This window comes from Bradyrhizobium sp. HKCCYLRH1030 (assembly GCF_051168395.1).
Lineage (GTDB): Bacteria > Pseudomonadota > Alphaproteobacteria > Rhizobiales > Xanthobacteraceae > Bradyrhizobium.
In genome coordinates this window covers 113422-169028 of sequence record NZ_JBNPUY010000009.1, presented here as the reverse complement: position 1 = coordinate 169028, position 55607 = coordinate 113422, and the positions used below count along the sequence as shown (strand labels likewise).

The 55607-nt window shown below is 65.7% G+C and carries 54 protein-coding genes and 1 tRNA gene (1 of these 55 running past the window's edge); 32 read left to right on the top strand and 23 right to left on the bottom strand.

Going from position 1 to position 55607, the window contains the following annotated elements; all coding sequences use genetic code 11:
* Positions 1 to 46 precede the first annotated feature (46 nt).
* Positions 47 to 1426 (top strand): Nramp family divalent metal transporter, encoded by a 1380-nt coding sequence (locus ACQR1E_RS25230; protein WP_315827210.1) that lies wholly within the window; start codon positions 47 to 49, stop codon positions 1424 to 1426.
* Positions 1427 to 1497: 71 nt separating this feature from the next.
* On the opposite strand, the gene ACQR1E_RS25225 is transcribed toward ACQR1E_RS25230, so the two are convergent.
* The 3 genes from ACQR1E_RS25225 to hemB all read right to left on the bottom strand — a co-directional run bounded on the left by ACQR1E_RS25225 (position 1498) and on the right by hemB (position 4155).
* Positions 1498 to 2274, bottom strand: a complete 777-nt coding sequence (locus tag ACQR1E_RS25225) for an arginyltransferase (RefSeq protein WP_315711431.1) — start codon at positions 2272 to 2274, stop codon at positions 1498 to 1500.
* Between the two features lie 91 nt (positions 2275 to 2365).
* Complete coding sequence (locus tag ACQR1E_RS25220) at positions 2366 to 2899, bottom strand: RDD family protein (RefSeq protein WP_434897697.1); 534 nt, start codon at positions 2897 to 2899, stop codon at positions 2366 to 2368.
* Positions 2900 to 3093: 194 nt separating this feature from the next.
* The gene (gene hemB / locus ACQR1E_RS25215) at positions 3094 to 4155 is read right to left on the bottom strand and encodes a porphobilinogen synthase (protein ID WP_315752921.1); all 1062 of its coding nucleotides are present in this window, start codon (positions 4153 to 4155) and stop codon (positions 3094 to 3096) included.
* A 219-nt stretch (positions 4156 to 4374) separates the two neighbouring features.
* On the opposite strand from hemB, the gene ACQR1E_RS25210 reads away from it, so the two are divergent.
* From ACQR1E_RS25210 to ACQR1E_RS25150, 13 genes are all read left to right on the top strand, one after another.
* Entirely contained in the window at positions 4375 to 4842 is a 468-nt protein-coding gene (locus ACQR1E_RS25210; protein WP_315711435.1) for a DUF6163 family protein, read from the top strand.
* A gap of 360 nt (positions 4843 to 5202) precedes the next feature.
* Complete coding sequence (ldtR, locus tag ACQR1E_RS25205; protein WP_008962376.1) at positions 5203 to 5715, top strand: transcriptional regulator LdtR; 513 nt, start codon at positions 5203 to 5205, stop codon at positions 5713 to 5715.
* A gap of 194 nt (positions 5716 to 5909) precedes the next feature.
* Positions 5910 to 6125 carry a hypothetical protein gene (locus tag ACQR1E_RS25200; RefSeq protein ID WP_315711436.1) on the top strand — a complete coding sequence of 72 codons (216 nt, stop codon included), beginning with the start codon at positions 5910 to 5912 and terminating at the stop codon, positions 6123 to 6125.
* 26 nt (positions 6126 to 6151) lie between these two features.
* On the top strand, positions 6152 to 6373 hold the full coding sequence (locus ACQR1E_RS25195) for a hypothetical protein (protein ID WP_315711437.1): 222 nt from the start codon (positions 6152 to 6154) through the stop codon (positions 6371 to 6373).
* Between the two features lie 183 nt (positions 6374 to 6556).
* Entirely contained in the window at positions 6557 to 6961 is a 405-nt protein-coding gene (locus tag ACQR1E_RS25190) for a hypothetical protein (protein WP_316226270.1), read from the top strand.
* Between the two features lie 186 nt (positions 6962 to 7147).
* Positions 7148 to 8452, top strand: a complete 1305-nt coding sequence (gene glyA / locus ACQR1E_RS25185; protein WP_434897696.1) for a serine hydroxymethyltransferase — start codon at positions 7148 to 7150, stop codon at positions 8450 to 8452.
* Positions 8453 to 8466: 14 nt separating this feature from the next.
* On the top strand, positions 8467 to 8952 hold the full coding sequence (gene nrdR / locus ACQR1E_RS25180; protein ID WP_006612773.1) for a transcriptional regulator NrdR: 486 nt from the start codon (positions 8467 to 8469) through the stop codon (positions 8950 to 8952).
* Entirely contained in the window at positions 8949 to 10100 is a 1152-nt protein-coding gene (ribD, locus tag ACQR1E_RS25175; RefSeq protein WP_434897695.1) for a bifunctional diaminohydroxyphosphoribosylaminopyrimidine deaminase/5-amino-6-(5-phosphoribosylamino)uracil reductase RibD, read from the top strand. Before nrdR ends, ribD begins: the two co-directional genes overlap by 4 nt.
* Entirely contained in the window at positions 10100 to 10708 is a 609-nt protein-coding gene (locus ACQR1E_RS25170) for a riboflavin synthase (protein ID WP_315752918.1), read from the top strand. Before ribD ends, ACQR1E_RS25170 begins: the two co-directional genes overlap by 1 nt.
* Before the next feature lie 182 nt (positions 10709 to 10890).
* A complete protein-coding gene (gene ribH, locus ACQR1E_RS25165) occupies positions 10891 to 11382 on the top strand; it encodes a 6,7-dimethyl-8-ribityllumazine synthase (protein WP_434897694.1) in 492 nt (163 codons plus the stop codon).
* A gap of 1 nt (position 11383) precedes the next feature.
* Positions 11384 to 11893 (top strand): transcription antitermination factor NusB, encoded by a 510-nt coding sequence (nusB, locus tag ACQR1E_RS25160; protein ID WP_315752916.1) that lies wholly within the window; start codon positions 11384 to 11386, stop codon positions 11891 to 11893.
* Positions 11894 to 12089: 196 nt separating this feature from the next.
* Positions 12090 to 13082: a thiamine-phosphate kinase gene (thiL, locus tag ACQR1E_RS25155; protein ID WP_434897693.1), complete on the top strand. Its 993-nt coding sequence runs from the start codon at positions 12090 to 12092 to the stop codon at positions 13080 to 13082.
* A gap of 201 nt (positions 13083 to 13283) precedes the next feature.
* A complete protein-coding gene (locus ACQR1E_RS25150) occupies positions 13284 to 15404 on the top strand; it encodes a sodium-translocating pyrophosphatase (protein WP_434897692.1) in 2121 nt (706 codons plus the stop codon).
* Between the two features lie 85 nt (positions 15405 to 15489).
* Here ACQR1E_RS25150 and ACQR1E_RS25145 read toward each other — a convergent pair whose 3' ends face one another.
* From ACQR1E_RS25145 to ACQR1E_RS25135, 3 genes are all read right to left on the bottom strand, one after another.
* On the bottom strand, positions 15490 to 16572 hold the full coding sequence (locus ACQR1E_RS25145; RefSeq protein ID WP_434897691.1) for a DUF2336 domain-containing protein: 1083 nt from the start codon (positions 16570 to 16572) through the stop codon (positions 15490 to 15492).
* A gap of 219 nt (positions 16573 to 16791) precedes the next feature.
* The gene (locus ACQR1E_RS25140) at positions 16792 to 17799 is read right to left on the bottom strand and encodes a Bug family tripartite tricarboxylate transporter substrate binding protein (RefSeq protein WP_434897690.1); all 1008 of its coding nucleotides are present in this window, start codon (positions 17797 to 17799) and stop codon (positions 16792 to 16794) included.
* A 156-nt stretch (positions 17800 to 17955) separates the two neighbouring features.
* Positions 17956 to 18417, bottom strand: a complete 462-nt coding sequence (locus ACQR1E_RS25135; RefSeq protein ID WP_315711452.1) for an outer membrane protein assembly factor BamE — start codon at positions 18415 to 18417, stop codon at positions 17956 to 17958.
* A 129-nt stretch (positions 18418 to 18546) separates the two neighbouring features.
* On the opposite strand from ACQR1E_RS25135, the gene ACQR1E_RS25130 reads away from it, so the two are divergent.
* The 9 genes from ACQR1E_RS25130 to ACQR1E_RS25090 all read left to right on the top strand — a co-directional run bounded on the left by ACQR1E_RS25130 (position 18547) and on the right by ACQR1E_RS25090 (position 25580).
* Entirely contained in the window at positions 18547 to 19083 is a 537-nt protein-coding gene (locus ACQR1E_RS25130; RefSeq protein ID WP_315711454.1) for a ubiquinol-cytochrome C chaperone family protein, read from the top strand.
* A 4-nt stretch (positions 19084 to 19087) separates the two neighbouring features.
* A complete protein-coding gene (locus ACQR1E_RS25125) occupies positions 19088 to 19714 on the top strand; it encodes a YceD family protein (RefSeq protein WP_434841190.1) in 627 nt (208 codons plus the stop codon).
* 319 nt (positions 19715 to 20033) lie between these two features.
* Positions 20034 to 21095, top strand: coding sequence for a phosphate acyltransferase PlsX (plsX, locus tag ACQR1E_RS25120; RefSeq protein WP_315752912.1), 1062 nt, complete (start codon positions 20034 to 20036; stop codon positions 21093 to 21095).
* Positions 21092 to 22066, top strand: a complete 975-nt coding sequence (locus ACQR1E_RS25115; RefSeq protein ID WP_315711459.1) for a beta-ketoacyl-ACP synthase III — start codon at positions 21092 to 21094, stop codon at positions 22064 to 22066. Before plsX ends, ACQR1E_RS25115 begins: the two co-directional genes overlap by 4 nt.
* A 132-nt stretch (positions 22067 to 22198) precedes the next feature.
* Positions 22199 to 22555, top strand: a complete 357-nt coding sequence (locus ACQR1E_RS25110; protein ID WP_315711462.1) for an integration host factor subunit alpha — start codon at positions 22199 to 22201, stop codon at positions 22553 to 22555.
* 136 nt (positions 22556 to 22691) lie between these two features.
* Positions 22692 to 23255: a MerR family transcriptional regulator gene (locus ACQR1E_RS25105; RefSeq protein WP_315711463.1), complete on the top strand. Its 564-nt coding sequence runs from the start codon at positions 22692 to 22694 to the stop codon at positions 23253 to 23255.
* 202 nt (positions 23256 to 23457) lie between these two features.
* Positions 23458 to 23535: transfer RNA gene (locus ACQR1E_RS25100), tRNA-Pro, on the top strand.
* 186 nt (positions 23536 to 23721) lie between these two features.
* Positions 23722 to 24597 (top strand): class I SAM-dependent methyltransferase, encoded by an 876-nt coding sequence (locus tag ACQR1E_RS25095; RefSeq protein WP_434897689.1) that lies wholly within the window; start codon positions 23722 to 23724, stop codon positions 24595 to 24597.
* Between the two features lie 101 nt (positions 24598 to 24698).
* Complete coding sequence (locus ACQR1E_RS25090; RefSeq protein ID WP_315711467.1) at positions 24699 to 25580, top strand: AraC family transcriptional regulator; 882 nt, start codon at positions 24699 to 24701, stop codon at positions 25578 to 25580.
* A 529-nt stretch (positions 25581 to 26109) separates the two neighbouring features.
* Here ACQR1E_RS25090 and ACQR1E_RS25085 read toward each other — a convergent pair.
* The 8 genes from ACQR1E_RS25085 to ACQR1E_RS25050 all read right to left on the bottom strand — a co-directional run bounded on the left by ACQR1E_RS25085 (position 26110) and on the right by ACQR1E_RS25050 (position 35424).
* Entirely contained in the window at positions 26110 to 27669 is a 1560-nt protein-coding gene (locus tag ACQR1E_RS25085; protein WP_434897688.1) for an oleate hydratase, read from the bottom strand.
* Between the two features lie 115 nt (positions 27670 to 27784).
* The gene (locus tag ACQR1E_RS25080; RefSeq protein ID WP_434897687.1) at positions 27785 to 29344 is read right to left on the bottom strand and encodes an oleate hydratase; all 1560 of its coding nucleotides are present in this window, start codon (positions 29342 to 29344) and stop codon (positions 27785 to 27787) included.
* 153 nt (positions 29345 to 29497) lie between these two features.
* The gene (locus ACQR1E_RS25075; protein WP_316165444.1) at positions 29498 to 30973 is read right to left on the bottom strand and encodes an ABC transporter ATP-binding protein; all 1476 of its coding nucleotides are present in this window, start codon (positions 30971 to 30973) and stop codon (positions 29498 to 29500) included.
* A gap of 50 nt (positions 30974 to 31023) precedes the next feature.
* On the bottom strand, positions 31024 to 31707 hold the full coding sequence (biuH, locus tag ACQR1E_RS25070; protein ID WP_434897686.1) for a biuret amidohydrolase: 684 nt from the start codon (positions 31705 to 31707) through the stop codon (positions 31024 to 31026).
* Between the two features lie 15 nt (positions 31708 to 31722).
* Complete coding sequence (locus ACQR1E_RS25065) at positions 31723 to 32649, bottom strand: ABC transporter permease (RefSeq protein ID WP_315711472.1); 927 nt, start codon at positions 32647 to 32649, stop codon at positions 31723 to 31725.
* A gap of 3 nt (positions 32650 to 32652) precedes the next feature.
* Positions 32653 to 33762, bottom strand: coding sequence for an ABC transporter permease (locus ACQR1E_RS25060; protein ID WP_434897685.1), 1110 nt, complete (start codon positions 33760 to 33762; stop codon positions 32653 to 32655).
* Positions 33759 to 34868 (bottom strand): BMP family ABC transporter substrate-binding protein, encoded by a 1110-nt coding sequence (locus tag ACQR1E_RS25055; protein WP_315827194.1) that lies wholly within the window; start codon positions 34866 to 34868, stop codon positions 33759 to 33761. The genes ACQR1E_RS25060 and ACQR1E_RS25055 overlap by 4 nt, the downstream gene beginning before the upstream one ends.
* A gap of 400 nt (positions 34869 to 35268) precedes the next feature.
* Positions 35269 to 35424: a hypothetical protein gene (locus ACQR1E_RS25050; RefSeq protein WP_315711478.1), complete on the bottom strand. Its 156-nt coding sequence runs from the start codon at positions 35422 to 35424 to the stop codon at positions 35269 to 35271.
* A gap of 224 nt (positions 35425 to 35648) precedes the next feature.
* Here ACQR1E_RS25050 and ACQR1E_RS25045 point away from each other — a divergent pair, with 224 nt between their 5' ends.
* Positions 35649 to 36617 (top strand): SDR family NAD(P)-dependent oxidoreductase, encoded by a 969-nt coding sequence (locus tag ACQR1E_RS25045; protein ID WP_434897684.1) that lies wholly within the window; start codon positions 35649 to 35651, stop codon positions 36615 to 36617.
* A gap of 170 nt (positions 36618 to 36787) precedes the next feature.
* Here the strand turns inward: ACQR1E_RS25045 and ACQR1E_RS25040 are convergent, their stop codons facing one another.
* The 3 genes from ACQR1E_RS25040 to ACQR1E_RS25030 form a co-directional block, all read right to left on the bottom strand.
* Positions 36788 to 37264: a GcrA family cell cycle regulator gene (locus ACQR1E_RS25040; RefSeq protein WP_316165185.1), complete on the bottom strand. Its 477-nt coding sequence runs from the start codon at positions 37262 to 37264 to the stop codon at positions 36788 to 36790.
* An 86-nt stretch (positions 37265 to 37350) separates the two neighbouring features.
* Positions 37351 to 37548 (bottom strand): hypothetical protein, encoded by a 198-nt coding sequence (locus tag ACQR1E_RS25035; RefSeq protein ID WP_006614936.1) that lies wholly within the window; start codon positions 37546 to 37548, stop codon positions 37351 to 37353.
* A gap of 1039 nt (positions 37549 to 38587) precedes the next feature.
* Positions 38588 to 39529, bottom strand: coding sequence for an acetamidase/formamidase family protein (locus ACQR1E_RS25030; protein ID WP_434897683.1), 942 nt, complete (start codon positions 39527 to 39529; stop codon positions 38588 to 38590).
* Positions 39530 to 39659: 130 nt separating this feature from the next.
* On the opposite strand from ACQR1E_RS25030, the gene ACQR1E_RS25025 reads away from it, so the two are divergent.
* A complete protein-coding gene (locus tag ACQR1E_RS25025) occupies positions 39660 to 40448 on the top strand; it encodes a YdcF family protein (protein WP_315755032.1) in 789 nt (262 codons plus the stop codon).
* Here ACQR1E_RS25025 and ACQR1E_RS25020 read toward each other — a convergent pair.
* Positions 40445 to 42292, bottom strand: a complete 1848-nt coding sequence (locus tag ACQR1E_RS25020) for a tetratricopeptide repeat protein (protein WP_434897736.1) — start codon at positions 42290 to 42292, stop codon at positions 40445 to 40447. The two genes, ACQR1E_RS25025 and ACQR1E_RS25020, sit on opposite strands and share 4 nt — an antisense overlap.
* Before the next feature lie 186 nt (positions 42293 to 42478).
* On the opposite strand from ACQR1E_RS25020, the gene ACQR1E_RS25015 reads away from it, so the two are divergent.
* The 3 genes from ACQR1E_RS25015 (at position 42479) to ACQR1E_RS25005 (ending at position 45791) form a co-directional block, all read left to right on the top strand.
* The gene (locus ACQR1E_RS25015) at positions 42479 to 43264 is read left to right on the top strand and encodes a DUF169 domain-containing protein (RefSeq protein ID WP_315711487.1); all 786 of its coding nucleotides are present in this window, start codon (positions 42479 to 42481) and stop codon (positions 43262 to 43264) included.
* Positions 43265 to 43394: 130 nt separating this feature from the next.
* The gene (locus ACQR1E_RS25010) at positions 43395 to 44573 is read left to right on the top strand and encodes a saccharopine dehydrogenase family protein (protein ID WP_434897682.1); all 1179 of its coding nucleotides are present in this window, start codon (positions 43395 to 43397) and stop codon (positions 44571 to 44573) included.
* A 39-nt stretch (positions 44574 to 44612) separates the two neighbouring features.
* Complete coding sequence (locus ACQR1E_RS25005) at positions 44613 to 45791, top strand: saccharopine dehydrogenase family protein (RefSeq protein WP_434897681.1); 1179 nt, start codon at positions 44613 to 44615, stop codon at positions 45789 to 45791.
* Here ACQR1E_RS25005 and ACQR1E_RS25000 read toward each other — a convergent pair.
* From ACQR1E_RS25000 to ACQR1E_RS24990, 3 genes are all read right to left on the bottom strand, one after another.
* Positions 45788 to 47062, bottom strand: coding sequence for an O-antigen ligase family protein (locus ACQR1E_RS25000; RefSeq protein ID WP_434897680.1), 1275 nt, complete (start codon positions 47060 to 47062; stop codon positions 45788 to 45790). The genes ACQR1E_RS25005 and ACQR1E_RS25000 overlap by 4 nt on opposite strands.
* An 87-nt stretch (positions 47063 to 47149) precedes the next feature.
* On the bottom strand, positions 47150 to 48679 hold the full coding sequence (locus ACQR1E_RS24995) for an undecaprenyl-phosphate glucose phosphotransferase (RefSeq protein WP_315755021.1): 1530 nt from the start codon (positions 48677 to 48679) through the stop codon (positions 47150 to 47152).
* Positions 48680 to 48832: 153 nt separating this feature from the next.
* Entirely contained in the window at positions 48833 to 49903 is a 1071-nt protein-coding gene (locus ACQR1E_RS24990; RefSeq protein ID WP_315712597.1) for a glycosyltransferase family 4 protein, read from the bottom strand.
* On the opposite strand from ACQR1E_RS24990, the gene ACQR1E_RS24985 reads away from it, so the two are divergent.
* Positions 49853 to 50005 (top strand): hypothetical protein, encoded by a 153-nt coding sequence (locus ACQR1E_RS24985; RefSeq protein WP_315755033.1) that lies wholly within the window; start codon positions 49853 to 49855, stop codon positions 50003 to 50005. The two genes, ACQR1E_RS24990 and ACQR1E_RS24985, sit on opposite strands and share 51 nt — an antisense overlap.
* Before the next feature lie 325 nt (positions 50006 to 50330).
* On the top strand, positions 50331 to 52634 hold the full coding sequence (locus tag ACQR1E_RS24980; protein WP_434897679.1) for a GumC family protein: 2304 nt from the start codon (positions 50331 to 50333) through the stop codon (positions 52632 to 52634).
* On the opposite strand, the gene ACQR1E_RS24975 is transcribed toward ACQR1E_RS24980, so the two are convergent.
* Positions 52631 to 53863, bottom strand: a complete 1233-nt coding sequence (locus tag ACQR1E_RS24975; protein WP_434897678.1) for a GNAT family N-acetyltransferase — start codon at positions 53861 to 53863, stop codon at positions 52631 to 52633. The two genes, ACQR1E_RS24980 and ACQR1E_RS24975, sit on opposite strands and share 4 nt — an antisense overlap.
* Positions 53864 to 54138: 275 nt before the next feature.
* Here ACQR1E_RS24975 and ACQR1E_RS24970 point away from each other — a divergent pair, with 275 nt between their 5' ends.
* Positions 54139 to 55200 (top strand): polysaccharide deacetylase family protein, encoded by a 1062-nt coding sequence (locus ACQR1E_RS24970; protein WP_434897677.1) that lies wholly within the window; start codon positions 54139 to 54141, stop codon positions 55198 to 55200.
* On the opposite strand, the gene ACQR1E_RS24965 is transcribed toward ACQR1E_RS24970, so the two are convergent.
* Positions 55201 to 55422, bottom strand: coding sequence for a DUF2842 domain-containing protein (locus ACQR1E_RS24965; protein ID WP_315711497.1), 222 nt, complete (start codon positions 55420 to 55422; stop codon positions 55201 to 55203). It lies immediately after the preceding gene.
* A gap of 102 nt (positions 55423 to 55524) precedes the next feature.
* On the opposite strand from ACQR1E_RS24965, the gene ACQR1E_RS24960 reads away from it, so the two are divergent.
* A protein-coding gene (locus ACQR1E_RS24960; protein WP_315827187.1) for a COX15/CtaA family protein crosses the window boundary here: on the top strand, positions 55525 to 55607 show its 5' portion. 1006 nt of this gene lie beyond the right edge of the window; only the first 83 of its 1089 coding nucleotides appear in the window; the start codon lies at positions 55525 to 55527; its stop codon lies beyond the right edge, outside the window.

Here is a 55607-nt window from a genome sequence, read left to right as displayed (position 1 = left end):
TTGCAAGTAAGTTGCATTAAACGTCGGTTTCGTCCAGGATAGCGCCATGGACGCAAAATCGTCAGACCTTTCGCAGCTGCACGCCATGGTTCCGCCGAGCGACCGCCTGAACGGAGGCTGGCGCGGTGAGCGCGGCGATCCGTCTCTCGGCGACATGTTCGCGACGGTACGAACCGCGACAAAAGGGTCGCTCTGGCGCAAGCTGCTGGCCTTTCTCGGACCCGGTTACCTCGTCGCCGTCGGCTATATGGACCCCGGCAATTGGGCAACGTCGCTGGCCGGCGGTGCCAAGTTCGGCTACGTCCTGCTCTCGGTCGCGCTGCTGTCCAACCTGATGGCGATCGTGCTGCAGTCGCTGTGCACACGGCTCGGCGTCGCCACCGGCCGCGACCTCGCCCAGGCCTGTCGCGACTCTACCCCGCGCTGGGTCTCGGTGCCGCTTTGGCTGTCGGCGGAGATCGCGATCACGGCCACCGACCTCGCGGAAGTGATCGGTACTGCGATCGGTCTCAGCCTGCTGTTCGGGCTGCCGCTGTCGATCGGCGTCTGCGTCACCGCACTCGATGTCTTCCTGATCCTGGCGCTGCAGGCGTTCGGCTTCCGCTGGATCGAGGCGTTCGTGGTCGCGCTGCTCGGCATCATCGCGCTGTGCTTCGCGATCCAGATCGCGATGGCGCAGCCGGACTGGGCCGAGGTGGTGAAGGGCTTCGTTCCCAGCGGACAGCTGATCGCCAATCCGGAGATGCTCTATCTGGCGCTCGGCATTCTCGGCGCCACCGTGATGCCGCACAATTTGTATCTCCACTCGGGCCTGGTCCAGACTCGCGGCTACGGCGACAGCCCAGAGGACAAGCGCGAGGCGATCACGCTCTCCACGATCGATTCCACCATCGCGCTGTGCCTGGCGCTGACCATCAACGCCTCGATCCTGATCCTGGCGGCGGCGACGTTCCACCGCACCGGACAACGCGACGTCGCCGAGCTTGACCAGGCGTATTCCTTCCTGGCGCCGCTGCTCGGGTCGACGCTGGCGCCGACGCTGTTTGCGATCGCGCTGTTGTGCTGCGGCCTGAATTCGACGATCACCGCGACACTGTCCGGCCAGATCGTGATGGAGGGCTTTCTTCACTGGCGGATCGCGCCCTGGCTGCGCCGGCTGATCACCCGCATGATCGCAATCGTGCCGGCCGTGGTGGTGACGATCTGGGCCGGCGAGAAGGCGACCGGGCAGCTCCTGATCCTCAGTCAGGTCGTGCTCAGCCTGCAACTGCCGTTCGCCATCGTGCCGCTGGTGCTGCTCACCGCGAGCCGGGCCAAGATGGGGCAGTTCGTGGCGCCGCGCTGGCTGACGGCGATTGCGACCTTGATCGCGGTGGTGATCATCGCGCTCAATGCCAAGCTGGTGTGGGATCTGGCCACGGGATAGGGATGGCGCGCAGGGAGCAGCGAACCAGGGGATGTCGAAAGACCTCTACTCCCCCTCGCTATTGCCTCCCTCTAGTCCTGCGGCTCGGGCGCGATGTCGCCTTCGGCATCCACGCGCAGCCAGCCGGCAGCCGCGAGCCGTTGTTGCGGCAGATAGCGGCTCTTGTAGTCCATCTTCTTCGAACCCTCGATCCAATAGCCGAGATAGACGTAGGGCAGGCCCTGGCGCCGCGCCCGGGCGATGTGGTCGAGGATCATGAAGGTGCCGAGCGAGCGCGTGGTCTCCGACGGGTCGAAGAACGAGTACACCATCGACAGGCCATCGCTGAGCACGTCGGTCAGCGCGACCGCGACCAACTCACCGCCCCTGGCGTTCGGACCGTTGCTCAGATTGCGGCGGCGGTACTCGATGATTCTCGTCTCGACATGGCTGTCCTCGACCATCATGGCGTAGTCGAGCACCGTCATGTCGGCCATGCCGCCATGGCGATGGCGCTGATCGAGATAGCCGCGGAAGATCGAATATTGCTCGGAGGTCGGCACGGCGCTGCGCTGCTCGCCGACCAGATCGGAGTTGCGCGCGAGCACCTTCCGGAAGTTGCGCGAGGGGCGGAATTCGTTGGCGATCACGCGGACGGACACGCAAGCGCGGCACTGGTCGCAGGCCGGCCGGTAGGCGATCGACTGGCTGCGACGGAAGCCGCCATGGGTGAGAAGGTCGTTGAGATCGGTCGCCTTGTCGCCGACCAGATGCGTGAACACCTTGCGTTCCTGCCGGCCCGGCAGATACGGGCAGGGCGAGGGCGCGGTCAGGTAGAATTGCGGGGTGTCACGCGAATGCTGGGTCAAGGAACGTCGTGAGCCTCCGAGGCGATCATCAACAGAATTGCGCTCCGGAGGCGGCCGGTCAATCGCTTTTGCTGTGCCACCGGACGTCTCATCAGGTACGAGCCGGTTCAGTCAGTTGCGAGCGCACAGACGTGTTGATCACGACGGTGCCGAGCACGAAATCGTGCAGCAGCCGGCGGCGGCTGTTGAACAGTCCGACCAGCAGCACGAGCGGCGACAACACCGAGACCGAGATCCAGAAGCAGACGGCATGCACGGCACCGAGCACAAAGTAGCCCGGCGCGCCGTACCAGGTCCGCACCTCCAGATCCATCACCCGCATGCCGATCGTCGCCGAGTTCGGCCCGCCGATCGTTGCGCCGTAGTAGACGATGGCCCAGATCACTGAAGCCGGCGACACCAGCCAGAACAACGCCCAGCCGAGACCCAGCGTGATCACGCCGAACACGGCAATGAAGATCACCGCCAAGATCACCGGGACCGAGAGCACCAGGAGATCGATCAGGAATGCGATCATCCGCCGCGTCAGCACGCCGCGAAACAATTCCGGCTGCTGATAGGGATCGTAGGCGTGCGGCCGAGCACCGGGACCGTCATTGCTATCGCCTGAACCCATATACGCCATGAATAAGCCCTCCGGATTGGCACCCAGCACATGGGAACCCGACTTGCGCTTGCAAGGGCCGTTCTTGCAGGAGGCGCGGCAAATTTCCGGCCATTTCGCGACTTCTGAGCCCTCTCCGCGACCCGGCGGTTCGCGCACGCGAAAGGATCGGCGTGCTCAAAGACCGGCGGGTCCCGAAAGATCCCAGCGCCTCCTCAACGCTGCTGCCGCAGCCGTTCGGCGGCTTGCGGGGCGAAATAGGTGAGCACACCGTCGGCGCCGGCGCGCTTGAAGGCCAGCAGGCTCTCCATCATCGCCCGATCGCCGTCGATCCAGCCATTGTTGGCGGCCGCCGCGATCATCGCGTATTCGCCCGACACCTGATAGGCGAAGGTCGGCATGCTGAACGTGTCCTTCACGCGCCTGACGACGTCGAGATAGGGCATGCCCGGCTTGACCATCACCATGTCGGCGCCCTCGGCGATGTCGAGCTCGACCTCGCGCAGGGCCTCGTCGCTATTGGCGCTGTCCATCTGGTAGGTGCGCTTGTCGCCGGTGAGCGTCTTGGCCGAGCCGATCGCGTCGCGGAACGGGCCGTAGAAGGCGGATGCATATTTGGCTGCATAGGCCATGATCTGCACGTCGAGGAAACCGGCTTGATCCAAAGCCTGGCGGATCGCGCCGACCCGGCCGTCCATCATGTCCGACGGCGCAATGATGTCGCAGCCGGCCTCGGCCTGGACCAGGGCCTGGCGCACCAGCACGGCGACGGTCTCGTCGTTGAGGATGCGGCCGTCCCGGATCAGGCCGTCATGACCGTGACTGGTGAAAGGGTCCAGCGCGACGTCGCAGAGCACGCCGATCTCAGGGAACTCCTTCTTGATCGCGCGCACCGCCTGGCAGACCAGGTTGTCCGGGTTGCAGGCCTCGGAGCCGTGCTCGTCGCGCAGCGACGGCTCGGTATAGGGGAACAGTGCGATGCAGGGGATGTCGAGCCTAACCGCGCGTTCGGCATCGCGGACGATCTCGTCGACGCTCAGCCGCTCCACGCCCGGCATCGAGGCGACGGTGCTGCGGGTCCGGTCGCCCTGCACCACAAACAGGGGCCAGATCAGATCGTCGGTGGTGAGCACGTTCTCGCGCACCAGCCGGCGCGCCCATTCGGCCTTGCGGTTGCGGCGGGGGCGGATGGTCAGCTCGAGCGCCGGTGTCGGTGCAGTGGCCGGGTTGCGCGCGGTGTCGCGCAGGTCGATCGGGCGGCCGAATTTGATCGCCATGGGGTGCTGGCTCCTTGAGCTGGCCGGCGAGCCGGATTTGATTTGTTGTAATTCCAACAATCTGTAGCACTTCGGCCGTCGCCCGTCACTTGACCTGACGCAAGCGGCCCGGGTTGATTTCCGGCCCGGTTGCTTTCACGGTGCCGGCCGGCCAAGAATCGCCACGCTCCTGGTCTTGAGAGGCCCCAATGACGACCATCCTGTTCTGCTCGAGCCGCCATGGCTGAGATTCCCTCGGCGCGAGATCTGGCACGTGACAACGCCGCCATGTCGATTGCCGCCATGTCCTCGGATCGGCGCGAGAGCGACGACAATGTCTGGACGCGGCGGCTCGTACTGTTTTTGCGGGTCATGGCCATGCTCTCGATCGCCAAGGGCCTGTACCACTGGGCCCAGGTGACCGGCTTCATCGGCGGCGAGGACGACGCGTTCGAAAACCAGGCGATGGCCTGGCAGGCTGCGACGGTCTATTTCGCGGTCATCGAGCTCGTCGCCGCCGTGGGCCTGTGGCTCGCCACGCCGTGGGGCGCAGTGGTGTGGCTCACCACGGTGGTGTCGATGGCGGTGATCGAGCTGATGTTCCCGGGCATCTACGGCGGCAATCTGCTGGTGGTCGCGGGCGAGGCAATCATGCTCGCCGCCTACCTCGTGCTGGCCTGGATGGCGGCCCGGGAGCGGCCACCATAGGTCGTGCGAAAAATTCGTTGCACGCTGTAAATCTTTTCAGCGCCATGCAAGTAATGTTTCGAACACCTTAAGAGCGCCTGCCACAGCTGTTACAGAGACCTTAGCGGCGCTACCCAAGCGTGTTTTGTAATGCGACAGGTGGGTGAAACAGAGCGCGAACATCGCGCCTCGACCGTCAACGGACTATTGCAAAAGCCTCTGTAATTACTGAATTAAAAGAGGATTCACTCTCCGCGATTCATTCTCTCTTTATGCTCTTATTTAAGGCGATCTTCAAAGCACGCCCCTTAAGTTCGTTCTATCAGACGGGACAAAAGTTTCGTCGAATAAGTCGACAAAAACGACGACAGGGGAAGTGTCATGATGAAAGCCGTTGCGACGGCCGTGGAGACTGCTGCGCCGGGCCAGGGCGGCACCGTCCAGTCGCTCTATCTGGAAGCTCTGACGCTGGTGGAGCGGCTGCATCGCCGCCTGCTCGACGTCATCAAGGACGAGTTCGACCGCCGTGGTCGTTCCGACATCAATTCGGTCCAGGCGCTGCTGCTCTATAACATCGGCGACAAGGAGCTGACCGCGGGCGAGCTGCGCACGCGCGGCTACTATCTCGGCTCCAACGTCTCCTACAACCTGAAGAAGCTGGTCGAGCTCGGCTTCCTCGATCACCAGCGCTCGCGCGTCGATCGCCGCTCGGTCCGCATCCGCCTGACCCCGCAGGGCCAGGAGATCCGCCGCATCGTCGACTCGCTGTATCAGAAGCACGTCAAGACCGTGGAGCAGGTCGGCGGCATTTCCAGCGAGGAGTTCTCGACGCTGAACAAGTCGCTGCATCGTCTCGAGCGGTTCTGGACCGATCAGATCCTCTATCGCCTCTGAGCAGGCCTCATCGTCTCGGTTGAGCCGGCTCCGACCTCGAGAGCCAAGACCGGACAGTCGTTGATCGTCTGGAAGTCGTTCTTGCGCCGGCCCCTTCGGCCGGCGCTTTTTCGTGTTCGTTTGGCAAAATCCCCGGTCCGAATTGGAACCAATCAAGGCTCCTGGGCTTATGTCCTTGGACCGGAGGTCGGACCATGCTGCACGATGCCGGAATGCAAGTCATGAACGTGGCGATGGTCGGCGATGCTTATGCCATCGCCTCCAACTATCTGCGTCTCTCTGGCGAGATGCCGGAGGAGTTCACGCCGAACGAAAGACTTGTCGACATCATCGTTCAACTGATTCACCGCGGAGAATTCAACAAGCTCAAGCTCGCCAACAAGGCGATTTCGATGTTCAAGTCTGCCTGACGGCCTGACGTTCAAGAGGGGATGATATGGAAGCCGCCATCGATCGCATCATGCACACCTACGACCTGCTGGCGAACCGCACCGCTGCGGCGAGCGACGAGGCGCGCCGCAAGGTGAGCGCCTACATCCAGACGCTGTTCGAAGCCGGCGAGCGCGACCCGCATCGTCTCACCGTGTGCGGCCTGACCTATCTTCGCCAGCTCGACGGTCGCGTCGATCCGGTGAAGGCGGGCTACACCGGCCTCTGATGTCTTCGGCGCGAGATTGCTCGCGCGACGCTTGCCTCATGATACCGACAACCTGTATGAGACCGTCCGGTTTCATGCAGGTTGTTTGTTTTTGGGGGATCGATGCGTTTGGTGTCCCGAGTTATTGCCACGGCGGGAATCTTGGCCTTCGCGTGCGGAGAGCTGAGTCTGCCTACGAGGAGCATGGCTGAGACGGTCTGGCCCCAGAAGGGACCGAACAGTCGAGAAGCGCTGGCAAGAATAGGCGCCTGCGTAGAGACGACGATTACGAAAATTGCTGGTCGGTTCGATGAGCCGCTGTCGCCGACCCCGTTCAAACTCGGCGAGAAGCTCGACGAGCATGGTGAGCCCATGATGGATCAGGGCGTCCACTTGCTGTACCAGAACGGCGCCGAGCAGATCGACGCGGAGTGGAATGCCGCCGTCGCCCATTCCAAGTTGGGCGATGCCGTGCGGCTCTGCACCGTCTGGAAGCCGAAGAAATGTCCGCCCGGCGATGATCGGGGGCGAATCTACAAGGCCACAAATCTCCGGACCAAGGGAACGTGGCAGATGTCGGAAAGCTGGCACTCCTGCGGCGGGGCCTGAGCAGGGGGCTTGCTCCAGCGGCCGTCCACCATATCTGGCGCAAATATCCGGTTTGACCCGCAACCGCTTGGTCTGTCCCTTGGCCTGCCGCCGCCCGTATGGTAAGGGCAGGGGTCTTTTCCGACCGCCTTCACTGAACCGACCGCCGGCCGCCTAAGGCCTTGCGGACGTGGAGATATTCCGCCGATGACCGCTTCCAGCGCCAAGCCCGCCTCGTCAGTCGATTCCTTCTTTTCCGCCACCCTGGCCGAGGCCGATCCCGAGATCGCGGCCGCCATCAAGGGTGAGCTCGGTCGGCAACGGCACGAAATCGAGCTGATCGCCTCGGAGAACATTGTCAGCCGCGCGGTCCTGGAGGCCCAAGGCTCGGTGATGACCAACAAGTACGCGGAAGGGTATCCGGGAGCGCGCTATTACGGCGGCTGCGAATGGGTCGACGTCGCCGAGAACCTCGCGATCGACCGCGCCAAGAAGCTGTTCGGCGCCAATTTCGCCAACGTCCAGCCGAACTCGGGCAGCCAGATGAACCAGGCCGTGTTCCTGGCGCTGCTGCAGCCCGGCGACACCTTCATGGGCCTCGACCTCGCCGCCGGCGGCCATCTCACCCACGGCTCGCCGGTCAACATGTCCGGCAAGTGGTTCAGGGCCGCGCATTACACCGTGCGCCGCGACGACCACCTGATCGACATGGATGCGGTGGCGAAGCAGGCTGAGGAAGTGAAGCCGAAGCTGATCATCGCCGGTGGCAGCGCCTATTCGCGCCCGTGGGACTTCAAGCGTTTCCGCGAGATCGCCGATAGCGTCGGTGCGTACCTGCTGGTCGACATGGCCCACTTCGCCGGCCTCGTCGCCGGCGGCGTCCATGCCTCGCCGGTGCCGTATGCCCACGTCACCACGACGACGACCCACAAGTCGCTGCGCGGCCCGCGCGGCGGCCTGATCCTGTGGAACGACGAGCAGTTCACCAAGAAGTTCAACTCGGCGATCTTCCCGGGCCTGCAGGGCGGCCCGCTGATGCACGTGATCGCGGCCAAGGCGGTGGCGTTCGCCGAGGCGCTGCGGCCGGAGTTCAAGACTTACGCGAAGAACATCGTCGAGAACGCGAAGGCGCTGGCGGAATCGCTGCGCGCCCACGGCTTCGACATCGTCTCCGGCGGCACCGACAACCATTTGATGCTGGTCGACCTCCGGCCCAAGGGGCTGAAGGGCAACATCTCGGAGAAGGCGCTGGTCCGCGCCGGCATCACCTGCAACAAGAACGGCATCCCGTTCGACCCCGAGAAGCCGTTCGTCACCTCGGGCCTGCGGCTCGGCACGCCGGCGGCAACGACCCGCGGCTTTGGTGTCGCCGAATTCCAGCAGGTCGGCAGCCTGATCGCCGAGGTGTTGAACGCGATCGCGCAGTCCTCCGAGGGCAGCGCGCCGCTGGTGGAAGCCGCGGTGAAGGAGAAGGTGAAGGCGCTGACCGACCGGTTTCCGATCTACCAGTAAGGCTTGAAGCCACAATGCGCTGCCCGAGCTGCAACAGCCTCGATACGCAGGTGAAGGACTCCCGCCCCACCGAGGATTCCTCGGTGATCCGGCGGCGGCGGGTCTGCGTCACCTGCAATTTCCGCTTCACGACCTTCGAGCGGGTGCAGCTGCGCGAACTGACCGTCATCAAGCGCAACGGCCGTCGCGTGCCGTTCGACCGCGACAAGCTGATGCGCTCGGTGCAGATCTCGCTGCGCAAGCGCTCGGTCGATCCGGAGCGGGTCGAGAAGATGGTCTCGGCGATCGTGCGCGAGCTCGAGAGTGGCGGCGAATCCGAGGTGTCCTCGGAGGCGATCGGCGAGATCGTGATGGAGCATCTGCGCGATCTCGACGACGTCGCCTATGTCCGCTTCGCCTCGGTCTATCGCAATTTCCGCGAGGCCAAGGATTTCGAGGCCGTGCTCGGCGAGCTCTCGGCCGAGGACGAAGCACCGCGCCTCGCGCCGGTCCGCAAATGATCTTCCGGGTTCTGGTCGATCAGGTCGGCGAGAAGCTGAAGGCGCAGAAGGACGCCGACCGCCGCTTCATGCAGCTCGCGCTGTCGCTCGGCCGTCGTGGGTTGGGGCGGACTTGGCCCAATCCCGCCGTCGGCGCCGTCGTGGTCAAGGACGGCGTGATCGTCGGCCGCGGCTGGACCCAGCCCGGTGGACGCCCTCATGGCGAGCCCGAGGCCTTGAAGCGCGCCGGCGAGGCCGCCAAGGGCGCCACCCTCTACGTGACGCTGGAGCCGTGCTCGCATTTCGGCAAGTCGCCGCCTTGCGTGGATGCGGTCATCGCCGCCGGCATCAGCCGCGTCGTCTCGGCGATTGAGGACCCCAATCCCGAGGTCGCAGGGCAGGGGCATGCGAAGCTGCGCGCCGCGGGCATTCAGGTCGAGGTCGGCCTCTGCTCGGCGGACGCCAAGCGTGATCATGCCGGCCATTTCCGCCGCATCCGCGACGGACGGCCGCACGTGATCCTGAAGCTCGCGGTCTCCGCCGATGACAAGATCGCAGCCGCCGGCAACAAGCCGGTGGCCATTACCGGCGAGGCAGCGCGGACCCGCGTGCATCTGCTGCGGGCCCAGAGCGACGCCCTCCTGATCGGGGTGCGCACCGCGATCGCCGACGATCCGCTGCTGACCTGCCGGCTGCCGGGCATGGAGGCGCGCTCGCCGGTCCGGATCGTGCTCGATCCGATGCTCCGCCTTCCGGCTGCGAGCCGATTGATGCAATCCGCGCGCACGACGCCGCTCTGGCTCGTCGCGTCCGAGGTGGCCGAGCCGGCCACGGCGACCCGGCTGGGCGCCGCCGGTGCGCAGGTGATCCGTGTCCCGCCGCAGGCCGACCCGTCGGCGCTGGAGCCGCCGGCCGTGCTCAAGGCGCTGGCGGAACGCGGCGTCACGCGTCTGATGATCGAAGGCGGCAGCCGCGTCGCATCATCTTTCATGGCAAGCGGCCTGGTCGATGAGATCTGGCTCCTGCGCGGCCCCGGCGAGATCGGAGCTGACGGGATTGCTGCGCTGGACGCATTGCCGCTGACCGCAATCACGCAGTCGCCGGCCTATCGCGTTCGTGCTAGCGAGACGCTCGATCCCGATACCCTTACGATTTACGAGCGCGCCTAATGTTCACAGGCATCGTCACCGACATCGGCGAGATCGTCAGCCTGACGCCGCGGACCGAAGGAAAGCTGCATCGGCTGCGCATTGCCTGCCACTATGATCAGGCCGGCATCGCCGATGGCGCGTCGATCGCCAATAACGGCGTCTGCCTCACGGTCGTGCAGTCCGGCGTCACCGATGGAAAGACCTGGTTCGAGGTCGATGCCGCCGCGGAGACGCTGGCGCTGACCACCGCCAAGCACTGGCGCGTCGGCACGAAGCTGAACCTCGAGCGGGCGCTGAAGATCGGCGACGAGCTCGGCGGCCACATCGTCTCCGGCCATGTCGATGGCATTGCGACCATCGTCAGCCGAGAGAACCTGCCGGACATGGCGCGGTTCGTTTTCAGGACGACGCGGGATCTGGCGCGCTTCATCGCCACCAAGGGCTCAGTAACCCTCGACGGCGTCTCGCTCACGGTCAACACCGTCGACGAACTGGTCTTCTCGGTGCTGATCATTCCGCATACGCTGTCGGTCACCACGCTGTCGTCCTGGCAGGCCGGCAGCGAGGTCAATCTCGAGGTCGACCTGATGGCGCGCTATGCCGCGCGCCTCACGGAAATGAAGTAGCCTCGAAGGGGGCTTTCCGTCTTGGCTTTGCGGGCGCTCGCGCCTACAAGGCCAGCCCTCATGGCGAGGAGGCGCCGATGTGTCGTCTCGCAGCATGAGGCCGATTTCATCTCGCCCTTCGCGACGCGGCCGGATGGCCGCTCCATTGGGGCGAGGCACCTGAAGACAATGGAAACAGAACCATGGCAGACGCACGGCGCGCGCCGCTCAAAGACCAGACCGACATCACCGGCGCCCGCGCGCTGATCGTCGAGGCCCGCTTCTACGACGACCTTCAGGACGCCCTGCTGGAGGGCGCCACCGCCGAGCTGAAGGCGGCGGGCGTGGGCTATGATGTTCTCACCGTCGCCGGCTCGTTGGAGATTCCGGCGACTATTGCCATTGCGCTCGATGCTGCCGCGAAGGCCGGCAAGCCCTATGACCTCGCGATCGCGCTCGGCTGCGTCATCCGTGGCGACACCATCCATTTCGAGATCGTGTCGCAGGAATCCTCGCGAGCCCTGATGGATCTGTCGGTGGCGCGCGGCCTGCCGCTCGGCAACGGCATCCTCACCGTCAACAATGAGGACCAGGCGTGGGCGCGCGCCCGCGTCTCCGAGATGAACAAGGGCGGCGATGCCGCCCGCGCCGCGCTCGCCGTGCTGCGCATCAAACGCCGTCTGGCGCGAGGCTGACATGGCCGAGAGCAGCAACAAGCCAATCAAGGGCCCGGTCCGTGCCGGCGACCGCAAGGCCAATCGCCGTGGCGCCGCCCGTCTCGCCGCCGTGCAGGCGCTCTACCAGATGGACATCGCGGGCGCCGGCATCAACGACGTCCTGGCCGAGTTCGAGAGCCACTGGCTCGGCAACGAGGTCGAGGGCGAGCAGTATCTGCCGGCCGAGGCTGCGTTCTTCCGCGACATCGTCTCCGGCGTGGTGCGCGACCAGACCAAGATCGATCCGGTGCTCGATACGGCGCTGGAGCGCGGCTGGCCGCTGCAGCGGATCGAGGCGATCCTGCGCGCGGTGCTGCGCGCCGGCGCCTATGAACTGGAGCGACGCAAGGACATTCCGGCGCGGGTCGTCGTGTCCGAATATGTCGACATCGCCCATGCCTTCGTCGAGCGCGACGAGACCGGCATGGTCAACGCGGTGCTGGAGCAACTCGCCCGGCAATACCGCGCCGACGAGATGGGGCCGAAGTAGCGATGGGCGGCGCCGGAGCACGATCGCTGCGAACCGGCGCGATGCCAGTCTCTTTCCTCGACTGTCATCTCCCGCGACGGGGGGTGATCCCGTATTCCACAGACGTTCAAGGGATAGGGAAGGGCCGCGGCGTACTGGATCGCCCGGTCGAGCCGGGCGATGACAGCAGAGTGTGCAAAGTGTGGGGGACGAGCGCGTGACCCGCGACGCCTCCGGCGAAGATTCCCTGATCGCCCGCTACTTCAAGCCGCTGGCGACCGACCCCGGCGCCTTCGGCCTCGTCGACGATGCCGCGATCATTCCGGCCAATGGTGACGACATCGTCGTCAAGACCGACGCCATCGTCGAAGGCGTCCATTATCTCGCCAACGATCCCCCCGACACCATCGCGCGCAAGGCGCTGCGGGTGAACCTGTCCGATCTCGCCGCCAAGGGTGCGGTGCCCGCCGGCTTCGTCCTGACGCTGGCGCTGCGCGAGAAGGACGACGCGTGGCTGTCGGAGTTCGCGCGTGGCCTCGGCGAGGACGCGGCGGCGTTCGGCTGTCCGCTGCTCGGCGGCGACACCGTGTCGACGCCCGGTCCCGTGATGATCTCGATCGCGGCTTGGGGGAGGGTGCCCAGGGGCCGGATGGTGCATCGCTTCGGCGCGCGTCCCGGCGACCGGGTGATGGTGACCGGGACCATCGGCGACGCCTTGCTCGGCCTGCGCATCCTTACGGGCACGGCCGACGCCACGGCGCTGGCCGACGATGCCGCCGCGCGGGATATGCTGATCGGCCGTTATCGCACGCCGCAGCCGCGCAATGCACTGGCCGCGGCCGTGAGAGACTGCGCGACCGCCTCGATGGATGTCTCTGATGGCCTCGCAGGCGACCTGACCAAGCTCTGCGCCGCCTCTTCCGTGAGCGCCGACATCGCGCTGTCCGACATTCCTCGATCGCCGGCAGCGGCGAAGCTGCTTGCTGTCGGGGCCGCGCAGCTTGAAGGCATGATCTCCGGCGGCGACGATTACGAGATCCTCTGCACTGTTCCCGCAGCGCAATGCGCAGCGTTCCGTGCTGTAGCCGAGACGGCGGGCGTTGCCGTCACCGACATCGGCGCCATCGTCGAAGGGGCGCAAGCCCCGCGCTTCCTGGACGGGCAGGGCCGTCCCGTCACACTGACGCGGTTGTCCTTCAGCCACTTCTGACACCTATTTGCACCGCACAATGCGACCAAAGAAGCGTCTGAATTTGGAGCGGTTCAGGCGTCGCGGCGTTGCGTCATCATGGCGATTTTGGCAAGCTTCATATGTTCGAGGCGGCTCCGCCCGGAGCGGCCTGACAGGGGGCGTGCGTCGCACCATCGCGGCGTGACGTAGTTAGAAAAAGCAAAGAGCCGAGGAAACTAAATGTCAGCTTTATGGGTGATCGTGCTCTGCGGAGCGCTGTCGATCGTCTATGCGATCTGGGCCACACAATCGGTGCTCAGCGCGGACGCCGGCAATGCGCGCATGCAGGAAATCGCGGCGGCGGTGCGTGAGGGCGCGCAGGCCTATCTTCGCCGCCAATATACGACGATCGGAATCGTCGGCGTCGTGATCTTCGTGCTCCTTGCGTATTTCCTCGGCATGCTCGTCGCGATCGGCTTTGCGATCGGCGCGATCCTCTCCGGCGCGGCCGGCTTCATCGGCATGAACGTGTCGGTGCGCGCCAACGTCCGCACCGCACAGGCGGCCATCACCTCGCTCGCCGGCGGCCTGGAGCTCGCCTTCAAGGCCGGCGCCATCACCGGTCTGCTCGTGGCCGGTCTCGCGCTGCTCGGCGTCACCATCTACTTCGGCATCCTCACCGGCTTCATGAAGCTCGCGCCCGACAGCCGCACCGTGATCGATGCGCTGGTCGCGCTCGGCTTCGGCGCCTCGCTGATCTCGATCTTCGCCCGTCTCGGCGGCGGCATCTTCACCAAGGGCGCCGACGTCGGCGGCGACCTCGTCGGCAAGGTCGAAGCCGGCATTCCCGAGGACGATCCGCGCAACCCCGCGACCATCGCCGACAACGTCGGCGACAACGTCGGTGACTGCGCCGGCATGGCCGCCGACCTGTTCGAAACCTACGCGGTGACCGCTGTCGCCACCATGGTGCTGGCGGCCATCTTCTTCGCCAAGTCGTCGCTGCTGACCAACATGATGACCCTGCCGCTCGCCATCGGCGGCATCTGCATCATCACCTCGATCGCCGGCACCTTCTTCGTCAAGCTCGGCGCCAGCCAGTCGATCATGGGCGCACTGTACAAGGGCCTGATCGCCACCGGCGTTCTCTCGCTCGGCGGCGTCGCGCTGGCGATCGGGTGGCTGATCGGCTTCGGCAAGCTCGACGGCGTCGACTACACGGGCACGGCGCTGTTCATGTGCGGCGTCGTCGGTCTCGTCGTCACCGGCCTGATCATCTGGATCACCGAATACTACACCGGCACCGACTTCCGCCCGGTGAAGTCGATCGCGGCCGCCTCGGTCACCGGTCACGGCACCAATGTGATCCAGGGCCTCGCCATCTCAATGGAGTCGACTGCGCTGCCCGCGATCGTCATCATCGCCGGCATCCTGGTCACCTACAGCCTCGCCGGCCTGTTCGGCATCGCGATCGCGACCACGACGATGCTGGCGCTGGCCGGCATGATCGTCGCGCTCGACGCCTTCGGCCCGGTGACGGACAACGCCGGCGGCATTGCCGAAATGGCCGGCCTGCCCAAGGAGGTCCGCAAGTCGACCGACGCGCTCGACGCAGTCGGCAACACCACCAAGGCGGTCACGAAGGGCTACGCGATCGGCTCCGCCGGTCTCGGCGCCCTGGTGCTGTTCGCGGCCTATAACCAGGACCTGCAGTTCTTCATCGCGGATTCGGCGCACCATCCCTATTTCGCGGGGATCAAGCCGGACTTCTCGCTGAACAACCCGTATGTCGTGGTCGGTCTGCTGTTCGGCGGCCTGCTGCCGTATCTGTTCGGCGCGATGGGCATGACCGCGGTCGGCCGTGCCGCCGGCGCGATCGTCGAGGAGGTGCGCCGCCAGTTCCGCGAGAAGCCCGGCATCATGCAGGGCGCCGACAAGCCGGATTACGGCAAGGCCGTCGACCTGCTGACCAAGGCGGCGATCAAGGAGATGATCATTCCCTCGCTGCTGCCGGTGCTGTCGCCGATCGTCGTCTACTTCCTGATCTACGCGATCGCAGGCGGTGGCGCGGCCGGCAAGTCGGCAGCGTTCTCGGCCGTCGGCGCCATGCTGCTCGGCGTCATCGTCACCGGCCTGTTCGTCGCGATCTCGATGACCTCCGGCGGCGGCGCCTGGGACAACGCCAAGAAGTACATCGAGGACGGCCATTTCGGCGGCAAGGGCTCCGATGCTCATAAGGCTGCGGTCACCGGTGACACCGTCGGCGATCCCTACAAGGACACCGCGGGCCCCGCGGTGAACCCGATGATCAAGATCACCAACATCGTGGCCCTGCTGCTGCTGGCGATCCTCGCGCATTGAGGCGCGCCGACGCGTCTTGACGAGCGAAGACCCCGCGGCGCGAGCCGCGGGGTCTTTTCATGAGGCTGTGTTGTTTGGTTGTTTGCTACTCGGCCGCGCGCTGCCGCGTCCGATAGCTCTGCAACGTGCTCTGCGCCATGCGCGGCTGCAGCTGCGAGAAGCTCGCCAGATGCTGGTCGAGCTGTGGGCGTGCGCTGCCGCTGGCGCTCGCCTGCATGAACAGCAGCGTCGTCGTCGTGACCCAGGACAAGTCGAGCGCCTTGGCGAGCACCAGGAGCTGGTCCGGCTGGTTGCGCACGAAGGCGCGCTCGACCACGTCGAGCGGCAGCTTGCACATCAATGACAGTGCCAGCGTGACCTTGTCGAAGCTGGCTTCCTTGCCGAAGCCGTGGAGCTGCGCCTCGTGGAGCTGGCCGGTCGCGTGCAGCAGCTCGACATAGTCCTTGGCGGTGACGAAATCGGCCGAGCGCGTCCGCGCGGCGGCCTGCAGATGATCCGAAGCCTGCGCCACGGCGAGCTCGACGATCTCGGCCCGCGCCGCATCAGCGCTGGCGAGCTGGCTGCGCACCGCGTCGGAGGCTTCGGCGAACAGCCGGACCAGCACCTCGCGTGGGCTGTCGGGTCGGCTCCAGAGTCTCAAGGCGAGGCCGGGATCGTCGGACGCCTTCGTCACCAGGCCGGAGAAGCCGTGATCGGAGAAGCGCGCGCCGCCATTGTTGGCGGTGTTCGAAACGACGGCCTGATTGCCGCGATCGACCAGAACGTCGGTGACGGATTCGGTGAGGATCTTGCGGTCGGAGATCGCGAGCAGATGCTCCTGGCCCTGGGTCTGCGCGGTCGCAACCAGGATCTCGTCGTCGAGCCGGTCGCTCTGGCGCAGCACGGGGCCTGCCACCGCAATCGTCGCGTCACTGGCGAGCAGCCGGAGCAGCCGCGGCGGTGCATCAGGCAGGACCGCGAGCCGGCTGCCGAGCTGCGCCCGCGCCGCAATGGCGACATTGTCGAGCAGCTTGGACAGCACGTGGTCGAACAGATCGACGTGTTCTTCGGTGAACTTGCCCGAGCTCACGACGAACAGGTCGGTGACGCGCTCCAAGATCTCGGCGCGCCGGGAGACGTAGCGGCTGGCGAGAATGTCTTCGAGCTGATGGAGGACGCTGTTGGGCAAGGCACGGCTCACGCGATGGACGACGCCGGCGCCTGCCCCTCGGACGATGATCGGACCGCATCCACGCGAGGTTGTCGGCCCGGCATCCGCCGACGGTATCTCGCAACCAGATCAAAGACACGCGGCTGCCACGTATCGCATCATCCCGCTTAAGGTGCCGTTACACCACGACCCCCCATTCCAATGCTCCGCCGAGATGCGGCGCCGCCGGGCCCAGGGCTATTTCACGTCCATCTGCAGGCCTTCCTTCTGGATGATCGACGCGAATTTGGCTGTCTCGGCTTGGACGAAGTCGCCGAATTGCTGCGGCGTGCCGTAATCGGCCCGCGCGCCCATCGCGGCGATATTCTTGCGGATGTCCTCGCGCTCCAGCATCGCCTTGACCTGCAGGTTGAGCGCGCTGACGATCTCGGGCGGGCAGGCCTTGGGCAGGAATACGCCGAACCAGGACGAGACGTCGAACTTGGCCAGCTCCGGCGCGCTCTCGCGCATCGTCGGCAGGTCAGGCGCATTGGCGCTGCGTTCCGGCGTGGTGACGCACAGGCCAGTCAGCTTGCCCTCCTGCACCTGCGGCAGCGATGGAAACAGATTGTCGAACAGGATCTGAATGTCGCCGGCGAGGGCGGCCTGCAGCGCCGGGCCGGCGCCGCGGAACGGAATGTGCGTCATCTTCAGCCCGGTGAGCTGCAGGAACCAGGCGCCCGTCAGATGCGGGCTCTGGCCGACGCCGGACGAGGCGTAGTTCAGCTTGTCGGGATTGGCCTTCAGAAAAGCGATCAGCTCCGGGATCGACTTGAGGCCGGTCGAGGGATGCGCCGAGACGATGTTGGGGATGCGGATCATGTTGGAGACCGCCTGCAACTGATCCGGCTTGTAGGCGAGGTTGCGGAAGATCGAATAGGCGATCGCGTTGGGACCGGGGTTGCCGATCAGGACCGTATGGCCGTCGCCCTTGGTGTTGCGCGCGACCTCGGCGGCGCCGATCGTGCCGCCGCCGCCGGAGCGATTCTCGACCACCGCCGATTGTCCCCACGCTGTCTGCAGATGCGCGGCCAGCAAGCGTCCCATCACATCGGTGCTGCCGCCGGGCGCGGCGGGCACGATCAGCTTGACCGTCTCGGTCGGACGCCAGTCGGCGAGACTCGCGCGCGGCAGGATGGCGGCTGTGGACAGCGCCGCGGCGCCGGACAGCAGCTTGCGGCGCGACAGCGCGATGCGATGAGCCAATGATTCCTCCCTGCTCTTGTTTTGCGGCAGGGTAGGGAAGATTGCGGCGCCAGAGCAAGCAGGCGAATGGCGCACGAGCTGCGCCAATCAGCGCAGTTCACCGGCTTTGTGCCGTCACCCGGAAACATATTCCGGACCGCGGCGATCGGGCCCGGATCAGTTGAAGCTGAGCAGCTTGAACAGCGGCGTCAGGTAGCTGAGCTCCTGGCCGGAGGTCGGCGTCGTGCGGCTGACGAAGTCGAAGATCTTGCCGTCCTTCATACCGTAATTGGCGAGGCGGCGGACCTGGCGGTTCTTGTCGAAATAGATCGCAATGACGCGCTGATCGACCACCTTTTGGTTCATGAAGGCAACCGGGCGCTCGGCCCGCTGGGAGATGTAGTAGAACACCTCGCCGTCGAGCGTCGCCACCGTCGAGGGCGTGCCCATCACGATCAGCACCTGGTCCTGGCTGGCGCCGATCGGGATCTGCTCCAGCGCGCCCGGCGGCATGATGTAGCCCTTCTGGAACTGCTCGCCGGTGCAGGCGCCGAGCGCCAGGCAGGTCAGCGCGATCGCACCAAGGGTGCGCAGACGGGAGCTCAAGCCACGGGAGAGCAGGCGGGCAGTCGTTCGCATTGTCTGGGTCATCTTCTTCAGATCGGATCCCGTCCCCTTGCGTCGGGCAGGGCGTTGACGTACCGGGCAAACTTGCGGATTGCAACATGCCCCTGAACAGGGTCAGGGAAACTCGACCGCGGAACCGTCATGCTCTGGCCATTCAACCATCTCAGGAAATCCCGACCGTCCCCGCGCGGGACCATCGAGCCGATCTATGGCACGATCGTGGCACAAACCCGAGACCCGTTGTTTTATAGACACTTGAATGTCCCTGACACGGTCGACGGGCGGTTCGATCTGCTGATTCTGCACCTCTGGCTGGTGCTGCGGCGGCTGCGCGGGGTGGGATCGGACCTGTCGCAGGCGCTGTTCGACCGGTTCTGCGACGACATGGACGACAATCTGCGCGAGATGGGGGTGGGGGATCTCACCGTGCCCAAGCGGATGCAGAAGTTCGGCGAGGCGTTCTATGGCCGCACCGCCGCCTATGACCTTGCCTGGTCCGAGAGCGAGGCCCGGCTGGCGGACGCATTGCAGAAGAATATCTTGAACGGGGAGCATCCGGACAGCGCGGCCGGACTTGCCGCCTATGCGGCGCGGGTGGCCGCGCACCTCGCCGCTCTCGACGACAACAGGCTGCTCGGCGCCGGCTGGAGCTTCCCGCGGCCGGTTCAGCAGGACTAGCGACATGACCAGAGACAGAGACACCTCGCGCGAAACGGCGCGAGACCCTTCCAAGGACCCCTGGCGGGCACCGCCGGTGATCGTGGCGCAGATTCCGGATGCCGGCCTGCATCGCGAGATCGAGGCCGACGAGGCCACGCGCAACGCGCTCGCCGCGGTTGCCGATCTGCGCGAGGTCATCTCGGCCCATGCCTCGTTCGACGTCGTCCAGAAGCGGGACGGCAAGGTGCATGTCGAGGGCCGTGTGCAGGCCCGGATCGGTCAGACCTGCGTCGTCACGCTGGATCCGATCGAGATCGAGATCGACGAGCCGATCGACCAGATGTTCGCCCCGCCGGAGCAGATTCCGGAGCTTGCCGATCTGGTCGAGGACGATCCCAACAGCGAGGTGGAGACGGCCGATCCGCCGGAGCCGATCATTGGCGGGCAGATCGATCTCGGCCGGCTCGCCGCCGACGCGCTGCTCCTGGGGATCGATCCCTATCCGCGCAAGCCGGGCGCCGTGTTCGAGCAGCCGGTGGCTGCGGCCGCCGAGCCGGAGGCCCATCCCTTCGCGGCGCTGAAGGCGCTGAAATCGGCAGATGCCGCCGGGCCGGGCGCGGTCAAAGCGAAGAAAACGGGTGAGGATTGACGCGCCGTTGGGCAGGCCGGAAACGATCGATCCTGTCACAAAGCCTCTCGAAATCCTCTCAAGCTGCTGATTTCGATGGCAAAGGCGGGTCCCTGCCGGCCCCGGCCCGGCGCGGCGGTTGCAAAATGCATCGCTCCCGGGAGGTTGTTTCGACACGGAGAGACGCTATTGTCGCGCCCGGGTCGGGGTGCGACGAAAAGGCCCGGACGGCCTCTGGCCCGTCCATCGGCCGCGCAATGCCTCTGAACGACCGCCAAACACGGCCAACCAAGTCACGGCCAAGACGAGACAAAGCTCGAGATCAGGTTTCCGGGACGTCATGCCTCAAAAGGTTCGAATCGCGCTGGACGCCATGGGCGGGGATTTCGGCGCGGCCGTCGTCATCCCCGGTGCCGCGATCGCGCTGAGCCGCCATCCGGATGCGGAGTTTCTGCTCTTCGGCGATAGCGCCAAGATCGTACCCGAACTCGACCGGCATCCGCGGCTGAAGGCGGTCTCGCGGGTCATCCACACCGACGTCGCCGTCAGCATGGAGGACAAGCCGAGCCAGGCGCTCCGGCGCGGCCGAAAGACCTCGTCGATGTGGCTCGCGCTCGAGGCGGTGAAGAAGGGAGAGGCCGACGTCGCCGTGTCCGCGGGCAATACCGGCGCGCTGGTGGCGATGGCGCGCTTCTGCCTGCGCACGCTGGACGGGATCGACCGGCCGGCTCTGGCCGCGATCTGGCCGACCGCGCGCGGCGAATCGGTGGTGCTCGACCTCGGGGCAACGATCGGCGGCGATGCCCACCACCTCGTCGCGCTGGCCGTGATGGGCGGCGCGCTGGCGAGCGTGCTGTTCAACAAGCCGAGGCCGACCGTCGGCCTTCTCAACATCGGTGTCGAGGAGATCAAGGGCCATGAGGAGATCCGCGAGGCGGCCGAGCAGCTGCGCGCGATGAACCTGCCGCAGCTCGACTATATCGGCTTCGTCGAGGGCGACGGCATCGGGAAGGGCGCCGCCGACGTGGTCGTGACCGAAGGCTTCAGTGGCAACATCGCTTTGAAGACGGCCGAGGGCACCGTCCGCCAGGTCACGGATTTCCTGCGCGGCGCGATCCAGGCGAGCTGGCTTGCCCGGATCGGCTATCTGTTGGCCCGCGGCGCCTTCGCCGCTTTGCGGGCCCGGCTCGATCCGCGCAAATCCAACGGCAGCGTGGTGCTCGGCCTCAAGGGCATGGTGGTCAAGAGCCACGGCGGAACCGATGCCGAGGGCTTTGCCTCGGCGGTCAGGGTTGGCTATGAGATGGCCCGCTACGATCTCCTGACCAAGATCAATCAAACACTCAATCCCGACGGCGGCGCGCCAGCGTCCGAACCCGTCGCCCAGGAGGCTGTCTCGTGACAATTCGTTCGGTCGTGCTCGGCTGTGGCTCGTACCTCCCGCAGCGGGTCGTGACCAATGCCGAGCTGGCAAGCCGCATCGAGACCTCGGACGAGTGGATCGTGCAGCGCACCGGCATCCGTGAGCGCCACGTCGCAGCCGACGGCGAGTTCACCTCGCATCTGGCGATCAACGCGGCTCGTGCCGCGTTGGCCGCGGCCGACGTCGATCCGCAGTCGATCGATCTGATCGTGTTGGGCACCTCGACCCCGGACAACACCTTTCCGGCGACTGCAGTGGCCGTGCAGAACGGCCTCGGCATCCATCATGGCGCGGCGTTCGACCTGCAGGCGGTGTGCTCGGGCTTCGTCTATGCGCTCGCGACCGCGGACAATTTCCTGCGCAGCCGCTCGTTCAAGCGCGCGCTGGTGATCGGCGCCGAGACCTTCTCGCGCATCCTCGACTGGAACGACCGCACCACCTGCGTGCTGTTCGGCGACGGCGCCGGAGCGCTGATCCTGGACGCTCAGGAGCAGGGCGGCACGGCAGCCGATCGCGGCGTATTGACCACGCATCTGCGCTCCGACGGCCGTCACAAGGCCAAGCTCTATGTCGACGGCGGTCCGTCCTCGACCCAGACCGTCGGGCATCTGAGGATGGAAGGCCGCGAGGTGTTCAAGCACGCCGTCGGCATGATCACCGACGTGATCGTCGACGCCTTCGATGCCACCGGCCTGTCGGCCGAGACCATCGACTGGTTCGTGCCGCACCAGGCCAACAAGCGAATCATCGACGCTTCGGCGCACAAGCTGCACATCGCGCCGGAGAAGGTGGTATTGACGGTCGATCGGCATGGAAATACCTCCGCTGCCTCGATCCCGCTGGCGCTCGACGTGGCCGTCAAGGACGGCCGCATCAAGAAGGGCGACGTGGTCTTGCTGGAGGCGATGGGCGGCGGCTTTACCTGGGGCTCGGCTTTGGTGCGCTGGTGAGCCTGCCGCGCGGCGGGATTACGCCTGAGATTGGCACTACGGCCTGTACTTCTATTCACGCTGCTGTTGACCACCGCCGCTTAACCTCTTAATTTCCGGAGCGAATTATTCGCCGTGAGTTTGGGGCAGGCGATGGCGGGAACCGGAAAAACAGTCACACGCGTCGATCTCTGCGAGGCAGTCTACCAGAAGGTGGGGCTGTCGCGGACGGAGTCGTCTGCGTTCGTCGAGCTGGTCTTGAAGGAGATCACCGACTGCCTCGAGCGCGGCGAGACGGTCAAGCTATCGTCCTTCGGGTCGTTCATGGTGCGCAAGAAGGGGCAGCGCATCGGACGAAACCCGAAGACCGGCACGGAAGTGCCGATCTCGCCGCGGCGGGTCATGGTGTTCAAGCCGTCCGCGATCCTGAAGCAGCGCATCAACGGCCAGCAGGGCAGCGGCAAGATGAACGGCGAGGCCAGTGCCGAGTTCGGCGCCGAGCCGGATTAGGGCCGAGGCCGTCGTCCCGCTGCTTTGCCGGCAGGGCCGTGTCGAACGCGTATCGTTCGTCCCGCGTATAGTTCGTCCAATCTTTTCAGCGTAGTCTCCCACTTTCTTGTCAGCACGGTCGAAGGGGAACGGGCATTTGGACAAGGCGCCGGATGCGTTTCGGACGATCAGCGAGGTCGCGCAGGAGCTCGACATTCCGCAGCACGTGCTGCGGTTTTGGGAGACCCGGTTCGCCCAGATCAAGCCGATGAAGCGGAGCGGCGGCCGGCGCTATTACCGGCCCGACGACGTCGACCTGCTCAAGGGCATCCGGCGTCTGCTCTATGGCGAAGGCTACACCATCAAGGGTGTGCAGCGCATCCTGAAGGAGCACGGCGTCAAATCGGTCCAGGGACTGGCCGACAGCTCCGCCGCGGTCTCGTTCGGCGCGATGGAGGAGACGCTCGGCCAGGCGATGATGGAAGAGGAGCCGATCGGCGAGGCCGAGGTCGAATCGGAGGACGAGGAGGAGGAAGCTTCCGACGAGGAGGGCATCGACTTCCGCTTCGTCGACACCGAGGACGACATCCTCGACACCTTCCGCGTCGGCCCACCGACCCGCGCCGGCATGAAGCCGGAGGAGCGGGAGAAGCTCCAGGGCGTGCTCAAGGAGCTGCTCGACTGCCGCGCGCTGCTCGACCGGGCGATGAGGGAGGTCTGAGGGGGCTGGTCGTCAGAATGCGCCAGCATGACGGCGGGTGTCCGTTGCATTGAGCCACGCCGAGCGCCGCGAGTCGGCTGTGCACCCTCCACCGTTCTGGAAGGGGGCGAAGGGCGACGATCTCCGCTCCATCCGATCACGCCATGAAACCCTTCCGCCGTGCCTTGCATCCCGCCCCGATCACGGCTAGAGGAACGGCCATCGGAGCGTGGCGCAGCCCGGTTAGCGCACTAGTCTGGGGGACTAGGGGTCGTGGGTTCGAATCCCGCCGCTCCGACCATTTTCTCAAATCGCTGTATTTGACGTCGGCCGATGCGGTTTTGCGCGCACCTGCCACGACCGCTTCGTCCGTGAGATTGGCTTTTCAAGCTGCAGACCGCCCCCTAAACTCCCCGAACTGGGCGCCGCTGGACACTGTTCGAGCCGGCTCGTTTCATTTGTGAACTTTGTTGCCGAGACTTCCCTCATGGACGCCGCCGTCGCCGACATCTCCTTTGGGCATTTCGAGAACGCCGAGCAGATCGCCTTCTGGAACGGTGCGGGCGGCGGGCGCTGGGTCGCGCGCCGCGCCGAGATCGATGCGGTGCTGGCGCCGGTGCAGGAGGCGCTGCTGGAGCGCGCGGCAATTCAGGCGGACGAACGGGTGCTGGACATCGGCTGCGGTTGCGGGGCGACCTTGATCGCGGCGGCCGAGAAGGTCGGCCCCGGCGGCAGCGTGCTCGGCCTCGACGTGTCCGCAGCCATGCTGACCGCGGCCCACGAGCTCGCCCCTGCCGATGCGCCGGTGAGCTTCGTGCAAGGCGACGCCATGGTGCACCACTTCAAGGCCGCGAGCGCCGATCTCGTCATCTCCCGCCTCGGCGTCATGTACTTCGCCAATCCGGTGCGCGCCGTGCTCAACATCCGCAATGCGCTGCATTCGGAGGGGCGCGTCGCGTTCGCCTGCTGGGGCGAGCTGCGCGACAACCCGTGGGCGCTGGAGCCGCTGCAGGCGGCCTATGACCACGTGCCGAAGCTGCCGGGCTTGCCGCCGCACGCGCCGGACGATTTCGCGTTCGGTGCTCCCGAGTGGATGGAGACGGTGACGACCGATGCCGGGCTGCGGCGCATCCGGCTGGAGCGTCACGACATCGCGCTCGACTTCGGCGCGGGCGCCGGCCTCGATAGCGCGGTGCAGACGGCGCTCGCGATCGGGCCCGGCGGCCGTGCCGTGGCCGGGCAGCCGTCCGAGGCGGTGGAGGCCGCGACCGCCGCCGTGAGGAAGGCGTTGGCGCGCTACGCCAAGGGCCCGGGCGTCATGGTGCCCGCTTCGTTCTGGACCGTGACGGCCGTCGATCCGTGAAAGTCGGTCTTGATCACTGAGCCCCGTGACAAAGCCGCAAGATCGGTCGAGCGCGTCATGTCCGCCTGCGCTTAGCTGCAGCCGCCACGGAGCACGGAACGATGAAGGCGGCGCTGCGAAACTACCATGCGCGGATGCAGCGGGTGCTGGATCATATCGACCGGCATCTGGAGGATGATCTCGATCTGGACGCGCTGAGCAGCATCGCGGCCTACTCGAAATATCATTTCCACCGGCAGTTCACGGCGACCTTCGGTCTGTCCGTGAATCGCTACATCCAGCTCGCCCGCATGAAGCGGGCGTCCTATCAGCTGGCCTACAGCGATGCCCAAAGCGTCACCGAGGTCGCGATGGAGGCCGGCTACGACGCGCCGGACGCCTTTGCCCGCGCCTTTCGGCAACGGTTCGGGCAATCGCCGTCATCGTTCCGGAAATCTCCCGACTGGGAGCCGTGGCTTGCGGCCTTCGGGCCTCTCGACGACGCAAGGAGCAAGCTGATGCGGACGACCTATACCCCTGACGACGTGACGATTCGCGAGGTGCCGACCACGCCGGTGGCGATCATGGAGCATCGCGGCGACCCGGCCACGCTCGGCGCCACGATCCAGCGCTTCATCGCCTGGCGCAAGGCCGCCGGTCTGCATCCCCGAACCAATCCAACCTTCACGGTCTGGCGCTCCGAGCGTCGCCCGGCCTCGCCTGCCGACTACAGCGTGGACCTTTGTGTCGGGACCGACCAGCCGGTCGAAACGCAGGACGCGACAATCAGGGCCGGCGTGATCCCCGGCGGACGCTGCGCGGTGCTGCGTGTCGTCGGCAACACCCACAATCTGGAGCCGGCCGCGCTGTTCCTCTATCGCGACTGGCTTCCGGCCAGCGGCGAGGAGGCGCGTGACTTCCCGATCTATTGCCAGCGGCTGAACTTCTTCCCGGAGGTTCCCGAGCACGAAATGGCTGCGGACCTGTTCCTGCCGCTGAAATAGCGCCTGACGGCCGGATCCATCCTAAAAACTTGCAGCCAGGAGCCTTCTCAACCTTCGAGCCCCGCAGAAGGCGGCTCTGAAGGGGAGAGGGGCCTTCGTTGGAGCGATTCCTGTTCCATTCGGGAACCGCGATCGGCCATGTCCGTTAACGATCGAGCAGCTCAATTGAGGCCCCACACCCTGACATTGAACCTTTGCGCGCACGCGCGCACCAAACCTGTGTTCGGCTCGTTGTGGAGCCGGTTCCAGGAAATTTCAGACTGACATCGGGGTTCACCCCGATGTGCTGTTCATTGTCGTTGAAGGAGGCGCGTATGGTCCTCAGGACTTTGAAAGTTTCGCTGTCCGTTTTCGCCGCTGCAACCTCGGTGGTATCGCTGTTTGCCGTCAGCTGGGTCGGTCTCGCACTGCTCGGCTACTGACAATTCACGCAACAAGGATCGAGGCGCATCTGTGCCTCGCGAGACGGAAAGCGCGCCCCGGATAGAGACTGATCCGGGCGCGCTCGCTCTTGCCGATGCGAGAGGCGTTATGCGAAGGCCTTCTCCATCGTCTCGATCAGCACGCGGAACGACTTGTCGTGGCGCGTGATCAGCGGGATCGCCCGGGTGATTCCGAGCAGCTGATAGACCGCCATCTGCGCCGCGCGCACCGAGTATTCCACCGTGAACACGACGTCGTCGGGGATCTCGACGAACTGGCTGACGAAGGCGAGGTTCTTCGAGTTCGCCGGCACCGGCAGCGGCCGGTCCGCCTTGTTGCGCGGCATGAACATGCTGGTGATGTAGGGCAGGCGGCAGGGCACGCAGGTCGCCTGGTCGAACACCGAGAGGTCGAAGTTGAGGTGGCCGCAGAGCTCCTTGAGAATGTCGGCGCCGCCGCAATCGGCCATCGCCTTCGGCACAAAATTGCCGATGCGATCGGGATGCAGCGCATAGCCCCAGAACACCTGCACGTCGGCAGGCTGATCGACGAAATGCGGCTGGTGATACAGCACGACCGACATCAGCCAGTTGGATTCGGTGAAGGTGACGAGCCCGCCGGTGCCGGCGGCGTTGCCGCTGAACGCCTCCATCGCGTCGAAGAAGCGCGGATTGCGGCAGGTGACGGTGAACGATTCCCAGCAGGATTCCGGTATCGATGAGTTGAACGCCGCGGGATTGCCAAAATCGGGGCGGTCCTTCGCGATCTTCTCCCACAGCGTCCAGCCCTGGCTGTCCTGCCTGGTGAGCCGCGGCGGCGGTGCATCCTGGGTGCCCAGGCTGGTCGCGTCCGTCATCGAGCCGTTCTGCAGGAAGACGAGATCGTCGCTCGACAGCGCAATCGTCTCCGGCTGGCCGCTGCGATCCAGCGTCAGACGCTTGACGACGTGCTTGCCGGCTTCCGTCGCGATCTCCATGTCGGTGACGTCGACGCCGCCGGCGAAATTCACGCCATGGCCCTCCAGCCATTTGACGAGCGGCACGACGATCGCGTCGTACTGATTGAACACGGTGCGCTTGACGCCAGCCAGCGTCTCGATGCGCGGAAACTCGTTCATGAAGCGATGCAGATAACGCTTGAACTCGACCGCGCTGTGCCAGGGCTGGAACGCGAACGTCGTCTGCCACATGAACCAGAAGTTCGTGGTGAAGAACGGTGGCGACAGCCAGTCGGTGATGCGGGAGTTGCCGAGCTTCTCCTCGGAGGCCTCGGTCAGCCGCACCAATTCGAGCCGGTCCTGCATGGTGAAGCCCATGGTGGAGACGTCGACCTTGTGCCGGTTGCGGTCGACGAGGCGCGCCTGCGAATGCGCGACATGGACCTTGTTGAAGGCGATCGTCTCGTCGCGCACGGTGCGGTTGGGATCGCCGGCATCGGGGATGGTGGAGAGCAGGTCCCACGTGCACTCGTAGTGATCGGTCGTCAGCATGCGGCCGCCGCGCAGCGAATAGGAGCCGTCGGGCAGCCGCGCACCATCGAGGCTGCCGCCATAGGGCAGGTGCTTTTCGAAGATCGTGATGTCGCGGCCTTCGACGCCGCCGTCACGGATCAGGAATGCCGCGCCGGCCAATGCGCCGATGCCGCTGCCGATGAAATACGCCTTCATGATGGTTCACCCGGGATCGTGTGCTACGATCCGGGGCTTAGCCGCTGTGTTCCCTCATGGAACTGATCCAGGTCAAGCGCTGCGACGCGCGGTGATCACGATCTCGCGTGGTCCGTCAGGCGAATGATTTCACCACCGACTGCAGCAGCACCTTCAGCGATTTGTCGTAGGGCGTCACGGGCGGAATGGCCCGGTCGATCTTCAAGAGCTGATAGACCGCATGCATGGCCGCGCGCACCGAATATTCGATCGTGAAGACGGCGTCCTCAGGCAGCTCGACATATTGGCCGATGAAGGCGAGATTCTGCGAGGTGAGCGGCACCGGTAGCGGCCGGTCGCCAAAGCTGCGCGGCATGAACATGCTCATGATGTAGGGCATCCAGCACGGCACGCAGGTCGCCTCGTCGAACACGGCGAGCGGGAAGCGCAGATGCCCGCACAGCTCCTTCAGGATTTCGGCGCCGCTGCACTCGGACATCGGCTTCCCCAAGAAATTGCCGACGCGATCGGGATAGAGCCCATAGCCCCAGAAGATCCTGATGTTGTCGGGTTGGTCCGGAAAGTATGGCTGGGTGTAGAGCACGATCGACATCCGCCAGTTCGAATCCTTGAACGTGACGAGCCCGCCGGTGCCGGCGACATTGCCGGTGAAAGTCTGCATCGCATCGAAGAAGCGCGCATTGCGGCAGGTCACCGTGAACGACTCGAAGCTCGATTCCGGAACCGATGAATTGAACGCGGCCGGATTGCCGAACTCGGGGCGGCCCTGTGCGAGCTTCTCCCACAGGGTCCAGCCGTGGCTGTCGTCCTTGGTGAGCTGTTGCGGCGGAGCCCCGTGGCTGCCGAGGCTGGTCGCATCCGTCATGGAGCCGGCCGTGTAGAACACCAGATCGTCGTCGGCGAGATCGATCGTGCGGCTCGCGCCGTCCTGCGTCAGAGCAAGCCTGACGGCGCGGTGCTTGCCGCTGATGGTGACGAGCTCGATATCGGTGACATCCGTGCCACCGACGAAGTTGACGCCGTGGCCTTCGAGCCAGCGGACCAGCGGCTTGACGATCGAGTCGTTCTGGTTGTGCACCGTCCGCTTGACGCCGCCAAGCGTATCCATCATCGGGAATTCGTTCATGAAGCGGCGCAGATAGCGCCTGAACTCGACCGCGCTGTGCCAAGTCTGGAAGGCGAACGTCGTCTGCCACATGTACCAGAAACTGGTGGTGAAGAAAGGCGGCGACAGCCAGTCCGAGATCAAGGAATTGCCGAGCTTCTCCTCGGAGGCCTCGGTGAGCCTGGTCATCTCGATGCGGTCCTGCATCGAGAAGCCCATGGTGGAGACGTCGACCTTGTGCCGGTTGCCGTCGACCAGCCGCGCCTGCGCGTGGGTGACGTGGAGCTTGTTGAACGCCACGGTCTCCTGGAGGATGGTCTCCTGAGCGTTGGTTTCGCAGGGAATGGTCGACAGCAGGTCCCAAGTGCATTCGTATTGCTCGGTCGTCAGCATGCGCCCGCCGCGCATCGAGTAGGAGCCGTCCGGAAGACGCGTGCCGTCGAGGCTGCCGCCATAGGGCAGGCGCTTCTCGAAGACGGTGATGTCCGATCCGGAGATGCCGCCGTCGCGGATCATGAATGCTGCGCCTGAGAGCGAACCGATGCCGCCGCCGATGAAATAGGCCTTCATGAGACCGACCTGCAATCTAAGGGTTTGAAACACAATAACGAAAATGCGGGCAGGCGCGGCGTATCACAGGCCGATCAAAGCCCGCCGGGAGCCATGTTACCCCGGCGCGATGAATTAGTCGTCAACACGTTGAAGTCGTTTCGCGGGGCCGGCTCAATGCCCCGCCATGTGGCGGCCGATCTCGGTGAGATCGGCACCGCTCGCCCGGGTCTCGTAGACCAGCTGGCCGTGGAACATCACCACGAGGCGGTCCGACAGTTCGAGCAGCTCGTCGAGGTCCTCGCTGACCAGGAGCACGGCTGCGCCGCGGTTGCGGGCGGCCATGATCTCGGCATGGATCTGCGCCACCGCCGCGAAGTCGAGGCCGAAGCAGGGATTGGCGGCGATCAGCACCTCGACGTCGTGGCCGAGCTCGCGCGCCAGCACGGCGCGCTGCACGTTGCCGCCTGAGAGTGCCGAGATCGGCGTGTCCGGCGTGCGGGTCTTGATCTTGTAGCGGTTGATCTTGGCGGTCGCGTCCTTTCGGAAGGCGGACTTGTTCAGCCAACAGCCGCCGCGCGCGAACGGAACGCGGTCGAAATCGCGGAGCGCGATGTTGTCTGCGACGCTCATGCCGCCGACGCAGGCGTTCCTCAGTGGCTCCTCGGGGAGCAGCGACATCTTGTGCCGGCGCATCTCGTCGCGCGTGGCGGAATAGGCTGCGCCGGAAACTCTGACAGCGCCGCTCTCGGCCTCGCGCTGGCCGGCGAGCACCTCGACCAGCTGGCGCTGGCCGTTGCCGGAGACGCCGGCGATGCCGACGATCTCGCCGGCGCGTACGGTCAGCGACAGGTCATGCACTGCCAGGCCTCCGGCGTCGTCGCGGGCGACCAGCTTGTCGATCGCGAGCCTGATCGCACCGGCCGCGCCGGTGCGCGCCGGCTGTACGGTGAGCTGCTCGGCGCCGATCATCATCCGCGCCATGTCGTCGGGGGTGAGCTCGCCGACCTTGCCGCGGCCAGCGAGCTTGCCGCGCCGGAGGATCGTGACCTCGTCGGCGAACGCCATGACCTCGCGGAATTTGTGGGTGATCATCAAAATGGTCAGCTCGCCGGCCTCGACCATCTTGCGCAGCATGCCCAGGACTTCATCCGCCTCGCCCGGCGTCAGCACCGAGGTCGGCTCGTCCAGGATCAGGAAGCGCCGCTTCAGATAGAGCTGCTTGAGGATCTCGCATTTCTGCCGCTCGCCGGCGGAGATGTCCGACACTTTGGCGTCGAGCGGCACGCGGAACGGCATGCGCGCCAGGAAGGCCTCCAGCTCCTTCTTCTCCTTGGCCCAGTTGACCACTGCCGGTACGTCGTCACGCGCCAGCACCAGGTTCTCGGCCACCGTCATCGCCGGTACCAGCGTGAAGTGCTGGTAGACCATGCCGAGGCCGAGCGCATGCGCATCCCTGGGGTTGTCGATTGCGCGCTCGCGCTCGGCGATCAGCACATCGCCCTCGGTCGGCCGATAGTAGCCCATGATGCATTTGACCAAGGTCGACTTGCCGGCGCCGTTCTCGCCGAGCAGCGCGTGGAACGAGCCGGGCCTGACCTTCAGCTCGACATTGTCGAGCGCGGTGAACGCGCCGAAGCGCATCGTCATCGCGATGGCCTCGACGCCGAACGCGCCCGCAGGCGTCGGATCGTCGCCGATCACGACAGCGCCTCGATCAGCGCGGAGGAGGTCGCGACCGCGCCGAACACGCCGCCCTGCATCTTGATCATCTTCAGCGCGTGATCGTGATTGCCCTTGTCGGTGGCGCCGCAGCAGTCCGACAGCAGCACGCATTCGAAGCCGCGGTCATTGGCTTCGCGCATCGTGGTGTGGACGCACACGTCGGTGGTGATGCCGGTCAGCACGATGTTCTGGATGCCCTTGAGGCGCAGGATCAGCTCGAGGTCGGTGGCGCAGAACGAGCCCTTGCCGGGCTTGTCGATGACGATCTCGCCCGGAGCCGGCGCGAGTTCGGGAATGATCTCCCACCCCGGCTCGCCGCGCACCAGGATGCGGCCGCACGGCCCGGGATCGCCGATCCCGGCGCCGATCTGCTGCGAGCGCCAGCGCTTGTTGGCGGGCAGGTCGGAGAGATCGGTGCGGTGGCCCTCCCGGGTGTGGATGATCAGGAAGCCCTGCGCGCGCATCACCGTCAGCAGCGTCTTGATCGGCTCGATGGGGGCGCGGGTCAAGGAGAGGTCATAGCCCATCTTGTCGACATAGCCGCCGACGCCGCAGAAATCGGTCTGCATGTCGATCACGATCAGTGCCGTGTTCTCTGGACAGAGATCGCCGTTGTAGGGCCAGGCATAGGGCTCGGAGCGGATGGTGCGCGCGGTCATGATGGACCTCCGAAATCAGCGGGTGATGGACAATTCAGCCGGCGCGCCGCTCAGGGTGCGTTTCGGCGAGCAGGTGATGATCATGATCAGCAGCGTCAGGATATACGGCGCGGCATTGAACAAGTGATAGCCGGAGGTGACGCCGACGGATTGCAGCGCCGGTCCGAGCGCGGCGGCGCCGCCGAACGCCAGCGAGGCCCACAGGCACAGCATCGGGTCCCAGCGTGCGAAGATCACCAGCGCCACCGCCGTGATGCCTTGTCCCGACGACAAGCCCTCGTTCCAGCTGCCGGGATAGAACAGCGACAGGAACGAGCCGCCGATGCCGGCGAGGAAGCCGCCGGCCATGGTGGCGCGCAGTCGGATCATCAGCACCGAATGGCCCATCGCCCGCGCCGCGTCGGCGCTCTCGCCGGCAGTGCGGATCAGGAGGCCCCAGCGCGTGGTCTTGAATGCCCACAGCAGCAACGGCGCGAGTCCCACGCCAAGCAGGAACAGCACGTTGATGCGCAGCGCGGCGCGAACCTGCGCCACGTCGCTCCACCAGCCGAAATCGATCGCCGGCAGCCGCGCGGCGGTGGGCTCGATCAGCGGCTTGCCGAGGAAGAAGGCGAGGCCGGTGCCGAACAGCATCAGCGAGATTCCTACCGCGACGTCGTTGACGCGCGGCAGCGAGCAGATGCCGGCGTGGAGCGCGCCGAGCAGCGCGCCGGTGAGGCCAGCGGCGAGCACGCCTGCCCACGGCGATCCCGTGAGATAGGAGATGCCATAGGCGCTCATTGCGCCCATCACCAGGGTGCCCTCGAGGCCGAGATTGATGCGGCCCGAACGCTCGGTGATGCATTCCCCTAGGCTCACGAACAGGAACGGCGTGGAGACGCGGATGGCGCCGCCGAGCACCGCGAGCGGCACGGTCCAGAGCCCGATATTGCCGTCAGCCATGGATCAGGACTTTCCCTTGAGGAAACCGATGCGGCCGTAGAGCGCGTCGCTCGCCAGCACCGAGATGAAGATGATGCCCTGAAGCACCAGCACCGAGGCGTCGGGCAGGCCGAGCCGGCGCTGCAGCAGTCCGCCCGACGCATTGATGCCGCCGAGCAGGATCGCGACCGGAATGATGGCGAGCGGATTCTGCCGCGCCAGGAACGCCACGAGGATGCCGGTGAAGCCGTAGCCGACCGCGAGGTTGGCGTTGGTGCGGCCCTGCACGGCGGCGACCTCGACCATGCCGGCAAGGCCGGCGCAGGCGCCCGCGAGAAAGCAGACGGTGAGGATCAATTTGCCGACCGACAGACCGACGATCTTGGCGGCGCGGATGTTGCCGCCGGCGACGCGCGCGGCAAAGCCGAAGGTGGTGTGGTAGATCAGCACATAGGCCGCGATGGCGGCAATCAGGCCGAACACCAGGCCCCAATGCACGTCGGCGCCGGGAATGCTGCCGATCATGTTGGCGGCGCCGATCTCGCGCGTCGACGGCTTGTTGAGGCTGGCCGGATCGCGCATCGCGCCTTCGACGAGATGGTTGAGGATCGCGAGCGCGATATAGACCAGCAGCAGGCTCGAGATCGTCTCGTTGACACCGCGATACTGCCGCAAGGCCCCGGACAGCAGGATCCACAACCCGCCGCCGGTCATGCCGGCGATCACCATCGCGATCTGCACCACCAGCGGCGGCATCCCCTGCAGCGCCAGTGCCGCCGAGGTTGCCGAGAGCGCGCCGATCAGGAGCGCGCCTTCGCCGCCGATGATCACCATGCCCAATTGCGCGGGCAGGGCGGTGCATAGCGCTGTCAAAATCAAGGGAGCTGCCCGCGTCAGCGTGTTCTGCCAGGAGAACCAGGTGCCGAACGCGCCGTAATACATGTACCAATAGAGGTCGAGCGGGTTCTTGCCGAACAGCGCGACGAAGATGCCGAACACGATGAGCGCGGCGACCAGCGCCGCGCCCGGGATGAGAATGTATTCAATGCTCGCGCCATAACGTTGCAGGAAACCTGCGTCGGCGGCCGGCGCGATGGCGGCCGCATCAACCGGATCGGCCGCCTCTGATGTCACGACGTGGCTCCGATCACGCCCTCGACCAGGTAGTCCATCTTCTCGAGCTCAGGATCCTTCTGGCCGCGCTCGGTGCCGGCGGTGATCACGGTGTTGCCCTTGTTGTCCTTGATCGGGCCCTTGAAGATGGTGTAGCCCTCACCGAGGAACTTGCTCTTGATGTCGTCGGCATGCTTGCGCGCCTGCTCGGACACCGCCTCGCCATACGCCGAGATCTTGACCACTTCTTCCTTGAGGCCGCCGCGATAGAAGTTCGGAATGCTCTCGCCAGCCTGGAGCATCTTGACGAACTTCGGATACAGCGCTTCCCAATTCCATTCTGCGCCGGTGAGATACGCTTTCGGTGCCAAAGGCGACTGGTTGACGTGATAGCCGGTGACGAAGGCGCCGCGGCGCGCGGCATTCTCCACCATCGTCTTGGGGCCGTCGACATGGCAGGTCAGGACGTCCACGCCCTGGTCGATCAGGCTGTTGGTGGCCTCGGCCTCCTTGACCGGCATCGACCAGTCGCCGGTGAAGATCACCTGCGTGGTGGCCTTGGGATTGGCGAGCTTGGCGCCGAGCGTGAAGGCGTTGATGTTGCGCAGGACCTGCGGGATCGGCTTGGCGGCGACGAAGCCGAGCTTGCCGCTCTTGCTCGTATAGCCGGCGACGATACCGGCAATGTACTGCGCCTCGTCGATATAGCCGAAATAGGAGCCGGCGTTCTTCGGGTCCTTCTCGCTCCACAGGCCGCCGCAGTGCTCGAAGCGCAGCTTCGGATACTTCGCGGCCATCTTGATCATGTGCGGATTGTAGTAGCCGAACGAGGTCGGGAAGAGCAGGGTGGCGCCGTCGAGATTGATCATCGACTCGATCGTCTTCTCGACCGCGTCGGTCTCCGGCACCTTCTCCTCTTCGATCACCTTCAGCCCGGGCAGCTTCTTCAGCGCCGCCGCGCCTTGCGCATGCGCCTGGTTGTAGCCGTAGTCGTCGCGCGAGCCGACATAGATGAAGCCGATCGTCGTCTCCGCTGCGAAGGCCGGCCGCAGGCCCGCGGCTGCGCCGAGCGTCAGCGCCGCGCCACCCTGCAACAGATGCCGTCGTGAAATCCTGCCAAAGTCCATTGGTGAGCTCCCTCGGCGGGTCGGTCCGCCCGCGCTGTCATCTCGGCTTCACCGCCACGGCGGAGCCTTGAAGGGAGTGATCGCAAGCTTTGTGCCAGCGGCGCGTGGGAAGGCAGGCGCACCAAGCTGTTGAAATGGCGCGATTTTGCAGATGATCGCAGCTTGGGCAGACGAATTTCCTGCCCGATATCAGCCTAAAATTTAGTCAACTGACTTTAATTGTATGCAACGAGTTCGACCGGATGGGACCAGTACCGCTGCCTGCGACGCGGCGGCGGCCTCCAGCTCAAAGCGGTGCAGAACGAACGTCGCGGCGAGGAGGAGAGGCGGCGCAATCGTCCTGCGCAGGCCGATCGCCGGTGGCGAGCCTTTTCATATCTGCTGCAGACCGTCTCGGGTCTCAGATCCCGAGCAGCCAGACCGCGACGATGGTGCCGATCACTGCGAGCCCGCTGATCGTCCAGCCCGTCACATAGGCGCCGTCGTCAGATCCCGCGGGATCGACCATCGTGTCGCGCCAGCCTTCGTCCTGCCAGTGCCCCTGTTGGTACGCCATGCGAACCTCCTCGAGCCTGCCTCCCCGTGGAATAAGTCGGACGCCCCTCGAGAAGGTTCAACCCCAAGCTGAAATCTTCGTTGCATGCGCTGCAACGCAAATCCCCGACATCCCCTCTGGTCAGGCCGGCGAAACGTCCTAAGCTCGGAACGCGTTCCGCGAAGAGAACGAGCAGGTCGCCGGGACGGCATGGCCGTCCCGCAGCAGGGAAGGAAGACCATCCAATGAAGGATTTCGCCGGCAGGATCGCCGTGATCACCGGGGGCGGCACGGGCATGGGCCGCGAGCTCGCGCGCCAGCTCGTTGCCGAAGGCTGCAACGTCGCCATGTGCGACGTCTCGGCCGAGGCGATGGCCGAAACCAAGCGGCTGTGCGAGGCCGAGAAGCTGCCGCAGGGCCTGCGTGTCACCACCCATGTCGCCGACGTCTCGATCGAAGCGCAGCTGCAGCGCTTTCGCGATGAGCTCGCCGAGCAGCAGGCCACGGACAGGATCCACCTGCTGTTCAACAATGCCGGCATCGGCGGCGGCGGCAGCCTGTTCACCAACTCCCGGGAGCAGTGGGAGCGCACCTTCAACATCTGCTGGGGCGGCGTCTATCTCGGCGTCCGCACCTTCCTGCCGATGCTGCTGAAGGCAGACGAGGCCCATATCGTCAACACCTCGAGCGTCAACGGCTTCTGGGCCTCGGTCGGCATGGGCGTCTCGCACACCGCCTACAGCGCCGCAAAGTTCGCGGTGAAGGGATTTACCGAAGCGCTGATCAACGACCTCCGCCTCAACGCCCCGCACATCAAATGCTCGGTGGTGATGCCCGGCCACATCGGCACCTCGATCGTGTCGAACTCGCGCAAGGTGCAGAGCGGCACCGAGTCAGACGAGCTGAGCGAGACCGAGATCGGGCTTGCGCGCCAGCGCATGAAGGGCATGGGCATCGACGTCGCCGCCATGAGCGATGCCGACATCCAGGCTGCCGCCCGCGAGCGCGCCCGCAGCTTCCTCGAGGACGCGCCGACCACGGCGGCACAGGCGGCCAAGATCATCCTCGACGGCGTCAAGGCGGAGCAATGGCGCATCCTCGTCGGCGAGGACGCCAAGCTGCTGGACATGCGTGTGCGCCAATCACCGGAGCAGGCCTACGAGCCGGAATTCTTCCAGCGCTTCGCGCAGGAGGCTGGGTGGAAGCTGGGGTAGGGCGGGTCCATTGGTGTAGTTGGGACGGGATCTCTCGCCCCGAGACGGTGAGCTCCCCTCCCCGCAAGGGGGAGGGGAGACGAGGCCGCCGCGCCGTCCCCGCAAAATGCGGAGACTAGGCAAAGCGTGAAAGCCATTAGGCCCGTAGGATCTTTGCTACGCCGCCCTCATTACCTCGACGACGCCACCCGGTACGCCATCCGCGTGTGGCTCGGGCAATACGGCAGCCCCTCGATCGGCTTCGATCCGCAGAAGCAGAAATCATCCGCGCCGGGCGTCGAGATCGGCCAGCGGCAGCGTTCCTTGGAGAGCTCGAACAGCGAGCAGCCATTCACGACGGTGCCGACCGGTTCCTCGACGATCGCAGGCGGCGGGTCGTTCTGGACCGCGCGCAGGATGCGGCGGCGCAGCTTCGGCACGGGACGGCGTGCGCCATCGCGTGTCGTCTCGCCGCGCACCACGCGCCTGGTGTCGCCGCCATTGTCGCGCGTCAGCGCCAGGCGGGAGATCTTGCCGATCACGGCGTTGCGGCTGACGCCGAGCTCGGCGGCGATCTCTCGGCAGGTCAGCCCGGCCTCAAAGTGCTGCTTCAGGGCCTGGAGCCGTTCCTCGGTCCAGGTGGGGAGTGTCTGTCGTTCGGCGGGCATTGTTGTCGCTTCCAAGTTTGATCCGTCCTGGATCGTCCTGGCCGACGGCTGCACCGAAACTGTTGTCCGCGTTGCGTGTCCCTAGCTTACGCCCGTCCGTTGTCGCGAATCGACAGCAGCCCATCCTTGATGGCGAGCCGGATGCCTTCTTCAATCAACGTTCTGCAGACACCCGGAACGCTGGTGCCGTGGGTTCCCTGTTTCACGAGCTTTTCGAGATAGCCGATGGTTGCCAGGGCTAGGGTTACGGGGATGCGGTCAGTTTCGGCTTTTTCCGTCGCCATGCCTAAAAGCTAGTCCGTAACCGGTGTACAGAAAAGTAACTTTTTAGACTCTATTAGGAATCCAATAGGTTGTACAGCGGCTTGGGGATAACTGGTTAAGATATTGAATTTTATCGAAATATGACGAATCGGCGAGGTCGCGACGGTGACTCTCCGCCCGCTCGGCGAGTCCGGGGCCGGAATGGTACGGGGAAGCACGGGCCGGGAAGATTCGCGTGAGCCGCGGTGCCCGATGGTCGCTTCAACCACCGCCGTGCCGCGGCGCCTGCTTCGGGATCCCCTTGGTGAATTTTCAGCAGAGCAGGTAGACGGGTCATCACGGTCACGGCGAGAAAAGTTCGTCATTCCAGAAATAACGCTTTCGCTTTTCCGGAAATTGTGCTTTAGTGCCGCCATCCCGCCTCGGCCGGAGGGGCGTTGCGCGCGATCGTCACGACACGCGAGGCGGGGAGCGATGGCCGTGATGGAGCCGCAGCGTATCCTCTCGGGTGCGCGGACGAACGGCTCGGCGCGGACGTGAAGTCGCAGCGTGCTGACACCCCGACGCTGGTGTTATCCGCGCAACGCGCTCTGCGCGTTGTCGCGATCGCGACGAGGCTTCGCCTCGCGCGGAGGTGGCCAACAAGCCCGGCGCACCAGGCAGACTGCGTATAAGCGTGAAGACCATCGCGCAGGGAAGGCCGGGCGTTCTCGGCTGCACCTGTGGTACCTGCCGCCTGCATTTTTTCTTGCAGGCGGGCCGCAGGCGCCAGCCGGCGCCTGGCCTTCCCTGCGCCCTCCGACATTTCAGAGGGTGAGATCTGCAGCATGACCCGGGCAGGATCTGCCGCGGCAGCGCGACGTCACGCGTCGTTCGATGCGCTCCCTCGCGCGGCATCAATGGCGTCGTCCCCGCGAAGGCGGGGACCCATAACCCCAGGGAGCAGTTGGCTTGCGCAAGTCCAACCACCTCGCGTCACGACTTGGTTCGGTGGTTATGGGTCCCTGCGTTCGCAGGGACGACAGCAGTGTGTTTGGCCCGACGCTCAGCCCTGTCTTCTCACCCGTGCACCACCGCCTTCGCGATCATGCAATGAATGCCCTTGGAGCCGTTGACGGTCTGGGTCACCCGCAGATCGGCGGCGAGGCTGCACAGCGTGTAGGCGTCCTCGCGCGACAGATTGCGCTTCTCGCCGAGCAGCACGATCATGTCGCGCAGCGCCTTCACCGCGCACTGGTCGAGGTCAGGGTCCATCGCCATCGTCATGTAGTGGGTGGTCGTCTCGGCGCGCGGATAGTCGAAGTTGAGATCCTTGCGCACAGTGAGACGGAAACGCCCCTGCAGCGCGGTCTCGATCGCGGTGACGCAGACCTCGCCGTCGCCCTGCACGCCGTGGCCGTCGCCGCAGGAGAACAGCGCGCCCGGCACGAACACCGGCAGATACAGCTTGGCGCCGGCGCCGAGCTCCTTGTTGTCGAGATTGCCGCCCATCGCACGCGGGATCAGCGAGGTGATGCGGCCCCAGGCCGGCGGCGGCGCCACGCCCATCACGCCGAAGAACGGCGCCAGCGGCAGCTCCAGGCCCCACGGCAGCTTGCCGACCATCCGGTCCTTGTCGAGCGGGATGTTCATCAGCCGGCTCTCGTGGAAATCGTCGGGCAGGGTGCCCGCCAGCGGCCGGATGAAATTGTAGCCCCAGTCCTGCCGCAGCTGGACGTCGAGGATCTCGACCTCGAGCACGTCGCCGACCTCCGCGCCCTTGACCGCGATCGGGCCGGTCAGGATGTGGCCGGGCACCATGCGCTCGCTGCGGGCGTGGACGTCGAACAATTCCGGCGGCACGTGGAATTTGCTGGTGTCGGGCACCACGTCGGGCCCGCCGCTGATCGAATCGATCGTGACCTCGTCACCGCTGTCGATCGTGAGCACCGGCTTCAGCCGGGATTCGAAGAAGCCCCAATGGCAGGTCTCGGGGCTCGCGTGCAGATGGTGATGGGCCATGGTCCTCTCATTCGTACCGGTTCGGGACCGAGCATAGCGCATCCGCTGGCCGCCGCAGAGAGATGGCGACGCATGGCCGCTGTCGTGTATGAGGGCGGCCGTGGCACCTCACTCCGCGCCGGAGTTCGCAATGTTCTTTGTGCTGTCGAAGACGCTCGGCCTGCTGGCACTGCCGACCAATTTCATGATCGCGCTGGGCCTCGCAGGCGCCATCCTGATGCTGACCCGGTTTGCCGTGCTGGGGCGCAGGCTGGTCGTCTCGGCCATGCTGCTGCTGGCGATCGTCGGCCTGACGCCGCTCGGCAGCCTGATGCTCTATCCGCTGGAGAGCCGGTTTCCGAAATGGGACCCGGCGAATGGCGCGCCCGACGGCATCATCGTGCTCGGTGGTCCCGTCGATTCCGACCTGTCGGTCATGTACGGCATGCCGGTGACGGTGGCGGGCGCCGACCGGGTGATCCAGGCCGCCGCGCTGGCGCGGCGCTATCCGAATGCGCGCATCCTGTTCACCGGCGGCAGCGCCAACCTGATCGCGACAGAGGCCAAGGAGGCCGATGTCGGCGCCGAGATCCTGCTCAGCCTCGGCGTGCCGAAGGAGCGGCTGCTGCTGGAGCGGCAGTCGCGCAACACCTACGAGAATGCGATCTTCTCCAAGGCGATGATCTCCCCGAAGCCGGGCGAGCGCTGGCTGCTGGTGACCTCGGCCTATCACATGCCGCGTTCGGTCGGGCTGTTCCGCAAGGCCGGCTTTCCGGTCGAGCCCTATCCGGTGGACTGGCGCGTCGGCCGCGTGCTCGACTTCGACGGCATCTCGCTGCTCGGCCTGCGGCGCGCCGACATCGCCGTGCGCGAATGGGTCGGGCTCGTGGCCTACCGCCTGCGCGGCCGCATCGACGATCTGTTTCCGGGACCGGCCTAGGCGATCGTCTTGCTGAAGCCCGCCGCTTTCGCGGCCAGCTCGCCGCGCGCGCGCGCGACGACCGGCTCGTAGCGGCAGCTCGAATCCTGCCGGAACAGCCGCGCGCTCGGATACCACGGGCTGTCGTCGCGATCCCTGAGCCAGCGCCAGTCGGCCAAGTATGGCAGCATGATCCAAGTCGGCCGTCCGAGCGTGGCGGCGAGATGCGCGACGCTGGTGCAGACCGTGACGACGACATCGAGACAGGAAATCAAGGCCGCAGTCTCGACGAAGTCGGTCAGCTCGCCGGTGAGGTCGCGGATGCCGCCCTGCTGCGCCAGCAGCGCTCTGTCCGAGGGCCGCAGCTCCTTTTGCAGGCTGACGAAATCCGCGTCGAGATCGAGCAGCGGCAGCAAGGTCGACAGCGGCATCGAGCGGTTGCGGTCGTTGCCCTGGTGGGGGTTGCCGGACCAGACGAGGCCGACCCGCAGCCGGTCATGCGCCCCGAGCCGCTGCTCCCAGGCCGCGATGCGCTCGGCCGGGAGCGGCGGCAGATAGGACGCGGGCGGGATGGTCGCGAGCGTGGTGCCGAAGGCGAGCGGCAGGCTCATCACCGGGCAGTGCATGTCGAAGGCCGGCCGGTGCAGCTCCGGTGCGAACGCAAGGCATTGCGACACGCCTTCGACACCGGTCAGCAGCGGCCGCAGCGCCTCGCGGACCACCAGGATCACCCTGGCGCCGCGCGCGGCGACCATCGGCAGGTAGCGCGCGAACTGGATGGTATCGCCGAAACCCTCGTCCTCCTCTATCAGGAGGGTCTTGCCGGCGATGTCCTCGTGGCCCAGCCATTTCGGCTCGACAAAGCGCGGATAGTCAGGGGAGAAATCCGGCATGTTCCAGCGCGCCTCGCGCCGCTCCCAGCCCGCGGTGTAGTCGCCGAATTGCAGCTCGACATGGGCAAGCTGCCAGGCCGCCTTGGCGTGACCCGGCTCGAGCGCGAGGATCTGCCGGTAGACGGCGGCCGCATCCTCGAAGCGCAGCAACTGAAGCAGCGCAAAGCCCTTGTTCAGCAGCACCTCGACGAAGTTCGGGCGCAGGCTCAGCGCCTCGTCGAACCACGGCAGCGCCTCCGCGTTGCGGCCGAGGCAGACGAACGCATCGCCGAGATTGTTGCAGACCATCGCCTCGGTCGGCGCCAGCGCATGCCCGCGTTCACAATCGGCCAGATACGCGTCGTAGTGTTTGAGCTCGCGGAGGCACCGGGCGCGCATCTGCAACGACTGCAGGTCATTCGGCTGCTGCGTCAGGCAGATCGTGAACGCCTGGGCGGCTTCCTCATAACGCTGCTGCTGATGCAGCAGCAGGCCGCTCTGGAACGCGGCCTCGCGGTGCGAAGGATCGATCGTCAGCGCGTGCTGATAGCTCAGCAGCGCCTCGGCGCCACGGTCGAGCGCCAGCAGCACGCCGCCCATATGCTTCCACAACTCGGCCTCGTCGGGCTTGAGCTGGATCGCCTTGTCGAAGACGGCGAGGGCGTCGTCGAGCCGGCCCATCTGCTTCAGGGTGAAGCCGAGGCTGGTGAGATAGTCGATCTTCGGCGTCTGTCGGATCGCGCGCGAGAACCACGCGACGGCATGGTCGTGCTGGCCGGTTTGCAGCGCGATGATGCCCATCAGCGCAAGGCTGTCGGCGTGGGCCGGGTCGGCCGCCAGCGCCTGCTCGCAGCACATCTGGGCATCGAGCAGACGCCCTCCGCCGAGGTGATGCAGTCCCGCCTCGTAGAGCGCGGCGGGCGACAGCACGGGCGTTCCGCCGGGGCCGGCCGTTGCGCTCTTGGCGCCTTCCTTCCGGTCGCTGCGGGTCATCGACTGATCCTGTTCGAGGATCGAAAATTCATAAGTGATTCCCGTAATATCGAGAAGGATCATGGTATGGCGGGCGAGCCCGTAGGGCGGAAATACTGGCATCACGCGGTGCGAGGGTCTAACAAGCGCCCCGAAGTCGAACCACGCATTGGACCGGCAGGCGGTGCGGTAGGGAGGGAGCGCCACATGCAACAGCCGAACGGGACGGACAGGCTGGATCTGGCGGCCATGGTGGCCGATCTCAACGGCCTGCTGCGGCTGAAGACGACCGTGATCGGCATCAAGATGTTCGCCCGCGTCGAGGACATGGAAGCGGTGGAGAAGATCCGCCGGCCCAACGCGGTGCACACCACCGACCAGATCGTCAGCATGGCCTCGCGGCTCGGCTGGACAGTCGGCATCACCGGAGATGATCTGGTCGGCGCGCAGTGCCGCGCGGTGATCGGGCTCGGCCCGCAGGACGACACCTGGCTCGAGGGCGCGAACTATGTCGGCGTCTGGCACGGCACGGCGGAGGACGCGCGCAAGCGACAGGAGGCGCTGGATGTCGTGCCGTTCGGCCGCTACCAGGCCATGGCCGTCAGCCCGCTGTCGAGCGGCCGGCTGGATCCGCCGGACATCTGCCTGGTCTATGCGACGCCGGGACAGATGATCATCCTGATCAACGGCCTGCAATATGTCGGCTACAAGAAGTTCGAATGGGGCGTCGTCGGCGAGACCGCCTGCGCCGACTCCTGGGGACGCGCGCTGAAAACCGGCGAGCCGAGCCTGTCGCTGCCATGCTTCGCCGAGCGCCGCTATGGCGGCGTGCCGGACGAAGAGATGCTGATGGCGCTGAAGCCATCCGATCTCGCCAAGGCGATCGCCGGCATGAAACAGCTTGCCAGGAACGGCCTGCGCTACCCGATCGCCCCTTACGGCATCCAGAACGACGTTCGCGCCGGCATGAATGTGTCTTATGGAAAAAAGTAGACCGCAAACTCCGTCATTGCGAGCGCAGCGAAGCAATCCAGGGCTGAGGACGGGACTCTGGATTGCTTCGTCGCTGCGCTCCTCGCAATGACGGGGCACTAAAATCGCAGCTGATCGCTAGGGAACAAGAATGACGTCATCCAAGTTCGATATCATCGTCTATGGCGCGACCGGTTTCACCGGGCAGCTCGTCGCTGAATATTTGGCCACGCAATATCGCGGCGACAGCTCGCTGCGCTGGGCGATGGCGGGCCGGAGCCTCGACAAGCTCGCGGCTGTCAGGGACCAGATCGGTGCGCCTGCCGATACGCCGCTGATCGCGGCGGACGCCTCAGATCCTGCATCCCTGCAGGCCATGGTGGCGCAGACGAAGCTGGTGCTGACCACCGTCGGTCCCTATCAGCTCTATGGCAACGAGCTCGTCGCGGCCTGCGCCGAGACCGGCACCGACTACGTCGATCTGTGCGGCGAGCCGGTGTGGATGCGGCAGATGATCGACAAGCATCAGGCCACCGCCGAGAAGAGCGGCGCGCGCATCGTGTTCTCCTGCGGCTTCGATTCCGTGCCGTTCGAGCTCGGCGTCTATTTCGTGCAGCAGCAGGCCAAGAAGGTGCTCGGCGCCGCAGCGTCGCGTGTGAAGGGCCGCGTCCGCGGCATGAGCGGCACGCTCTCGGGCGGCACCGCGGCGAGCGCCAAGGCGACCTTCGATGCGGTCGCCAAGGATCTGAGCCTGGTCGCGATCCTCAAGGACTCGTTCGCCCTGACGCCCGGCTTCAAGGGTCCGAAGCAGCCGTCGGGCAACAAGCCCGTCTATGAGGAAGATCTGCAGTCCTGGACGGCGCCGTTCATGATGGCGCTGATCAACACCCGCAACGTCCACCGCTCCAACATGCTGATGGGTTTTCCCTACGGGCAGGACTTCGTCTATGACGAGATGGTGCTGACCGGCCCGGGCGAGAAGGGCGAGGCCAACGCCAAGAAGGTGATGGCGGCAAATGCCGAGAAAACCGGCCCCAACGCGCCGAAGCCGGGCGAGGGTCCCTCGAAGGAGGAGCGCGAGAACGGCTACTACAATCTTCTCTTCGTCGCGATCGCCCCCGACGGCCGCCAGGTCCGCGCATCCGTGAAGGGCAATCGCGATCCCGGTTACGGTTCGACCTCGAAGATGATCAGTGAATGCGCCGTCGGCCTGCTGCGCGACGGCGCCGGCGTGAAGGGCGGGTTCTGGACCCCGGGCGCGGCGCTCCGCGACAGCCTGATCAAGCGGCTGGCGGACCACGCCGGCCTGACGTTCACGGTGGAGGGCTAAGAGCGGTGGAACCCATCCGCCGCGGTCCAGAGAGCAACGATGACGTCGGCTAAATTCGACATCGTCGTTTATGGTGCAACCGGCTTCACCGGCCAACTCGTGGCCGAGTATCTCGCCGCGCGCGATAACGGCGAAGCCAAGCTGAGCTGGGCCATGGCTGGGCGCAGCCGCGACAAGCTCGCCAAGGTGCGCGATGCGGTCGGAGCGCCGCCTGATCTGCCGCTGATCGTGGCCGATTCCAGCGACCCCGGCTCCATTCGCACGATGGTCGATCAGGCTAGACTGGTGTTGACTACGGTCGGACCCTATCAGCTCTACGGGGCCGATGTGCTCGCCGCCTGCGTCGCTGCGGGGACCGATTATGTCGATCTCTGTGGCGAGCCGCTGTGGATGCGCCAGATGATCGAGAAGCATCGAGGTGAGGCGGAGCACAGCGGCGCAAGAATCCTGTTCTCGTGTGGCTTCGACTCGGTGCCGTTCGAGCTCGGCGTGCTGTTCGTGCAGCAGCAGGCAAAACAGGTGCTAGGCGCGCCACAGCCGCGCGTGAAGGGGCGCATTCGCGGCATGAGCGGCTCGCTGTCGGGCGGCACTTCGGCGAGCGCCAAGGCAACAGCGGCGGCATTGACTGCCGATCTGAGTCTTGTGGCGATCATGAAGGACCCGTTCGCGCTGACGCCGGGATTCACCGGCCCGAAGCAGCCACCGGCCAACCGACCGATCTATGAGGAGGATCTCCAGTCTTGGGCCGCGCCGTTTGCAATGGCGCTGGTCAACACACGCAACGTCCATCGTGCCAACGTGCTGATGGGTTTTCCGTACGGGCAGGACTTTGTCTACGACGAAATGGTGCTGACGGGCGATGGAGAGGAAGGCCAAGCCAACGCCAAGTTGGTCATGGCGGCAAATGCCGAGAAGACCGGCCCGAATGCGCCCAAGGTCGGGGAGGGGCCCTCGAAGCAGATGCGGGGCAACGGATACTTCGACCTACTGTACGTCGCTGAGTCTCCCGACGGACGGCGCGTTTGTGCGTCGGTGAAAGGGAAGGGCGATCCCGGCTACGGTCTGACGGCGAGCATGATCAGCGAGTGCGCCATCGGCCTGCAGCGCGATGGTGCCGTTGTGAAGGGCGGTTTCTGGACGCCCGGCGCCGCGCTCGGCGACAGCTTGATCAAGCGGCTGATCGACCACGCCGGCCTGACGTTCACGGTGGAGGATTAGGAGGCTGCGATGTGCGGGCCGATCCCTGCGGATCGGTTCGCCTCGGCCTGATGGGCGCGCGTGGCGGCGACCATGCCCCACATCGTGCCGAGCATCAGGAAGAAGTGCCGCCAGTGGTCGGTGTCGATGATGAAGCTTTCGCCGACGGTGCCGAGGAACGCCGAGAACACCGCGATGTAGGTGCGCTGCCAGGGCACGCGCACGAACAGATAGCGGAATCCGAGAATGACAGTGGTGAACACCAGCGCGGGATAGCAGATGCCGGACAGCCAGCCGCCCGACATGAAGGCGTTCAGATAGGAGTTGTGGGTGTCCTCGGGGAAGTAGTTGTGGAACTGCAGCGGCCCGATCCCGAACGGGAGGTCGAGCGCCATGTCGGCGCCGAGAATGTGGCGTCCGAAGCGTCCGAACCGGCCCTCGTCATAGCTCTGGTCGAAGCTCGCCCGCTGCTTGAACATGTCGGCGATGGAATCGATCGAGAGCAGAACGCCGATCAGGACGATGCCGGCCACGGCGGCCGCCAACGTCATGAAGATGATGCGGGAGCGCTCGCCCCGCGTCTGGCTGGTGAGCACCATCATCGCCAGCATGAAGGCGGCGGTGAGGACGAGGCCGCCCCAGGCCGCGCGCGAGAAGGCGAGCAGGATGGCGAGCGCCATCACGCCGAGCGCAAAGCTGGCGCGCAATGTCGCGGCGAAGCGGGCGGTCACGACGTTCTGCAGCGCGAGCAGCGCCGGCAGGATCAGGAACGCGCCGAGAACGTTCGGATCCTTGAACGTGCCGCGCGCGCGGCCATACAAGGTGAGGAGATCGTAGCCACCGGGCACCAGATGGAAATAGCCGGCGACACCCGCGAGGGCTGCGATCGCGCCGCCCATCACGAGGCCGCGCCGGAGCATGTCGAGCCGCGATTCGGTATCGTCCGACGTGAGCATGGCAATGAAGATCGCCGTGAACGCCATGTACCAGGAGGTGGCGATCCAGGTCGCGATCTTGGAATCGTCGAGCAGCGGTATCGCGCTGATCGTGTAGCCGAGATTGACCAGGACCAGCAACAGGAGGAGCGGCAGGAAGACGAGGCGCAGCCTCATGCCGGTCGCGAAGAACACCGCGGCGGAGGCGAGCGTGACGAGCTCATAGGGGCTCGGTTCGATGAACACGATGGCGCCGGAGACCCCGACCAGCCAGACCAGCGTGCGCTGCAGGGCGACGACGCCCGGAGGGGCGATCGGCCTGGATGCGAACTCTTCGGCTACTGCCGTCACGGCCATCGCGAACTCACACTCATACGCAACGCATGGCGGGATCGGCCAGACACACGCGCGAAGCGGACGTGGGCCCGCTCCGGATCCCCGCAATCAATAGGCGTTCTCGCTCTTGGTCATCAGCGCCAGCGGCGTCTTGAGCAGGATGTAGAGGTCGAACAGCACGGACCAGTTCTCGATGTAGTAGAGGTCGAACTCGACTCGCTTCTGGATCTTCTCCTGGTTGTCGATCTCGCCGCGCCAGCCGTTGATCTGGGCCCATCCAGTGATCCCCGGCTTGACGCGGTGGCGGGCGAAGTAGCCGTCGACGGCCTCGTCGAACATCCGGTTCTGCAATTTGCCCTGCACGGCGTGCGGCCGCGGACCGACCAGAGAGAGGTTGCCCTTGAACACCACGTTGAACAGCTGCGGCAGCTCATCGAGGCTGGTCTTGCGGATGAAGCGGCCGACGCGGGTGACGCGTGGATCGTTCTTGGTGACGACCTTGGACGCCGTGGGATCAGCCTGGTGGTGATAGAGCGACCGGAACTTGAAGACGTCGATGCGCTCGTTGTTGAAGCCGAACCGCTTCTGCCGGAACAGCACCGGTCCCGGGCTGTCGAGCTTGATCGCAAGCGCAACCAGCGCCATCACCGGCAGTGCGAGCAGCAGGATGAGGCCGCCGACCAGTCGATCGAACAGCATCTTCATCACCAGGTCCCAGTCGGTGATGGGAGCCTCGAACACGTCGAGCGTCGGGACCGCGCCCAGATAGGAGTAGGAACGCGGGCGGAAACGCAGCTTGTTGGTATGGGCCGAAAGGCGGATGTCGACCGGCAGCACCCACAGCTTCTTCAGCATGTCCAGGATGCGGGTCTCCGCCGAGATCGGCAGCGCGAACAGCACCAGGTCGACGCGGGTGCGGCGGGCAAACTCGACGATATCATCGACCTTGCCGAGCTTCGGCGCACCGGCGCAGGCTTCGAGCGATCGCGAGTCGTTGCGGTCGTCGAACACGCCGAGGATCTCGATCTCGGAGTCGTCCTGCGCCTTCAGCGCACGCACCAGGTCCTCGCCGCTCTGGTCGGCTCCGACGATGATGGTCCGTCGATCGAGACGTCCTTGCCTGGCCCAGCTGCGGATCAGGTTGCGCAGCACGACGCGGCTCGCGATCAGCGCGCCGAGCCCCACGAAGAAGAACGCGGCGAGCCAGAGACGGGAGACTTCGCTGCCGATCTTGGCGAAGAAGGACAGTCCTATGAACAGCAGGAACACGAAGCAGTAGGACGAGACCATCCGGGTCATCTGCCGCACCTGGGCGCGGAAGACCTGGATCTGGTAGATGTCGGCGGCCTGGAAGCACACCACCGTGCTCACGGCGAGGCCGACGATGGCAACGAGATACTCCCAATGGAAGCCGCTGAGCGGCACCACGTAGCCGAAATAGACGGCGCTGCCGACGACGCTCAGCAGTACGAAATCGGTGATGCGGACGATGCCGGCGAGGACGATCGGAGAGTAGGCGCGGTGAACCTTCTGATTGGCGACCGCCAGGGCCGCCGGCGACAGGCGGCGACGCCGTTCAACGGCCGGCTTGCCTGCCGCGGCCGTCGATGCGGCCGTGGCCGCAGCAGCATCCAACATCGAGCGAGCGTTGATCGGTTCCACAGTCGTACAAGCCCGGATTATGTTTGTTAGTATTTGTGGTCATGTAAGCGCTGATAGCGCCGGGGGAAATTCCCCACCGGCGGGATTAAGGGCCAAATCGGAAGAAACGGTTAGCGATGGTAAATGACGTCAGGTCTTGGTAAACGCCTCGCGGTAGCTGTCGAGCACGCCCTCGACCATCGCCTTCTGCGAGAAATGCTGGAAGATCCGCTCGCGCAGCGCCTTGGCGCGCAGCTGCGCGGTAGCCGGATCGTCCAGTGCGGCTGCAATGGCGTCGGCCAGCGCGGTCGCGTTGCCTGGCATGAACATCGCGTCGTCGTGCGCCCCGAAGATCTCGGGGATGCCGCCGACCCTCGCCGCGATCATCGGAACCCCAGCGGCTCCCGCCTCGATCACGACATAGGGCATGGAATCGCCGCGCGACGGAACGACGAGCAGTCGTCCTTTGGAAAATCCGTCGCGGGCCTTCACATGGCCGATGAAACGCACCGCGGCCGCAAGACCGAGGCGTTCGACCTGGGCTTTGAGCTTCGACATCTCCTCGCCGTCGCCGCCCAAGGTCAGCGTCAGCGGCCGGCCACGGGAGCGCAACTGCGCGACAGCGTCGATCAGCAGATCCGTGCCCTTGATGTGCCTGAACTCGCCGACATAAGCCAGGTCGGTCTGGTCCTGAGCCGGCGTGACCGGGTCGAATTCGCCTGCAGTGACGCCGTTGAAGACGCAATTCACCAATCCGTTGGGATGGCCGATCATGCGCTCATAGGTATCGCGGGCGAAGGCGCTCTCGAACAGGAAGAGATCCGTCCGGTTCATCAGCGCACGTTCAAGCCGGCCATACAGCGCGCCTTTGAGCGTGTCGAGCGGGTAGTGCAGCGAGCCGCCGTGAGGCGTGTAGATGCGGATCGTTCCTGGCCGATGCGGCAGCAGGCGTACGAACGCGCCGGCTTTGGCGCCGTGGCCGTGCAGCACGTCGGGGGCGAGCGCGCGGGAGAGGCGATGGAATCGGCTGAGTGCCAGAATGTCGCTCGGCCAAGGCTCCCGATGAATGGGAACGCGGTGCACGCCGAGTGTCAGGCGAGGCGCGATCTGGGCCAGCGCGGCATCGGCGCGTTCGCCGCCGGTCAGGCTGTCCGCAATGATGCCCACGTCATGCCCGCGATCGACCTGGCCGTTGGCAAGGTCGAGGATGTGCCGAAAGATGCCGCCGACGGGAGCTCTGACCGCGTGAAGGATTTTGAGAGGTTTGTTCTGCGACGGTGCCATGTCGAACTCGCCCGCGCCATCGGCCTGCGCGTGGTTTAGCCAGGCGTCGCTGCGCGAGCTGATCTGACGACTGGCGGATAGAGGAAGCACGGGCGCCTCTCGTCGCTGAATATTGATAGCTCCAACCTCGATAGAGGCTTGATGGTTAACAAAGTCTCACTTGTCGTCACTGCCGGGCAGGTTCGCTCCAGCATTGTGACGATCTGGCGCAAGCCTACGTGTTGCAAGCAGCATTTGGCGAAGGATGACGATTGTTCGATAGGGCGAGGTTGCAGGCGCTCCGGTTAACCCGTCAGCAACCTTAATGGAGTGTAATTGTACCACGTATGGTAGCGGCGTGGCGTAGGTCTCGCGGGAGTGGATGATGCGGTTGGCGTTCTGGCGTGCCGGCGAGAAGACACAGGTTGACGGAGCCTCCGTCCGACCCGTGACAGGCTCGCCATCGTCGGCGGAGCCGGGCCCGGCCGGCGATCTCGATCTCCGGCTGGTCGGCCGCGCCTTGGCACGAAAGCGTGGCTTCATTCTTTTGCCGACGCTGCTCGCTCTCGTTCTGTCGATCACCGCGGTCAACATGATCACGCCGCGCTACAAGTCCGAAGCGCGGATCCTGATCGACGGACGCGAGAACGTGTTCGTGCGGCCGAACGGGGAGCGTACCGAAGAGCGGACGGCACTCGATGCCGAGGCGGTCACGAGCCAGGTGCAACTGGTCCTGTCGCGAGATCTGGCGCGCGACATTATCGCGAAGAACAGGTTGGGCGAGCTGCCGGAGTTTGATCCCGTCCTGCGCGGCGTGTCGCCGCTGAAGTCGGTCTTGGCGATGGTCGGGCTCGTGAAGGATCCGCTTGCCATGACGCCGGACGAACGCGTCATGGATGCCTATTACGAACGCCTGACCGTCTACGCCGTCGACAAATCGCGCGTCCTCGTCGTCGAGTTCCAGTCGCAGGATCCGGCGCTTGCGGCGAAGGTCGCGAATTCGATCGCGGACGGCTATCTCGTTGTTCAGCAGAACGCTCGGCAGGCGCAGGCGAAGTCCGCCAGCCAGTGGCTGGCCGGGGAGATCCAGGGCCTGCGCAAGAAGGTTGAGGAGGCGGAATCGCGGGTCGAGGAGTTCCGCGCCAAGTCGAATTCGTTCATGGGGACCAACAACACCTCGCTGTCCAACCAGCAGATGGGCGAGGTCAATACCCAGCTCAACAATGCGCGCGCCTTGAAATCGGATGCCGAGACCAAGGCGCGGCTGATCCGCGAGATGCTGCAGAGCGGCCAGCCGATCGAGGCGTCCGAGGTGCTCAATTCGGAGCTGATGCGGCGCTTGTCGGAGCAGCGCGTGAGCCTGCGCGCGCAACTCGCGGAACAGTCGTCGACGCTGCTCGACAATCACCCGCGCATCAAGGAACTGAAGGCGCAACTGGCTGATCTCGACCGCCAGATCCGCGACGAGGCCGGCAAGATCTCCCGCTCGCTCGACAGCGACGCGCGTATCGCCGACGGGCGGGTGCAGATGCTGAGCCAGAGCCTCGATCAGGCCAAGAAGCAGGCCACCTCCACCAATGGCCTCGATGTCCAGCTGCGGGCGCTGGAGCGGGATGCCAAATCGCAGCGCGACCTGCTGGAATCGTATCTCGCCAAATACCGCGAGGCGAACACCCGTGAGTCGCTCGACACCCCGCCCGCGGATGGGCGGATCATCTCGCGGGCGGTGCTGTCCAATACACCGGCGTATCCGAAGAAGCTGCCGATCGTGCTGATCGCGACATTGGCGACCTTGATGCTGACCTCGGGCGTGGTCATCACCGGCGAGCTGCTGCGCCTCACGGCTCCGCGTGCGGTGGGCCCAGCCGCCCCGGCCATGAGCAGCATGGCCGATGTCATGGTGCTCGCGGCGCGGGTCGAGCCGATGATCGCCCCGCGTACGGTCTCCGCATCGCCGGCCGTTGCACCACCTTCGACGTCGGCGCCGGTTGAGGCCGCGCGTCCGGCTTCGGTACCGCCGCCCCCCACGGCCATGCAGCCGGCCGAGGCGCCGTCGGCCGAGCCGGTCAAGCCTGCGCCGCCACCGCTGAACGAGTTCGAGCAACTCGCCGCCGATCTGCTCGGCGCGGGCGAGGGCGCCCGCAAGGTCACCGTGCTCGGCACGGCCGGCGGCGAGGCCGTCACGTCCACTGCGCTCGCGATCGCCCGCACCATGGCGGCGCAGGCGCGCGTGGTGCTGGTCGACCTCGCCGGCAGCCCGCAACTGCTTGCGGGCGTCTCGGTCGATCCGGCCGCGCCCGGGCTGATCGAGCTGATGCTGGGCGAGGCATCGTTCGCGTCCATCATCACCAAGGACCAGGCCTCGCGGCTGCACATCGTCAATGCTGGCCGTCCCGGCGCCGACCGCAGCCAACTGCAATCGCCGCGGCTCGCGCTCGCGATCGACGCACTGTTGCGCGTCTACGACCACGTCCTGCTCGACGCTGGCAATGCCTCCGACCTGCCGGCCGAGCTCCTGACCGCGGGCGCGCGCGCCGTCGTCGTGCCCGATCCCAAGATGGCCGCCGAGGCGCGCAGCCAGATGAGCGAGCAGCTGCGCGAGGTCGGCTTCGGCGCCGTCACCATGCTGAAGGCACCGGCCGGAGGCGCCAACCGCAACCAGCCGGGGCCGCGCGGCGTCGCCGCCTAATCTTCGGCCCTCTCGTCAGCCTTGGCGGCGCCGCCGCGCGATTGCAGCGCGCCACGCAGCTGTTGTGCCAGACGGAACAGGGCAGGGCTGTGCTTGACGGCATGCTTGGCCCGTCCAACCGCAGCCATCGTCGTCGCGGCGACGCGCCCCCGCGCGGTCAACGACATGAAGCTGTCGAAGATCGGCTCGTCATTCTTGCAGAACATCCGCTTGTAGTCGTCCGATCCGATGCCGAGATCGAGGGCACGAAAATCCTGTTGCGCGTAGTGATCGATGATCGAGCGCATCAGGATCAGTCCGGGACTCCAGCGCGCATTCTCCGACAACGTGTAGGTGTTGAACATCATCGAGAAGCGCGCCCCGTCGGCCACGCCGGCAAACAGTGCGATGATCTCGGCGTCGCAGCGCAGTGCGTGGATATCGATGGCGCGATGCCCGCAGTCGAGCTTTGCCATGCAGGCGCTGCGCACGAAGGCCTCGACGCCTGCTTCCGCGAACACGTTCGGCAGCCTCTGCTCGGCCATGCGGATCGGCTTGGTCCGGAAGAACCAGTCGAGCAGCTCGGCGATCTCGGCGTCGCTGCTCGCGACCATGTAGCGGTAGCCGGGCAGCGCCTGCAGCTTCTTTTCCTTGCTCTTCAGCCGCTTTCGGAACGAATTCGACAACAGCGCCGTCGGCGCAGCCCCCGGCGGCATCAACAGCACCGGACAGTCGTTCACCGACGGCTGGTGCGGCCATTGCGCCAGCGGATTGGCGAGATCGCGCCAGCGCTCCGGCTGCTGTGTCAAGGCGAGCAGGTCGACACCGCCGCGATCGCGCAGCCCTGCGAGCAGGACGTCGAGATCGCCGGCGCTGGCGCGCGCGGCGAATTCGCGATCCATCAGCGGCATGTTGAAGGTCGTATGCTTGCCGCCCATGAAGGTGGCGATGCGCACGCCGCAGGCGTGCCGCAACGTCAGCGGCAGCAGCAGCAGCGGGCGTTGCTCGGCATCACGCCCGATGACGATGAACGGCGTCGCATGTTCGCGCGCGCCGACGTCGCGCTGCCATGCGCCGAGCAGATCGAAGCGCTGGTAGGGCGTCGAGACATGTTCGGGGACTTCGAGCGCGCGCCAGACCGGCTCGGCGGCAGCCAGATCGGACACGATCTCCACCCGCGCGAGCCCCGACGGCAGCCGCCGCGCGGGCGCCTGCGCCGTCCGGCTCTCGATCACGGCGGCCATGGTCATCGCGCAGCTCGCGTTGTCGTGGAATTTTGTTGCTTGACGTCAGGAGACCCTCGCAAAGAAGTCTCAACAAAAGGTAATGGCAATGACGTCGTCCCAAATCGGGAATGGCACAAACAAAGACCTGTTCAAATCGGCAGCGGCCACGCGATCTTGACGGCGGACGATCGCTATCATCGGATGGCGGTGATCATGACGCGATCGCGCCACGGTCTGTCCGCATCAGGTGGGCGCGGACGGTCTGGTTTCAAGTGGGATTCGGGGAAGGGGCGCGGGAATTGTCGTCGGACAACAGGTGGCTGCGCAGCGCCCGGCTCGAGCTGGCCTATTTCAGCGGTGGCACGCTGCTCGCGTCGCGCGCCACGGGTGGCGCGGGCGCCGTGCTGCGGTTCGAGCGCGTGCGCCCGCGGCGCAAGGGCGCGTTCCAGCCGCTGAAATGCGCGGAGATCACCCCCGTTTTCCTCGACAAGGTGATCCGGGCGCTGAGGCGCTGGGGCTATGACATCGTCTCGCTCGACGAGGCCTGCGACCGCGCCGTGCGCCTTCCCCAAAGCAGCCGCTTCGCCTGCCTGAGCTTCGACGGCGCCGCGAAGGACCTGATCACGCACGCCTATCCGGTGCTGGCGCACCACGGCGTGCCGTTCACCATCTATGTGCCCTCGGCCTTCCCCGATGGGCTCGGCGAAGCCTGGTGGCTGGCGCTGGAGGCCGTGATCGCGCGCGAGGCCCGCATCAGCCTCGTGATCGATCATCGTGAGCAGCGCTTCAACGTGTCCACGCCGGCTGAAAAATACGAGTTGTTCGCCCATCTCGCAGGCTGGCTGCGCAAGCTGCCTCCGGCCGAGCTGTCGATCGCGATCCGCGACCTCTGCGCGCGCCATTCGGTCGATCTCGCCGGCCTGAGCCGCGAGTCCTCGATGGACTGGACCGACATCGCCCGTCTCGCCGCCGACCCCAACGTCACGATCGGCAGTGCCACCGTGCACTATTCCGTGCTCGCCAATCTCCGGGATGCCGACGCCCAGCGCGAGATCACGATGGGCAAGGCGGTGCTGGAGACGGCGCTGCGCCGCCCGGTCCGGCACATGGCGTATCCGTTCGGCGACCGCTATTCGTTCCGCCGCAGCGACGTCGTGCTTGCGGAGCAGGCGGGCTTCGTCAGCGCGGCCTCGACGATGCCAGGCGTCGTGCAGAGCGAGGGCCGCACGCATCTGCACATGCTGCCGCGGATCGCCTGGGACGGCCGCTCGCGCTCGCTGCGCGCCTTGAAGGTGCTGATGGCCGGCATCACCCTGCCGCGGGAAAAATCCGCGCCGCAGCCGAAGCTCGATCTCGGCTGATCAGCCTTGCTGCCGCTCCGGATCCGGGCGCAGCATCCAGCTCACGATCGGCATCGCGGGCAGCACCCAGCCCATGCCGACGACGACGTAATAGACCGCCTGCAGCCAGCCGGAGTTGGCGATCAGGGGGAATTGCGCCATCACCATGCCCATCATCGACCAGGCGAAAGCGAGCAGGAGCAGCGCGACGGCGCCGATCAGTTTACGGGTGCGGATCGTCATGACGGGATTGTCAGCCTCGGCTGGGGGCGGCGCGGCTTGCGCGCGATTTCCCCGGGATTATAAGGGCCTGTCAGCCCCGGTTCAATCGAGCGTTCAACGTCCATGACCACGGTTCCCCGCACACGAGATCTCGCCGCGATCCGCATCTGGCTCCTCGCCGTGGCCGGCCTGATCGCGCTGATGGT

Bases quoted from the DNA above. Each gene is read 5' to 3' on its own strand.
- ACQR1E_RS25190 (WP_316226270.1), top strand. From the start codon at position 6,557: ATGGCTGAGACGGTCTGGCCCCAGAAGGGACCGAACAGTCGAGAAGCG.
- ACQR1E_RS25030 (WP_434897683.1), bottom strand. From the start codon at position 39,529: ATGGCCCATCACCATCTGCACGCGAGCCCCGAGACCTGCCATTGGGGC.
- ACQR1E_RS25135 (WP_315711452.1), bottom strand. From the start codon at position 18,417: ATGCGAACGACTGCCCGCCTGCTCTCCCGTGGCTTGAGCTCCCGTCTG.
- ACQR1E_RS25050 (WP_315711478.1), bottom strand. From the start codon at position 35,424: ATGGCGTACCAACAGGGGCACTGGCAGGACGAAGGCTGGCGCGACACG.
- ACQR1E_RS25210 (WP_315711435.1), top strand. From the start codon at position 4,375: ATGGCTGAGATTCCCTCGGCGCGAGATCTGGCACGTGACAACGCCGCC.
- ACQR1E_RS25020 (WP_434897736.1), bottom strand. From the start codon at position 42,292: ATGACCCGCAGCGACCGGAAGGAAGGCGCCAAGAGCGCAACGGCCGGC.
- ACQR1E_RS25090 (WP_315711467.1), top strand. From the start codon at position 24,699: ATGAAGGCGGCGCTGCGAAACTACCATGCGCGGATGCAGCGGGTGCTG.
- ACQR1E_RS25085 (WP_434897688.1), bottom strand. From the start codon at position 27,669: ATGAAGGCGTATTTCATCGGCAGCGGCATCGGCGCATTGGCCGGCGCG.
- ACQR1E_RS25075 (WP_316165444.1), bottom strand. From the start codon at position 30,973: ATGACGATGCGCTTCGGCGCGTTCACCGCGCTCGACAATGTCGAGCTG.
- ACQR1E_RS24980 (WP_434897679.1), top strand. From the start codon at position 50,331: ATGCGGTTGGCGTTCTGGCGTGCCGGCGAGAAGACACAGGTTGACGGA.
- ACQR1E_RS25065 (WP_315711472.1), bottom strand. From the start codon at position 32,649: ATGGCTGACGGCAATATCGGGCTCTGGACCGTGCCGCTCGCGGTGCTC.
- ACQR1E_RS25125 (WP_434841190.1), top strand. From the start codon at position 19,088: ATGACCAGAGACAGAGACACCTCGCGCGAAACGGCGCGAGACCCTTCC.
- ribH (WP_434897694.1), top strand. From the start codon at position 10,891: ATGGCAGACGCACGGCGCGCGCCGCTCAAAGACCAGACCGACATCACC.
- ACQR1E_RS25110 (WP_315711462.1), top strand. From the start codon at position 22,199: ATGGCGGGAACCGGAAAAACAGTCACACGCGTCGATCTCTGCGAGGCA.
- ACQR1E_RS25040 (WP_316165185.1), bottom strand. From the start codon at position 37,264: ATGCCCGCCGAACGACAGACACTCCCCACCTGGACCGAGGAACGGCTC.
- ACQR1E_RS24975 (WP_434897678.1), bottom strand. From the start codon at position 53,863: ATGACCATGGCCGCCGTGATCGAGAGCCGGACGGCGCAGGCGCCCGCG.
- nrdR (WP_006612773.1), top strand. From the start codon at position 8,467: ATGCGCTGCCCGAGCTGCAACAGCCTCGATACGCAGGTGAAGGACTCC.
- ACQR1E_RS25095 (WP_434897689.1), top strand. From the start codon at position 23,722: ATGGACGCCGCCGTCGCCGACATCTCCTTTGGGCATTTCGAGAACGCC.
- glyA (WP_434897696.1), top strand. From the start codon at position 7,148: ATGACCGCTTCCAGCGCCAAGCCCGCCTCGTCAGTCGATTCCTTCTTT.
- ACQR1E_RS25220 (WP_434897697.1), bottom strand. From the start codon at position 2,899: ATGGCGTATATGGGTTCAGGCGATAGCAATGACGGTCCCGGTGCTCGG.
- ACQR1E_RS25000 (WP_434897680.1), bottom strand. From the start codon at position 47,062: ATGGCCGTGACGGCAGTAGCCGAAGAGTTCGCATCCAGGCCGATCGCC.
- ACQR1E_RS25170 (WP_315752918.1), top strand. From the start codon at position 10,100: ATGTTCACAGGCATCGTCACCGACATCGGCGAGATCGTCAGCCTGACG.
- ACQR1E_RS25025 (WP_315755032.1), top strand. From the start codon at position 39,660: ATGTTCTTTGTGCTGTCGAAGACGCTCGGCCTGCTGGCACTGCCGACC.
- ribD (WP_434897695.1), top strand. From the start codon at position 8,949: ATGATCTTCCGGGTTCTGGTCGATCAGGTCGGCGAGAAGCTGAAGGCG.
- ACQR1E_RS25200 (WP_315711436.1), top strand. From the start codon at position 5,910: ATGCTGCACGATGCCGGAATGCAAGTCATGAACGTGGCGATGGTCGGC.
- biuH (WP_434897686.1), bottom strand. From the start codon at position 31,707: ATGACCGCGCGCACCATCCGCTCCGAGCCCTATGCCTGGCCCTACAAC.
- ACQR1E_RS25045 (WP_434897684.1), top strand. From the start codon at position 35,649: ATGAAGGATTTCGCCGGCAGGATCGCCGTGATCACCGGGGGCGGCACG.
- ACQR1E_RS24985 (WP_315755033.1), top strand. From the start codon at position 49,853: ATGCCCGCGATCGACCTGGCCGTTGGCAAGGTCGAGGATGTGCCGAAA.
- ACQR1E_RS25080 (WP_434897687.1), bottom strand. From the start codon at position 29,344: ATGAAGGCCTATTTCATCGGCGGCGGCATCGGTTCGCTCTCAGGCGCA.
- ACQR1E_RS24965 (WP_315711497.1), bottom strand. From the start codon at position 55,422: ATGACGATCCGCACCCGTAAACTGATCGGCGCCGTCGCGCTGCTCCTG.
- ACQR1E_RS25010 (WP_434897682.1), top strand. From the start codon at position 43,395: ATGACGTCATCCAAGTTCGATATCATCGTCTATGGCGCGACCGGTTTC.
- ACQR1E_RS25055 (WP_315827194.1), bottom strand. From the start codon at position 34,868: ATGGACTTTGGCAGGATTTCACGACGGCATCTGTTGCAGGGTGGCGCG.
- ACQR1E_RS25015 (WP_315711487.1), top strand. From the start codon at position 42,479: ATGCAACAGCCGAACGGGACGGACAGGCTGGATCTGGCGGCCATGGTG.
- ACQR1E_RS25195 (WP_315711437.1), top strand. From the start codon at position 6,152: ATGGAAGCCGCCATCGATCGCATCATGCACACCTACGACCTGCTGGCG.
- ACQR1E_RS25150 (WP_434897692.1), top strand. From the start codon at position 13,284: ATGTCAGCTTTATGGGTGATCGTGCTCTGCGGAGCGCTGTCGATCGTC.
- plsX (WP_315752912.1), top strand. From the start codon at position 20,034: ATGCCTCAAAAGGTTCGAATCGCGCTGGACGCCATGGGCGGGGATTTC.
- ACQR1E_RS25130 (WP_315711454.1), top strand. From the start codon at position 18,547: ATGCTCTGGCCATTCAACCATCTCAGGAAATCCCGACCGTCCCCGCGC.
- ldtR (WP_008962376.1), top strand. From the start codon at position 5,203: ATGATGAAAGCCGTTGCGACGGCCGTGGAGACTGCTGCGCCGGGCCAG.
- ACQR1E_RS25230 (WP_315827210.1), top strand. From the start codon at position 47: ATGGACGCAAAATCGTCAGACCTTTCGCAGCTGCACGCCATGGTTCCG.
- ACQR1E_RS25005 (WP_434897681.1), top strand. From the start codon at position 44,613: ATGACGTCGGCTAAATTCGACATCGTCGTTTATGGTGCAACCGGCTTC.
- ACQR1E_RS25035 (WP_006614936.1), bottom strand. From the start codon at position 37,548: ATGGCGACGGAAAAAGCCGAAACTGACCGCATCCCCGTAACCCTAGCC.
- nusB (WP_315752916.1), top strand. From the start codon at position 11,384: ATGGCCGAGAGCAGCAACAAGCCAATCAAGGGCCCGGTCCGTGCCGGC.
- hemB (WP_315752921.1), bottom strand. From the start codon at position 4,155: ATGGCGATCAAATTCGGCCGCCCGATCGACCTGCGCGACACCGCGCGC.
- ACQR1E_RS24995 (WP_315755021.1), bottom strand. From the start codon at position 48,679: ATGTTGGATGCTGCTGCGGCCACGGCCGCATCGACGGCCGCGGCAGGC.